Source organism: Paenibacillus sp. J31R109 (assembly GCF_059692055.1).
In genome coordinates this window covers 1-57,671 of record NZ_JCAUAR010000003.1, presented here as the reverse complement: position 1 = coordinate 57,671, position 57,671 = coordinate 1, and the positions used below count along the sequence as shown (strand labels likewise).

Here is a 57,671-nt window from a genome sequence, read left to right as displayed (position 1 = left end):
AGAAGGGTTAATAACTGCGCCGTTGACTTTTACTTCGCTGATCGCATTTCTCCACTCTAAATTGTCAGCAAACGTGATATCAACCGGTTGACCGAGCGTATTATCTGTTGCATCTGCACGTAATATAGGTGCTGGGGCAATTGGCGATACATCTCCAGGGAGACCGTTCACTTCAAATTCCCAAAGAGAGAACCCGTAGTCCGTTGTGCGTGTATGACCGTTCATTTTCACATATCTTGCTTTATCCGGGGTGAAGTACACAACATCGGTGTGGTTAGACTCTCCTTGATTGGTTGTATAAACGGTCGTCCAATTTGAACCATCCACGGATAGTTGAATATCATAATTTTTGCCGGCTGCGTTTTCCCAATTTAAGACTACGCGGCAAACATCATAAACAGCGCCTAGATCGACTGTAATAAATTGCGAGTCAGCGAATTCGGATTCCCATCTTGTTTGGTTATTTCCATCTACCGCATATTTGCCGGCTTGTTTCGCGTTATCTGAGGTAACTGTAGGTTTATTTAAGGCAAGGTTTACTTCATAATTCGATTCAATGACCTGTGTAATATCTGCATTTGAATAACCGGTTGCTTCAATACGAATGGAATTCAAACCTTCACCTTGGAAAAGAGCACTGTCGAATGTGATCTTACCTGGTGCTACTGTGATAAGAGAGGTTTTACTTAAATCATACCCATTTAACTTTACAGCAGTGATCGCATTTCGCCATTCCAAATCATCTGTAAACGTAATATCGACAGTGCGACGAACCGTATTCCTCGTGTTATCAGCAATCAGCTTTGGCGCATCCAACAGCTGTTGCGCGTTAATTGCGCTGCTTTGGGGAGAAGCAGAAGTAGCCTGTGAGACAGGTGATAAGTTATAAGAACTCAAAAGCACAGATAAAGCAAGAGACATTGCGGTGACTTTTAATACATTTCTTGGTGTTACTTTTGAAAGTACGTTCATTCCTGGTTATCCTCCCTCATAATCCTGATTAATAACTGACAAAATTCCTCAATAGTCAACATGAAACTATTGGAAATGCAATCAGAGCGATTATATAAGATCAAATTAGGAATGAACAATAGGTACTTTTGCCTTCTAAGCAGTAATTATGGGCTGAACAACCGTATGTAGAATCACTTTTCATAAGCCTCATCTGTATCCTTTGAACTAATTGACCACTGTAATTTATTCGTGGATGAAAGCTAGAAAATCAAATAGAGTCGGGCTCATTGTCTCCTCCTATTACAATAAAAGCATTTTCGTGATTATAGTTCGTGTTACCTATAGAGATTTACAATAAAAATAAATCCCCTACTTCGAAAAGTAAGGGATTTAGGGTAAAACTCGCTTTACTATTTCACAAATCTAACAGCATCAGCCGCTACATAGCCATCGGTACCCGCATTCTCTAATTTTACTGATCCGTTCGCGCTGTTCTGGCCAGCTTTAAAAGGATGTTGTCCTAGATAAACCCATGTTCCCCCATTGATCGTCTGATTGACCGTGTAGGTGGTTGAACCCCCATCATAGAATACGGTATATTTGGCATTTGTTGCTCGATTGGCGTGGGATGTAAATCTGACATACACATTATAGTTTTCGGCGACAGGAAGATTGGGTATCCATCTGAATCCCGCATTCCCTTTGTTGGTATTGCCATCATGCTCATAATTACTTCCATAATAGCCAGCACTTCCGGTTGTAGTCGTCCAAGTTCCTGATGTTTTGCTTGTAAAGGGGCTGCCTTGAGAATTATCGACGATAACCTCCGTATCACTATTTTTATAATAAGCAATTTTACCATCAAGTCTGCCGCCAATATCGGCCAATGCATACAATACGCCACCTACCGTTATGAAGGATACGCCTCCGATCTTATTTGACTCTGGACCCGTAGGGGAAGGATCGTAGAACACGCCAAGATGATTTTCCAAATTGAAATTTGCACCAACTTCCGTAATGTGGGAATTCCCAGAAGTCGCATTATAGACAAGGTAATGACCACCGTTCCAATACAAGTACTCTCCACCGCCAATATTAGTACCTTCCTGTGCATTCGCTGAAACAAGTGGTGTTGTTTGTACCGTCCAAGTTTTGCCGTCATTGGAATAGGCCAGATAACATTTCCTTATATTTGATGTGTTATTTACCATAAACGTCATCGTATACTTATTATTAAACCTCGGAATCGTGTACTCAAATACCCTCGCATAGGAAGTTTCCGTCGCATTCGGAATCATTGCCGTCGTAATGGCAGTCCCTCCATAAGTAAAGTTAATGCCATTCGTCGTTGTAGCATAGCGGGTTATCGTGTTTTCTCCATGAAAATAGAGGAACATTTTATTCTCATCACTCATCCATATCGCATTTGGCGAAGACACGTGACTCACATTGTAATGTGGCGACCAGTTATTCGCAATGACAGGGTTATTGGCATATTCCGTCCACGGACCATCTAGTTTATTGGAGTAATAAAGGCTTATTCCGCCTGGGGCATCATGTGGCGCTACATACATATAGTAGGTGCCTAAAGGATTTGTAAAATAATCCGCTGCTTTGAAAATGGTTGGAGAAATGAGTTCTCCCGTGGGATTATAGGTGAGATTGTCATTGACAGGGTCGATAAGCATCTTTTTAAAAGTAAGATGCGGAAAGCCGGCGATTTCTGCTGAAGCCTTGCCAACCTGGAAATTCAATCCCAACTGCAATGTCACAGCACATACCACCATAACCATAACGGCAAGTATTTTCAATGGTAACCTTTTAAACATCATACAACCTCCTCGTATAGTTGATAAAGCGCTTACAAAATTGATTATAAATGAAATCCACTCCCCAGGATAATGCCACAAATTCCATATATGGTTCAAAATCGTAAGATGTCTGAAGTGACACCTCCGTCACACAGCTAATTATATAAAAAAACGTCTGTCATCTTGTAAATTTTCTGGCATGCACGTTATACTTCTTCTACTAGCCAGTATGTATGGGGAAGTAGGGACGCCACTTGAAGCTAAATAAACCGCCTTTCGTATCGCTGAGAATGAAGTTTCTTGTCTTGTTTTGTTTAATGATCATACTGCCATTTTTATTTAGCGGCTATTTGACCTATCAGAAATATTCCTCAAATGTAGAACGGGATGCGAAGGCTTACTCCGATCAGTTGACCGATCAAATCACGATTAATTTGGAGCGATATATTCGCGAGATTGAGCGGATTACGATTTCCATTTATTACGATACCAATTTTGTTCGTACGCTGGAATCGCATAGTACGAAAACAGGAAGCGCTTTCGTGCCTTTTGAGGAGCGTTTGAGAATGAATCAGCTCATCTCATCGTTAGTGTTTGACCGAATGGAGCTGGAAGGCGTCTATATTTTTGCGTTGGATGGTACGTTATTTAGTAATTTAACGGAAACCATTTCGCCCAACTGGTTTCCAGACGGCTCGACTTGGATGGACCAAGTGAAGCAGAAGGACGGAGGGCTCGTCATTTTGCCGCCGGTGCAATGGAACTACTATCTGGAAAAGCCAAGAGAAGCACTAGCGTTTGCCCGGGTGATGAAAAATCCGTTGACTAACAAAACCATTGGGTATATCAAGATCGATTTGACATCCAATGGTTTCGAGAAAATTTTATCCAATGTCAAAATGTCCAAAATGAGTAAGCTGTTTCTGTTTAATGAGAATTTTCAATGTATTTATCCATTTAGTGAGGAGTTGTCGTGTCCTTCTTACGCGGAGACTGTGGATATGCACACACCTAATATGCTGAAAACAGTTACTACGACACCTGTCGGAGGTTTGACAATCGTCAGCACGATTCCAAAGAATGATCTCTTGGCGGATGCTAGGCAGCTCATCAGCTTCACGTTGTGGATCTCTGGGGCTTCCCTTATTTTTGCTTTTATCGCAGCTGTGTTTACATCGAATCGGCTTGTAAAGCCGATTCTTTATCTCCAACGGAAAATGCTCCGCGTTCAAAATGGTGATTTTCAAGAGCGGGCACTGGTCTATACCAACGATGAAATCGGACTCTTGACTGAAGGCTTTAATAACATGGTGTCTCAGTTGGATATCACCATCAAAGAAGTCTATGAGCTAAAGCTGAGGGAGAAGGATGCTGAATTGAATGCGCTCCAAAGTCAAATCAATCCGCATTTCTTATATAACACCTTGGAGTCAATTAATATGGTGGCCGTTAAAGAGCGCAATCATGATCTCTCACAGGTGATAACGAGTTTGGGGAAACTGCTGCGCTACACGGTAAATAAGCAGGAGAGGTTCGTCTATTTGAAGGACGAGCTGAACTTTGTGCAAAATTATCTGAACATCCAGACCTTCCGCTTGGAGGAGGGCTTGCACACGGAAATTCATGTGGACTTCTCACATGAGTTTGCGATGGTGCCGAAGCTGATTTTGCAGCCACTGGTTGAAAATGCGATTGAGCATGGGATGGGAAGTGACCCCTTCACTATTGCTATTACGACGAAAGCAGAGGGGCAGGACCTCTTCATCTATGTGTCTGATAATGGACGCGGTATTACGCCGGAGCGGCGGGAAATGATCGAACAGCGTCTCTACGGACCGGAGCGTCCGTTATCGAAGATGACGACAGAGAAGAAAACGAAGGGTTTTGCGCTTCGGAACATTCATCAGCGGCTGTTCATTTTGTATGGGGAGCCGTATGGCTTGTCGATGCTGGATACCGCCCAGAAGGGGACCACGTTCTGTATTCGTATACCATTTCAATGGGAGGAGTAGCACATGAACATTTTATTAGTAGAAGATGAAATGAAAATTCGGCAGGGATTGCGGAAAATCGTGGAGGATGTAATCCCCTACCAGCTTCATATTGCAGAAGCCAGCAATGGTCGTGAGGCGCTGGAATGGCTGCGGACGCAGGATTGCGTCGATCTTGTGATAACGGATATTCGGATGGGTGAGATGAACGGGATTGAGTTGATCAAACGGGCAAAAGAGTCGCATCCCGATACGCCGTTTGTCATTATCTCCGGTTATGACGAGTTTGGGTATGCGCGCGAAGCGCTGCGGTATGGCGTTTGTGACTATTTGCTGAAGCCGATTGAGCGGGTTGAACTTGCAGGAATTCTGCAGAAAATGAGTGATAAGCACGCGGCTTCGCAACTAGCAGGCAGCGACGACAGCGTGGGGACTGGGCAGCCAGAGGATAAGGATCGACTGATGATTCGCCGTGTGAAGGAGTTGGTGAGCCAACACCTAAGCCAGGACATCTCTTTACAGTTCTTGGCAGAGCGTGTGTATCTGCATCCGAAATATTTATCTGAAGTGTTCAAGCGAGCGACGGGACAGAACTTGTCCGATTTTGTGACGGAACGCAGGATGGAGAAAGCAAGGAAGCTCCTGAAGGAAACGACGCTGAAGGTGGCCGAAGTGGCGATGATGTGCGGTTTTGCCAATCATAAGTACTTTGCCTCGCTCTTTAAACAGCAGACGGGGTGTACGCCGACGGAGTATAGAGACCAGAGATGACCTTACGATTTTGAACCATATATGGAATTTGTGGCGTTATCTTGGATAGCGCCTTTCTTTTATAATAAGTTTTGTAAACGCTTAATCAAATATGTGAATACAAAGGGGAAACGACACGATGAAGAAAGCTTTGCTTGTAACCACATCCTTACTGTTACTCAGTTCCGTTGTTGCGGGATGCAGCAGTTCCAAAGATACAACAACCAGCGTTTCCTCCGCTCCGGTAGGGACAACGGCTGCTACGAAGGCGCCAGCGAAAGACGTGAAGTTGACCTTCAGCATTTGGGGCAGCGACGCGCATAAGAAGATGTACGAAGATATAATTGCGAATTATAAGAAAACGAAGCCGAACGTGAACGTGGAAATCATGATCATCCCAGGTGCGGATTATATCCAAAAAATGTCTGTCTTGATGGCATCCAAAACGGCTCCGGACGTCATCTGGATGCTGGAGCGCGGCATTCCACAGTTCATGGAGACTGGCCAGCTCGAAGATCTATCTGCGATCAAATCGGACAGCGCTTACGAATCGGCAGATTTCATTCCATCTACGATGGATCTCGTAACGAAGAATGACAAAGTGTATGGCGTACCGTTCTCCACACCACCGAACATGATGTACTACAACAAAACGATGTTCAAAGAGAAAGGCCTGAAAACGCCGAATGAACTGTTCAAAGAAGGCAACTGGACGTACGTTGAAATGTTGAAAGCGGCGCAAGCACTCACGCAGCCAGATAAAGGAGTCTATGGCATGAACCTAATCCGTCCTGCGGGTTGGGGAGTAAGCTGGATCGAATCGCTTCAGACACTTGTGTGGGCATTCGGATCTGATTTTTTCAGCAAAGATGGCAAAAAATTTGCATTAAATACGCCGCAAGGGGAACAAGCTCTGCAATATTTTAACGATGCGATGTTTAAAACGAAAGTGCATCCGAAGCCTGGGGATCAAACGGCATTCGAATCCGGCAAAATCGCCATGCAGCAAGACTTGTTAAGCTACATGGGCAAAGCGAAAGCGATCAAGGATTTTGAGTGGGATATCGCCCCGATGCCGAAAGGACAAGGTGGTCAAGGCACGACGCTCGGTTATGCTGCGTACATGGTGCCCAAAGGTGGAGCGAACACGGCTGAAGCTATTGAATTTGTGAAGTTCTTGTCCAATAAAGAGAACATGGTTACGACATCGCAATATTTCGTGCCTAGCCGCAAATCGGTCTTGAATTCCGATGCGTTCTTGAAGCAAGGTCCTTCTCCGGAAAGTACGAAAACGGCCGTACTCGATCAAATGGCTAGCGCAAGAGTTCGCCAAGGCTTCGTCAACTTCCAGAAAATCGATGACAAGATGAAGCTGCACTTTGATGCCATCTATACACAAAGCGGTACGATTCCAGACATTCTGAAGAAAATGGAAGCGGACGTTACGACGGTTCTGCAATAACCGAATTTGGGTAGATGACGAGGCCAAGCGGAAACTGCTTGGCCTCTCGTCTACAAAGGAGTGGAGACAACTTTGAAAACCTATCGAACGACGACCTTAGAGACACCAACTGGGATAGCCGTCAAAACTAGAAAAGGCAGCTACAGCAGGCTTAAACGCCGGAACGCCATTTACGGTTATCTGTTTATATCTCCTATGATGCTGGGTTTCTTGATCTTCATGGCAGGTCCTATCATTAGTGCATTATGGCTCAGTTTCACAGATTACTCCTTGTTGCACGCTACCTCTTTCGTTGGTGGCGACAATTATCGAACCATTTTGACCAACGACCCGATGTTCTGGACGTCAATTAAAAATACGCTGTATTTCTCGGCAGGTTTGATTCCACTCAATCTCGCGCTGTCTTTAGCTTTAGCCCTTTTACTTTCGACTAAAATCCCTGGCGTGGGCTTGTTTCGTACCGCGATATTCACGCCGGTGGTCACATCCATTATCGTATGGGCCATTGTATGGAAGTATGTATTCGCGACGGATGCCGGTCTTGTGAACCAATTATTGAAAATCTTCGGCGTTACAGGTCCTGCTTGGCTGTATAATACAACATTGGTCATGCCGGTCGTTATCCTCGTCTCCGTGCTGAAAAAGGTTGGGATGAACATGGTTATTTTCCTAGCTGCACTGCAGGATGTGCCGAAGATGTATTACGAAGCGGCAACCATTGACGGTGCATCGAAGTGGAAGCAGTTTACCAAAATTACAATCCCGATGATTTCTCCGTCCATATTTTTGACTCTCGTCATTACCTTGATCGGATCGCTCAAAGTGTTCTCGCAAATCGTCGTCATGACGGATGGAGGACCTGGCACCAGCACGAACGTACTTGTCTATTATATCTACAAGCTGGCATTCAAAACGTATGACTTGGGCTATGCTTCGGCTGTTGCATTTATTCTGTTTTTTCTCGTACTGCTGCTCACCATGATTCAGTGGAATTTAAGAAAAAGGTGGGTACATCATGAGCAATAAGGCATTGCGATTACTAAGAAACGTCATTACTTATCTGCTGTTAACTATTGTCTCGTTAATCATCATTGGCCCGTTTCTGTGGATGCTGACGACATCTCTAAAGGACCAGAACAAAATCTTTCTGTTTCCGCCGCAATGGTTTCCGAATCCCATCGTGTGGTCGAACTATTCACACGTATTTACGACGCAGCCGCATTTTCTGCTGCACTATGCGAATTCTGTGTACATCGCGATCCTCGTCACGATCGGTACGTGCCTCGTCGGTGCGCTGGCCGGATTTTCGTTTGCGAAGCTTCATTATCCATTTAAAAATGTGTTTTTTCTCATTCTGCTCAGCGGGATGATGATTCCGAATGAAGTCACGATTATCCCGAATTTCATCTGGTTTTCCAAGCTGGGACTCGTCAACAATCATTTCCCGCTCATCATTCCGCCGATTCTCGGTGCGGGCGGCATCTTCGGCGTGTTCTTGCTGCGCCAGTTCTACATTACAATTCCGAAGGAACTTGACGAAGCTGCCGAAATCGACGGCAGTACGCCGTGGCAGACGTTTTGGCGCATCATGGTACCGATGGCGACGCCAGCTTTTGCCACGCTTGCGATCTTTACATTCCTCAACAGCTGGGAGGATTTTCTGGATCCTTTAATTTATTTAAGCTCGGATCGGTTGTTTACTCTGCCGATTGCAATGAAGCTTTTCACCGATATGGCAGGTACGGATTGGCATCTATTAATGGCGGCCTCTGTCATGGCGACAGTTCCGCTGCTCCTCGTGTTTTTCTTCGCACAAAAGAAATTCATCGAGGGTGTGGCAACAACAGGTTTGAAATAAGAGGCGTGTATATAGAGGGGGGATTCAGGCATGACAACCAATCATTTTGAAGTCGTGGTCGTAGGCGGAGGCATTGCCGGCACCGTTGCGGCTATTGCTTCGGCAAGGTGCGGAGCAAAGACATTGCTTGTCGAACAGTATGGCTTTCTTGGCGGGATGTTAACCGCTGCAGGTGTTGGACCGATGATGACTTTTCATTCAGGAAGCACACAAGTGGTACAAGGTCTTACTGGTGAACTGATTGACAGGCTGAAGGCGAGAGGTAAATCACCTGGTCATATCGAGGATACGACGGGGTATACGTATACGGTCACGCCATTCGACGCAGAAGGCATGAAACATGAACTGGACGTCATGTTTACAGAGGCTGGCGGTCGATTGTTGTACCATACAATGCTCGCGGAAGCAGCAGTAGCGGACGGTAAGATCCAATCCCTTAAGGTGGTCAATAAAGCGGGGATTACCGAGATTTTCGGTAAAGTGTTTGTTGATGCTTCCGGTGACGCCGACCTCTCGGCGTGGGCTGGCGTGGAGTTCAATAAAGGCAGGGAGACAGACGGGGCAACTCAACCGATGACGATGAATATGAAAGTTCGGGGGGTTGATATCGCCCGTGTGAAGGCATATATCCGAGCGCACCCAGAGGAGTTCCCAAGACTTGTGACCGAAGAGGACAGGGAGCGAATTCTGACGGCAGATCGACTGTCCATCGGCGGCTTCGTAAGTGCGATGAAGAAAGCGATGGAAAGCGGGGAGTTAACTGGCGTTCGCGATGATCTATTGTTCTTCGAGACGAATAATCCAGGCGAGGTCATCGTGAACACCTCTCGGATTTCGGGGTACGACAGTACGGATCCATGGAGTCTAAGTGAAGCGGAAGTCGTAGGCAGAAGACATGTGAGAGAACTGGAAACATTTTTGAAAAATAAAATCGTCGGATTTGAACATGCGATCGTCGTATCATCCGGACCTTCGGTCGGCGTTCGCAGCTCGAGACAGATTAAAGGCTTGTACACCCTTACGCTAGACGATTTGGTTGAATGCCGCACATTCGATGATGTCATCGCGCATGGGGGTTATCCAATCGATATTCATCCCCCGAAAGGCGAGCAGGAGGAACATTTTAAGAAAAGAAACCAGGAGATTAAGCATCTGAAATCGGGAGAAACGTATAGCATTCCTTATCGCAGTCTAATTAACGATAAAGTTCGTAACCTTATTACCGTGGGCAGATGTATTTCTACGACGTTTGAGGCGCAGGGAGGTATCCGCGTAACGCCAATCGCAGGTGCCATCGGACATGGCGGCGGCGTGGCGGCCGCGCTTGCGGCACTTAGCAATAAGCCGACCAACGAAATTTCTATTCAAGAGCTCCATGCTGAGCTCAAGAAGCAAGGCGCATATCTAGAAATTTAAAACTAAATAGTGGATCGTATAGATAGCCCTGCTGGTTCTTTCAGCAGGGCTATTTGATATATAGGGGCGACAACATCGTGGAATAGTGTAAAAAAACGATTGATCATTCATATAACTCAACAAGCTGCGACAGTAAAATAGAACCATACAGAAGAGGTTATAGATTGTCGGATAGGAAAGGAAGAGACATCATGGCAGTTATATTAGAAAACCAGTCGCTGACGAAAGTCATTGATAAAAGAAGCGAGCGTAGGCGGCATTTCTCGAAGCACAAATGGCTGTATTTGTTTTTGATTCCGGGATGTTTGTATCTGTTGATATTCAAGTATATTCCGATTTTTGGCGTTGTTATTGCGTTTAAGGACTTTAGTTTAGTAAGGGGGATTTGGGCAAGTGAGTGGGTAGGATTGGATAACTTTCAATACTTATTTCAGTCCAAAGATTTCTATGTGGTACTTCGAAACACACTCATTTTAAGCTTTTATCAGTTGCTCTGGGGGTTCCCTGCACCTATCATTTTGGCGATCATGCTCAATGAAGTTAGACATATGGCTTTTAAACGTGTATCCCAAACCATTTTGTATTTACCGCATTTCATCTCTTGGGTTGTATTGGCAGGGATGATCATCAATTTCTTATCACCGTCTACTGGGGCAGTTAATTCAATCATTTCTTCCTTTGGCTATAAGCCGATTCCGTTTTTACTTGAACCCAGTTACTTTCGGACGATTCTCGTTTCAGCCGAAGTATGGAAAGGAATGGGTTGGGGAACTATCATATATTTAGCTGCCATGACCGGTATTGACTCTTCCCTTTATGAAGCAGCCAAAATGGATGGTGCAAGCAGAGTTAAACAGATTCTCCACATCACGATTCCAGGTATTCTCCCGACAATCGTGATTCTCATCGTCTTGCAATTGGGACATATTCTCGATAATGGTTTCGAGCAGGTATTCCTACTCTATAACCCTTCAACCTATGAAGTGGCTGATGTCCTTGAAACCTACACGTATCGGATCGGTTTAATCGATGGACGGTTATCCTTTTCAGCAGCAGTCGGGTTGTTTAAAGCTTTTGTAGGTTTTGTGTTGGTTCTTGGAGCGAATCGGGTCGCAAAACTGTTCGGTCATAATATTTGGTAGGAGAATCAAAATGACAAAAAAAATAGATGGTTTCGATTGTATCAATTACACACTGCTCACCCTGATAACGCTTGCAATGCTGTATCCATTCGTTAACGTGGCTAGCGTTTCATTTAGTTCTTATGATGCTTTTATCAACCATCCTTTGATGATTTGGCCGCATGATATCAACTTCGCCTCTTATAAAGAAATCTTATCTCGTCCCGTACTTTGGAGCAGCTATCTCAATACGATTACGATCACAATCATTGGGGTATTCGGAAGTTTAGTTCTTTATGTGCTTATGGCTTATCCTTTGTCCAAAAAGTTTCTAAAAGGACGGAGCTTCATCCTTGTCGCCATTGTGTTTACAATGCTATTCAATGGAGGCATCATTCCCAATTATTACTTAATGAGGTCATTAGGACTCCTAGATACATTAGCCGCGCTGATTCTTCCTTCATTATTCACGGGCTTTAATCTCATCCTGATGAAGAGCTTCATTGAATCTTTACCTGACGAGCTGGAGGAAGCAGCAAGTATTGACGGTGCGTCTTATCCCTATATCTTGCTGCGAATTATCGTACCACTCTCCAAGCCGATTCTTGCAACATTAGCCCTATTCGGAGCTGTGGGCTACTGGAATAACTTTTTCAACGCGATTCTGTATATTCAGTCGGAAGCCAAGTGGCCACTGATGCTGTATCTGAGGGAAGTTATTGAAGCTGCAAGTACGATGGCCCTGAATGCCAATGCTGCTGAGCTAAGTGCTAATGCGGTAACTTCGGAAACCCTCCAGTACGCTACATTGATGATTGTTATGGTTCCCATTCTGCTTGTCTATCCATTTCTGCAAAAATATTTTGTCAAAGGCATGCTGCTTGGCTCGGTAAAAGGATGAGGTGACACTGGGAATTTTCCTGTTGATCATATACAATACCAATTAATCTACCTAGGAGATGAAACCATGAAAAGTTCAAAAAAAGGGGTACTCACTAGTTTGTTGAGCGTTACGACGATCAGCTTGCTTGTTGCGGGTTGCGGAAACAGTACAGACACTGCAAAAAACTCGGATGACGCCGTCAAAAAAGCAAGCGAGCCAGTCTCACTCAAAATTATGGCGAATTATGATTCGCCTACCTTGACTGAAGCTGATCAAAAATTCATTAAAACGTTGGAAGAGAAAAATAATGTAAAGATTCAATTCGATATTCCACCGATGAGCGGCTATGCAGAGAAACTACAGCTGATGCTGGCTTCCGGCTCGTATCCTGATATCGTTTTCTTTCCTGATACGAAGGATGTTGCCTTCCAAAATGCCGTGAGAGATGGCTTACTTTTACCTGTGAACGATTATATAAATAAGCTGCCTGAGCTTAAACAATATACGTACCAGTCGGAATGGGATTCGCTAAAAGTGAAAAATGACGACAAAATCTATGGCATTCCAAGAACGTCTATTCTTCGCAATGATGGTTATTGGGTCAGAAAAGATTGGCTGCAGAATGTTGGCATTACATTGCCTGGGGATGGGCTTGTAACCAAAGAGCAATTCGCAGATATTCTAGGAAAGTTTACTTTTAATGACCCTGACAAAAATGGTAAAAACGACACATACGGATATGCTGGCGCTGTGAATCCGCAGTCTAAAGTGTTTGATCCTATTCTTTCAGGAGCTTTTGGTGTGCTTGGTTGGCAGGAAGCAAACAGCGGAACTTATACATACATGGATGCCAAGTATGACACCAGTAAGACTAGTTATAAAGATGCGTTGGCGTTCACGGCTAAGCTGTATAAGGAAGGCGTATTCGATCCCGATTCAGCAACCAATGATGAAACGAAACGCAGAGAACGCTTCTGGCGTGGGATGACTGGTGTGTACCCAGGATTTGCTGCCCATTATACGTATCATTTGCCTGAGATCCAAAAGCAAACGCCTAGTGCAGATCTTACTTATATCTGGGTAAAAGGGGAAGATGGTAAAGCAAGCTTCAACACAGGTTCGGTTAATTCGACTGGCATATGGGGCTTTTGGGGTATTACCAAAACAGCAAAAAATCCAGAAAAAGCAGCAGCACTCCTGAATTCATGGTTAACAGATAGCATGTGGGAAACGGTTAAGAACGGATATGAAGGTAACGACTATACGATAAAAGACGGTCAAAAAGTAGCGCCAGCAACACTGCCAACGGATTATGTTCGTAAGAATTCCATGCGACGCGCGAACGATTCTTCTTTCTTTATTAAAGTAGGTACACCTAAAGATGTTGTTGATAAAATCACACCATGGTTAAAAACATCGATCGACACAGTCGTAATTTCCAAAGACTTGGGCTTTCAGCCTGAAGCAGCCAGAAAACCAATCTATCAAGATTATCAAAAGACGTGGGATCAAACGATTATGAAAATCATTATGGGGAAGGAAACTGTCGACAAATTTACAGAGCTACAAACAGGCTGGTATAAAAATGGTGGGGATGAGTATGCGAAGCAAATGAACGATTATATCACTAGCCTGAAAAAGTAATCACTGAGTGGTTTCACCGACTCTCCTAAAGGGTAATAAATGGAAGCAAGCATTCATCCTTCAGGAGGTGTTTCCTATGGAAGCTAACAACACGTTTCACGAAACGGAGGAGGAAATTGTCCTCCAAAAACAAGGGAACGCCTACATCCTCAGCACGCTGTCTGGTACGGTTGGTGAGATTACTTTCAGGCTGGTCGAAGCTGGAACTTGGGTCATTGATCATACTTACGTGGATCCGCGTTATCGTGGTCGTCAACTAGGTAAACAATTGTTGGACATGGTCGTCAGCGAAGCCCGTGACAAAGGGCGTAAAATCATCCCTTCCTGTGCCTTTGCGTTGGAAGAATTCAAGAAAGACTCCACGTATGCCGATGTGTGGGAAAGAGGTAAATCAACGAGCGATTTCTCAGACCATCATAGCTCAGGCAGCGCCATCATGGGGCGATAGGGATTAATAACAATCAGGCTAGCGTCCGACAGGATGCTGGCCTGATTGTATGTTATATGACCTCAGTAAGATTCACCAAGTATGGCAAGTTGCATGCCAAAGCAAAAAGCCGCCTGCGTATCCCTCAAGATAAGCAGGTGGCTTCGTTATACTGTCGGCATGCCATGCTATGAGCATTTCATACACCAGCACTACGACCATAACGACTCTACAAGTTACTGCGATAGCGGTCTTTGACGGCGCCTGTGTCGCTTACGTAACTATAGTCCGGGCTGTACTTATGCGCATTGAGCGAATTGTGGTCGCGGAAAATCCGATAAGCCAGATTGGCGCGGTCGCCATCGTTGTCAACGAGGACGAGTACTTTGCCGTTTTGCACAAATTCGTTATAATACATCGCATCCTTCTCGGGGATACCGAGTCCGATCAAGCCGCCGACCAGTCCGCCTGCACTTGCCCCGACAGCTGCACCTGTTAAGACCGTTACAATTGGGCCTGCTGCAAGAATAGGGCCTAGCCCGGGAATTGCCAATGCGCCGATACTCACGAGCAGACCTGTCACCCCGCCTAACACGCCGCCTGTCGCTGCACCTGTTGCAAGGCCTTCTTCCGCTTTGGTCTCGGTCGCTTCTTCGATGTGGTCCAAATTATCGCGGTTGCGGCCCACTACAGAGAGTTCGTCCGATTGATATCCCTCTGCTTTCAATTGGTTAATGACGCGAATCGCTTCTTCTTCCGTGTTGAACACGCCGATAATATGTTTGCTCATGGTAATCCCTCCTGGGTAGTTGAGTGTTAGCAAGCCGCCTTGACGACTATGGCATACAGCTACTTACCCCAAATACCAATCTATTAAACAATTAATAATAGAATAGGCAGCCATTAGCGGTTAGCAAAGGAGCATTATTTTGCGATGCTGACAATCCGATTACGGCCATCTTCTTTTGCCATATATAAGGCTTTATCCACAGCTTCAAGCAATTCGTTTAAATACGTACTGGGATTTCTTGTATGTTCTAAGGTGAAATTATGAATAGATAGTAGACCAATACTTATCGTGATGGATAAGGAATAAGGTATTTTCTTCGCTATCAACTTATTAGATTCAACTGTGGTTTTGACACGTTCAGCTAAGGATTTTGCCTGTGCTTGGCTTGTTTGCGGTAAAAAAATGAAAAATTCCTCCCCGCCATAACGCGCAAAAATGTCAGTTGGCCTCAGGGTCTGTTTGATTACGTCCACAGTGCTTTGTATCATTTGATCACCGACTACATGTCCATAATTGTCATTGATTAACTTAAAATAGTCGATATCTAATAAAATGACCGCAAACGGCATTTGATACTTTATATGATGTAACACTTCGTCCTCTAACTTTTGTGTCAGATAGAGGCGGTTATAAATACCTGTCAAACCATCGGTTATGGCCATGTGCTCGAGTTTCTGATTGGTTTGAGACAGTTCATCTTGTATTTTTATTAACGATCGATTACGTTCTTGTAGGATTTCGTTCTGAAGGTTTGTTGCTTCCATGAGGCGATGAAGTTCACTCACATCTTGAAATGTGATGATTCGTCCAACCCTTGTACGGTTAACCGTGATAGGTGCGGTTTGCATGTTGATATGGCGGCCATCAGCGAATTTCATTTCGATTGCAGATCTCTCCATAGGAAAATTGAGGTACGTTTGGAGGAATGAATCTATATGTCTGCTTGACTGTCCCTTGGTGAGAATGTTAGCGATATCAAAACGGATACCTATGGGCAAGTCGAGATGAGGTAATAGAGAGCGATTTATTTCTACAACGATGTCATTATCATCGAGTACCAGAATGCCATAATCGATGGTATCAATAATATCTTGATGGGCGATGTTCACAATATCAAATACTTTATCGCGATGAATGGCAATGACAAAGAAAATAGCAGAAAGTAGAACACCAAATGAGGTCAATCCTGGAATGACGGGTAGAAAGGAATATAGGACAACGTTTAAGATGACATCTAATAATATAAATAGGGTCATTACGATAATACCTTTTAGCACTTGCTTAACTTGCGTCTTGATACGAGGTGCCTTGTCGGATAGTAATACGCGACTCATAATCGATAGCGAAACGATAATATAGCCAATCAAGATCGTAATGATACACCAAAAAAGCGGTCCATAATACCTATGGATGTAACTTCCTTGCAAGGGTAGAACGAATTTGCCATTAGGATTCATTATCACGCAGGTTGCTGCTAGGAGAGCTGGAACATAAAGCAGTAATGATATTTTCGTTCTCAGAAATCGTGACTGTCCGGTGAGGAAAAGTGTAAAGAGAAGCCAACCAACGGCAAGCAGACACGTGTCAACAAAGGATAGTTTTAGATAAATGAGTTGAACGTTAGGAGCATCCACCATTTTAATAGCAAACTGGCAGAGTGGCCAAAGCATCATTGAAAAATGGAAGGTTAAATAAACTTTATGCAAGCTAGTGATGGTAACGGACACGAATACATATACGAATAAAACAAATAAAACGAAAAATAAGATAATATCCATCCATGCAAAAAAATTCATTTTACACCCTCTAAGTAATCATAGTCATTATTAGTCTGGGTCAAAAGTCCTTCCTTATTTTACTAATATATAACTGATCCTTCATAAATTCAATCCACACTCTTGCTGCATGTGAAAGATAATGGTGTTTGCTCCATATTAAGGCTAAATCCCAGTTAATTTGGGGAAAGGTCTTAGGAAGCACGGTGACAGTCCGGGTATTCATTCTTCCAACAACAGTATCAGGCAGCAGAGCGATGCCTAACCCGGCACCTACCATTTCACTAATTAAATCCCATTGTGAGCTTTCAAAAGATATGATGGGTTCAAATCCTTCCTGAATACAAGCCTCACGTACCCGATCGTGGAGTGAGAAGCCCTCCTTGAATAAAATAAATGATTCATTCCGCAACTCCGACAATTGAACGGTTTGTTTTTCAGCGATAGGATGATTCGAGTTCACAATTAACGATAGGTGACGCTCGACAAGTGGAAGAAAATCAAAATGCTGTTCATCTATAGGAAGCACGACCACGCCTAAATCGATCTTGGCCTCTCGTAACAATTGTTCTACGATTTTCCCACCCTCTTCAATCAGTTGAATATGAACACCGGGGTAGAGGGCGCGAAATTGCGCAATAATCTCTGGAAAGAAACTGACCCCAATTACCGGAGGAAGTCCTAAAGATAATTTCCCCTTCTTTAGAAGCTTTCCATCATTCAGGGATACCTGAAGATCATCGGCCATGGACAGCGTTAAAAGGGCAAATTTCAGAAAAATGTCTCCATCAGCGGTTAATTGAATATGTCTCGTTGAACGGTTGAGCAAGATAACGCCAAGCTCGTCTTCAAGGTTCTTCATGATCTTACTTAAGGTAGGCTGTGAAATGTGCAAAATGTGAGCCGCTTTTGAAAAACTTTCCTGTCGAACTACTTCAATAAAATAGCTTAAATGCTGAAAATTCATCCCGAATTCCCCACTTCCATTTATTCGAATATGGAATAAATAGTATTCATTATTGTCATTTTACTCATAAATAGTTGTGCTGTACACTTTTATGTAAACGCTCCATTTTTCAATGGAGGATAGAGAACTTGTAGTCAAGGAGATGAAATCTCATATGCATGAAACGGAGGTTGCCATCGTAAGTGCAGCCCGAACACCGATTGGCAAATGGCAGGGGATATTTAAAGACATATCCGCTGTTCAGCTTGGAGCAACAGCTATTCAGGCAGCCATCCAACGTGCGAATATCGATCATCGTTTGGTGCAAGAAATCGTGATGGGCAATGTCCTGCAAGCGGGTCTAGGTCAGAATCCGGCAAGGCAGGCGTCTCTTCTAGCAGGTTTGTCCACAGAAGTACCCGCAACAACCATCAATCAGGTATGCGGCTCCGGACTTAAGGCGCTTCAAGTGGGCTATCTCTCCATCCGGAGCGGGGAGAACGATATTGTGGTAGCTGGCGGGATGGAGAATATGAGTCAAGCGCCATATTTGCTCCAGGGGGCGAGGACTGGTTTCGGTATGGGTGACCAAGTGCTGGTGGATGGTTTGCTAAAAGATGGCTTATGGTGCGCCCACAATGATTATCATATGGGAATAACCGCAGAAAATCTGTGCACGCGATACGATTTGGTTCGAGAAGAACTGGATAGGTACGCCTTGGGGAGTCAAAGAAAAGCTGCATCGGCTGCAGCTGAGGGAAGGTTCAAAGCGGAGATTGTGCCTGTACACGTTCCAGGACGAAAAGGAAGCACGATCCGCGCGGATCAGGATGAATACTTGCGACCTGACACAAACATGGAAGCATTATCGCAGCTTCGCCCGGCATTTCACAAAGATGGTATGGTTACCGCGGGCAACTCTTCCGGCATTAATGACGGAGCAGCGGCATTCGTTTTGATGAGCCATGCGAAAGCACAATCCCTTGGGATTCGGCCAATGGCTCTTATTCGTTCAAGCTCAGTAGTAGGCGTAGACCCTGCCTATATGGGAATTGGTCCTATTCCAGCTACTGAGCAAGCCTTGAGAAAAGCTGGATTGACGATACAAGATATAGACTTAGTAGAAGCGAATGAGGCATTCGCTGCACAATCACTCGTCTTTTCGAAACATTTTGATTTGGATGATCATACACTTAATGTTAACGGCGGTGCGATTGCACTAGGACATCCGATTGGTGCCAGCGGTGCAAGAATTATGGTGACACTTCTCTATGAGATGATGCGGAGGGAATCCCAGTACGGACTAGCTACGCTATGTATCGGCGGTGGACAGGGCATTTCCGTTATTGTGGAGCGCTATTTGCATGGTTAGGAGGATACGTTGACATGAAAAGTATAGTCACATCGTTTGATGAAGCGGTTGCGGAAATTAAAGATGGTTCCACGCTCATGGTTGGGGGGTTCGGACTGGTAGGCATTCCCGAAAATTTGATAATGGCACTCGCAAGAAGCGGAATACGGGATTTAACGGTCATTTCCAACAACTGTGGTGTCGATGACTGGGGACTGGGTTTGCTGCTTCATAATAAGCAGATCAAGAAGATTATCGCTTCTTATGTCGGAGAGAATAAAGAATTTGAACACCAGCTCCTCACGGGGGAAATTGAAGTAGAACTTCTGCCGCAGGGAACACTTGCAGAGAAAATAAGAGCAGGAGGCGCTGGAATCCCTGCCTTTTATACCCCGGCAGGCGTTGGAACTGATCTTGAAGCACATCGAGAAACTCGTGTGTTCAATGGAAAAACCTTTGTGATGGAAGAAGCATTAACAGCTGATTTCAGCCTTATTCGAGCAGCCGTTGCCGATAAGATGGGGAATTTGATATACAACAAAACAGCACGGAATTTCAACCCGCTAATGGCTGCGGCAGGGCGCAAAACGATCGTGGAGACAGAGCAATTAGTTGAAGCAGGGCAGCTTGATCCCGCAAATATTCATACGCCGGGTATCTACGTGCAATCACTAATCGTCGGTCAACAACAGAAGAGAATTGAGAAAATAACCATCAGCAATGAGCTGTAATGCATATATGGCAGGGGAGGATGACGATGAAAGCTTGGTCCGTTCGTGAAAGAATTGCCATCCGCACTGAGAAGGAGATTGAAAGCGGATTCTATGTCAATCTTGGCATCGGTATTCCTACATTGGTAGCCAACTTTATCCCAAGCAGTAAGCAAGTGATGCTTCAATCTGAGAACGGGCTACTCGGAATAGGCCCTTATCCGAAGCAAAATCAAATTGATCCGGATTTAATCAATGCCGGGAAAGAAACAATAACGGCCATTGCGGGAGCCGCTTATTTCGATAGCTCCGATTCATTTGCCATGATTAGAGGCGGGCACATTGATCTGGCCATTCTCGGTGGAATGGAAGTGTCGGAATTCGGAGATCTTGCGAATTGGATGATTCCCGGCAAGATGATCAAAGGAATGGGCGGCGCTATGGACCTTGTTCATGGAGCAAGACGCATCGTTGTCATTATGGATCACGTGAATAAAGATGGCCAACCGAAGATATTGCGACACTGCCGTTTACCTTTGACTGGCAAAGGGGTTGTGAATCGGATTATTACAGATCGTGCGGTCATCGATGTTACCGAACAAGGACTTGTGCTGATGGAAGTTGCAGAAGGATACACGTCTGACGATATTCAAGGCATGACAGAACCGACGCTTCGTATTGCGGAAAACCTTATTTTGAACGCTTATTAAATGGGGGTGAAGTTGGTGTTGCCTAATCGAATTGTTGTGATTACAGGCTCCGCAAGGGGAATTGGATTTGAAATCGGGAAAAGATTTGCCGAGTCTGGATCGACCGTCATTTTAACAGATAAGGATAGCAGTGCTGTTGTGAAATCAGCGGAACAGTTACAGTTATTAGGGCTGGATGTCCATGGCATTCAACTGGATGTTACATCGGAAGCTGAGATCGCCGCAGCAATTCGCCACATCGAGAGGATATGGGGAACATTGGACATTCTGATTAACAACGCGGGAATGCAGTTTGTTTCTCCGATTGAAGATTTTCCGACGGAAACATTCGAACTGATGATTAAAATCATGCTCACAGCTCCCTTCATCACGACGAAGCTGGTTGTTCCCATTATGAAAAGACAACAATTCGGAAGAATTATTAACATTTCATCGATTAACGGATTGGTCGGCTTTGCTGGTAAAACGGCCTATAATAGCGCCAAGCATGGCGTAATTGGATTGACCAAAGCGGTTGCTTTAGAGACAGCTGCACACGGAATAACGGTCAATGCGCTTTGTCCTGGTTACGTAGATACGGCCTTGGTAAGGGAGCAATTACATGATGTAGCCGCTCTACATAACACTTCGCCTCAGTTAGCTTTAGAGAAGGTCATCCTACCGCTGGTTCCGCAACGCCGTCTACTAGAGATGAACGAAATCGCGGAATATGCCTTGTTTCTTGCTGGAGAGCATGCAAAGGGAATAACCGGTCAAGCCATTGTGATTGATGGAGGTTATACCGCACAGTAGCTCGAATCTTTAGGAGTAAAGGAGGTTGTATCTATGATGGAAGCTATGTTCAAAGATGCCAACATCGAAGGGTGTACGATTACATGTGTTGAAATGGTGCCTGAAGGGAATTTTACACTTCCGGACGGTGGAATTATATCTGATCTTCCTGCATTTTGCCGTGTTGCTATGCAACTGAAGCCAACTCCCATATCGAATATCCACGTAGAGGTTTGGCTGCCTCAAGAGACATGGAACGGCAAATTCCTCGGCACGGGCAATGGAGGGAGTGCTGGCGCCATCGCTTATGCTCGCCTTGCTTTCGGATTACGGCGAGGGTATGCAACGGCTAACACAGACTTAGGCACTTCCCCTCATGTCGATGCAGCCATTGGTCAACCAGAACGTTGGGCGGATTTCGGCTATCGTGCAACACATGAGATGACAGTTGTCGCGAAGGAAATCATCGCCATGTACTACAGAAGACCAGCTAGTTACGCTTACTTCGTAGGCTGTTCGACTGGCGGTCAACAAGCATTGATGGAAGCACAGCGGTATCCGGACGATTATAACGGCATCCTTGCTGGAGCTCCAGCTAACAATCGCACGCACCTGCACGCTGGATTCCTGTGGAATTATAAAGCCGTGAATCAGGTGCTTGATGGTGAATTTTTCTTAAAAGAAACCATAGATGCAATAACAAATGCGGTGATCGAGCAATGGCAGGGAAAAGATGGCGGTGCTCCTGCAGATAACTTTTTGACCGATCCAAGGAAATGCGGTTTCGATCCTGACACGATTTCAAATCGCAGCAATCTAGCTAACGACAAGGGGCTTACGAATGCCCAAGTGTTGGCACTGAAGAAGATCTATGCGGGTCCAACTAATCCGCGAACCGGAGAACAGATCTATACGCCATTTCCCTATGGGAGCGAGAATTGCTCAGGGGGGCTAGATCTTCAACAAGATCCCGAGCGCTTGCCCTCATCGCTGCTTTATATGTTTCGTTGGGTGTTCGGTGCAGAATTTGATTATAGGACATTTGATTTTGACCACGACTTGGATGTATTAAATGAAAGATTGGCTCCGCTTCTAAATGCAAATAATCCTGATTTAAGTGCGATGAAAGCACTAGGCGGGAAAATAGTGATGTACACAGGGTTGTCAGACCCACTTGTTCCGTATCAAGATGCGCTTCACTATTACGAACGGGTTATGGAAGCTCAGGGTGGATTAGCTCAAACGCAAGATTTTTTTCGGTTTTTTCTTGTCCCGGGAATGGGACACTGTGGAGGCGGTCCGGGGTTGAACGATATTGGTCTTGGCGGTGCCCAAAGTGATCAGCTAGATAGCGAACATGATATGTTAAACGCACTCGTTGCTTGGGTGGAACATGGAAACGCACCAGAGAAATTAATCGCAACGGCGTTCAAGGATAGTTTTGCTCCGAATGGGATCAGCTTTCAGAGACCTGTTTTCCCTTATCCGAAGTTTCCCGAATACGTGGGTGGAGATCCGAATTTGCCAACTAGTTATCAAGGTATTGATCATGAACGGGGTGGCGTTCTGGTACCTGCGGAACGATATCTTGTTTAACTATGGTGCCATATCACTTAAAGAAATAGAACACAAAGCCGAAATTCCTCCCTTAGAGGAACTTCGGCTTTGTGTTTTTCATTGAGATTTCCATCTGATGCTCTTCACGCACGCGCTGCATAAACACTTGAAGCTCTTCCTTGGTTTCACAAACGGCTGCATGTTCTAACCAAACAAAGAATTTCTTCTTCAGAATGGCTGAAACATGAAGGGGGTAGGTGTCACGGGATTTAATGATATATAACCCTGGAGAAACCTCATTCCAAGGTGAATTGAAAATAGTGCGAAGGGATAAGCGAGTGCGATGCTCCCAATCTTGTTTTTTCTGCTTGTTTCTAATAGATTGGTACATTCTCATAATCAGTTGATGATCGGATATTTCGGTCCATGTTGAGAATCCTGACAGGGTGGCATCTTGTGTAATTTCGGACCTTTCTTTAGAAAACCAGTAACCAACAATAATGGGAAAATGATTTTCTTCTTCAAGCCATAAGACACCAAACCATTCGTAATGCAAATCAATTGGATTTAACAAATGAGGGGCTATCCCTAAATAATAATGGGGGGAGGAAGTCATGACATTTCTCCTTTTGACTTAATCTCAAAGTCGGTTGTAAGCGAATATGTCATAATTGTAACGTTGAACCGGGTAAAAATGGGGTAAAGAATGGCTAGCAAACGTATAAAAATTGAATAAAAACAAACCTGGCGACTTTATCAAAGTCGGTTTGCCACTAGCCTAATTATTGTGAAAGTAGGCAAAAACGAAAGAAAACCGAAGCATTTCTATCGATAATGCAAATGATTTCTAATTGGACGCGCTTTCATAAGCGCTGAATGCCACAGATTGCGAAATAAGTGTCTCCAACGCATTTTACATTTATGAGCAATCGGCGTAACATTCGATTCAACAACAACAGATGTGAAGCAAAACGCTGAGTTTCCGCAAGGAAAACGGGGGAACCAACCGAAGCCGATCGGAGATAGAATCGGTTTCTCGGGGTGAATCTAAAGCAGGCATAGCTTGCCAAAGTAGGGCACTTCCAAGCCCGAATCCGACAGCTAACCTCGTAAGCGAATTGGGAGAGAACTACCTTCTTTTCGAGTCTTCCTTAGCGCGCTTATGCGACTTTGAAGCCCGAGAGTAGAGTTTCTCTGCTCTTTGGCTTCTTTTTGTTGTTCACAATTTGAGGAGAGTGAATCTATTATGTATCCCGAACCCCTGACTCTAGTAAGAGAATCCGATGAATGTACGCAAGCATGTAGAATTACCCGTATTGAATGTTTTCAATTCGATTGTGAATTATCCGATAAGCTGCAGCCCGAACATGGTGATGACTGTCATTGCGGTTTACTGACGATTTCAACGAATCTTGGAACATGCGGTTTAGGGCAATTCGTAATTCCATGTGGCAATCTAAAGGGAGATTTTGTACAATGGGCAACTGTTTTTCAGAAACTCAAAGGACTGAACCTGACAGATGGCATACAGTACGCTCATCAGAGACAAGAGGCATGGGGAGAAGTACGCACACATTTAATCAAATCAGCACTAAGTGATCTGTCCAAAAAGCTTGAACATGCATCTCGCGCATATCAGAAAGAAGATTTGAGTTTTCTAAGTGATCGCAATTATTTATTTGAGCATTCTGGGGCGTATATCTCTTTCTAGGGTGGTTTTCATGAATCAAAGATGGCAGCAATCTTTTCATTCAAAAGTGGTCATTAGAGCCATATATGATAGTGTACTGAAATTAAATCCAAGATTAATGATCAGAAATCCCGTGCTTTTCGTGTTGGAAACGGCCACTTTTGTTATTGGTTTATTGCTGCTGTTTCCGCATTATTTTCATACCGAGACACAGATCAGATATAACCTCACTGTATTTATTATTTTATTAATTACGATTTTATTTGCGAATTTGGCTGAAGCGTTGGCTGAAGGAAGAGGGAAGGCACACGCGGACAGCTTAATTAAAACCAGAAAGGAATTAAAGGCCAAGCTGCTATCGAAAGATGGCAGCATAAAGGTCGTTGCCGGAAACGAATTACGCAAAGGTGACCGTGTATTGGTTGAAATGGGTGATTTGATTCCGGGTGATGGCATGATTGTGGAAGGCATTGCAGCCATTGATGAATCTTCCGTTAATGGTGAATCGGCTTTCGTTATTAAAGAAGCGAACAGTGATAAGAATTCAGTAATTGGTGGTACCCTCGTGACCAGCGATTGGATTCAGGTGGAAATTACCGTTGACCCCGGGCATTCCTTTTTGGATCGGATGGTTCAAATGGTGGAAGGAGCGAGACGGCAGAAATCACCGAATGAAATCGCACTGACGACCCTACTTACGGTACTAACTCTCATCTTCTTAATTGTCGTCGTAACGTTGTATCCATTAGCCAAATTTGTCGGCGTACAATTGGAAGTGTCAACGTTAATTGTACTACTCGTGTGCTTGATTCCTACGACCATTGGGGGACTTCTATCCGCCATAGGCATTTCAGGGATTGACCGTGTCACGCGGATTAACATTTTGGCGAAATCAGGGAAGGCTGTTGAGGCAGCTGGTGATATTCATACTGTTATTCTAGATAAAACAGGTACGATCACCTTCGGTAACCGAATGGCAGCAGCATTCTATCCCGCAGCAGGTGTATCCTCCGAGGAGCTCATGGAAGCTGCGGTTCTTACTTCGTTGTTTGATGACACCCAGGAAGGACGGTCCATCGTGGAGCTCGCTAAGCAACATCACATGACAAGTAAGCTCAGAGCTTATAAGGGCGAAGTCATTGCTTTTACAGCAGAAGAGCGAATGAGCGGGTTAAACCTGAATGGCTGCTTTTTCCGAAAAGGGGCAGTTAGTGCCATCTGCAGTTATATCACAGTAAGGGGTGGATTTATCCCTGAGGAGATAAAGGAGCAAAGCGATTTTATTGCCAGAGAAGGCGGGACGCCTCTAGCTGTGAGCAAGGATAATCATATTCTTGGGCTTATTTACTTGAAGGATACGATTAAACCTGGCATTCGGGAACGAATGGAATCGCTGCATCAAATGGGGATTAGAACCATCATGTGTACAGGGGATAACCCGCTAACTGCCGCGACGATTGCGAATGAAGTTGGCGTTGATGCTTATTATGCTGAGAGTAAACCGGAGGATAAATTGCGGATTGTTCGTGCAGAGCAAAGCGAAGGAAAGCTCGTCGCGATGACGGGGGATGGGGTCAACGATGCTCCTGCTCTAGCTCAGGCGGACGTAGGCATTGCCATGAGCAGCGGAACACTAGTCGCTAAAGAGGCAGCCAATATGGTTGATTACGATTCGGATCCCACGAAAATTCTAGATGTGATTTCCATAGGCAAGCAGCTACTTATTACACGCGGTGCCGTGACCACATTTAGCATTGCCAATGATTTTTCTAAATACTTTGCCATTATACCTGCCATGTTTGCGAGCAATCTGCCGGAGCTGCAGGTATTTAATATTATGAATTTGCATTCTCCAACATCTGCCGTGCTTTCAGCCTTGATATTTAACGCGGTTATCATCCCTCTGTTAATTCCTGTCGCATTAAAAGGGGTTACTTACAAGCCGATGAGTGCAAACCAATTGTTAAGCCGGAATTTAACGGTATTCGGGTTAGGTGGTATTATTTTTCCCTTCATTGGGATTAAGCTCATTGATTATTTCCTGCATATGCTTGCTGAACATCTATAGAACAGGGGTACATAAGTATGGATAAGCTGCTAGACATTAGAAAAAAAGCAGAAGGAAGAAAAATTTCATTTCGTATTGTTTCCATGTATATGCTACTCGCTTGTATGCTGCAATTAGCTTTCAAGCTAGGTGTTCCCTATCTATTCGTCAGTACGTTAATGATAGCGACGGCATGCTTGCTGTATCACATGATTCAGCGAGATATGGTGAAAGTGAATCAGATGGAGGCATCGCAGTTGTTGCGAGAGGAAGAGAAGATTCGCTCAACCTTAGAGAGCATGCAGGACGGCTATTATGAAATAGATATGATCGGAAATTTTACTTTTGGTAATCAGTCTCTGGTAGAGCTTCTCGGTAAAAAAGATAAAAATGAGTTGAAAAGATGTCAAATTGCTGATTTTATGGGGGCAGATGATGCGAAAAATCTAAAACAAACGTATCAATGGGCAGCCCATTCGGGTATAGCTGTCAATTGTGTGGAGTGGGAGGTTATTCGAGCCGATGGCACACGCAAGCGCGTGGAGGGTTCTATCATGCTTATACAGGAAGGGGATGGGGGAGATCCAGTTGGTTTCCGAGGTATCATTCGAGACATTACCGTTCGCAAAGATTCGGAGAGAATGCTGGAGGAGAGCCGATTTCGTTATAAATCGTTAGTAGATCATAATCCCGATTTAGTTTGTTCATTTGAATTGGAAGGGCATGTTACAGCGATAAACCCAGCAACAGAGCAAATTACTGGTTATTCAGCTAATCAAATCGTGGGCACGACAGGTACCCATCTATTGAGAGCTGCTCCTAATTCTAATTACTTGAAGTCATTTATACGTGCGAAAAATGGAAAGTCCTCCTCCTTTGAGGCTTCGATCACACACAAACGTGGATTTCGGGTTGATTTGCAAATTCGGTTTGTGCCTATCATCGTCGACAGCAAGGTGGTCGGTGTTTTTGCGATCGGTAAAGATATTACGGAGCATAAACAAGCGGAGGAAACAATTAATCATATGGCCTATCATGATGCGCTGACAGATCTCCCGAACCGTCGATTGTTCAAAGATCATCTAAATAAAGGGTTGGAGCAAGCAGAACGGGGGGGACATCAACTAGCGGTTTTGTTTCTGGATCTGAATCGGTTTAAATATATCAATGACTCCTTGGGGCATGCCTTTGGTGACATGCTGTTGCAGACGATTGCTCAACGCCTTCTAACCTGTTTGGGTCAGCAGGGGACGATAGCTCGTATGGGTGGGGATGAGTTTACGATCTTATTGCCAGTTCTCAAACAGGAGAGCTTTATCCTTCATATTGTAAAACGAATTATTGAAGTTATTAACCGTCCTATTTGCATTGAAGGTCATGAGTGTTCGGTAACTACGAGTATAGGCATTAGTCTTTTCCCAAACGATGGACAGGATGCTCAAACGCTTATGATGAATGCCGATGCGGCCATGTATAGAGCGAAGGAAAGCCATCGTAATCAATATGAATTCTTTACACCCATCATGAGTATCCAATCATCGGAACGGCTTATGATGGAGCAAGAACTACGTAAAGCATCGGAACGCAATGAGTTACTCTTGATGTATCAGCCTCAGCTTCAGTTCGAGACGGGGCAAGTAACAGGTGTGGAAGCCCTTGTTAGGTGGAAGCATCCCAAAAGGGGACTGATATCACCGGCTGAATTCATTCCGCTCGCAGAGGAAACGGGTATTATTATCCCTCTTGGAGAATGGGTCCTACGAACAGCATGTCTACAAAATAAAGTATGGCAAGACGCTGGATATCCTCCTATGCGGGTAGCGGTCAATTTGTCCGCTTATCAATTTAAACAATCGAACATTGTCCAGCTTGTTGCTGATATCTTGAAGGAAACGGGACTACATCCTGCCTATTTAGAGCTTGAAATCACAGAGAGTGTTGCTATGCAAAATGCTGAGCAAGTGATCGGAACACTGGAAGAATTGAAGAGGCTTGGCATCCAAGTGTCCATTGATGATTTTGGTACAGGTTATTCTTCACTAAGCTACCTCCGGAATTTTCCCATCGATCGCTTGAAAATTGACCGATCGTTTGTCAATGATATTACATCAGCGCAAGGAGAGTCTGCGATCGCAGCTTCTATCATTGCCATGGCTCAAAGTTTAAACTTAGAAGTCATTGCTGAAGGTGTGGAGACAGAGGAACAATTCGAGTTTCTTAAAAACAGAGGATGCAATGAAATGCAAGGGTATTTCTTCAGCAAACCGCTTTACACAGAGGATTTGACAGGGCGATTAGCTAGTACTTTCAACGCAAGAGCAATTTGACGATGTGTTTGTGGGATTTGAAATACAGTTAACCTTTCGAATTGGAGGATTCCGCTTCAAATAGATGGAGAAAATCCAGTTAGATTGCGGGAAGTGGAGAATCGTATAGCCTCGGTGTATGTACAAATCACACCGAGGCTATGGGAGATATAAGAAACCCTAGAGAGTCACCTTTCGCCCTGTCTTCGCACTCTCGATTGCACCAAATACCATTTTCGTGCTAAAAATATTATCCGAATAGGCGGTTTCAGCCTGCCGTCCTTCTAGAATAGCTTGAAACATGTCATCCAGGCAGCCTGTGTGACCTTCACGCCCCGTCCAAACATAAGGCGCCTCAACCCGTTGATAGTCGTAGATAAATTTATTATCTTGGCCTGGTGCAACAATTTCGGCATAAGGCGCTGCTTGGTTCCAAATGGCTGTTCCCTTATTGCCTGCGATACGCCAAGCAGCTTCCCATGAGGTAGGAGCTCCTTCAGAGCACCAAGAACCGTTGTAAGTGAAGACCGCGCCATTATCGAATTCAAATATACAAGCGGCGGCAGCATTTCCTTCATACCAAGAGCCCTTGGGATTAAACTCATGGCAGTATACTGATACGGGATTTGCTTGGATGATAAAACGAGCTTGGTCGAACGTATGTATAGCCATATCTAGAATGAGTGGGCTGCTCATTGCATCTCGAAAACCTCCGAAGTGAGCACCGATAAAAAAGTCTGCGGTAACGAAGTTCACATGACCTATAACATCTTGTGCGATGAGTCCACGCAGCGCTCGGATATCCTTCAGATAGCGACGATTTTGCATAATCGCATATTGTAATTCGGGTTTGGATTTTGCCAAATCAGCAAGTTGTTCAGCTTCCTCTAATGTAGAGGCCATCGGCTTCTCACTAAGGATATGGCATCCACCATCCAGCGCAGCTGTCGCAACGGCTTTGTGAGCTGTTGGAATTGTACAATCAAAAACAACGTTAGCATTGGATTGTCTGATTGCTTCTTCGACAGAGGCGTACCATGGGAGGGACAATCCATATTTCTCATTCATTTTCTTCGCAGCTTCCTCATAGATGTCTACAAAGGCAACAAGTTCCGCATCTTGACGTTCTAAAGCGTATTGAATCCATGCATTCGCCATGCCACCGCAACCAGCTTGGACAATTCTTATTGCTTTCATAAGATGAATTCCTCCTAGTAGATGTATATAATAAGGATAACGAAATAAGAAATTCTGTTCTATACATGATCGTGTTGAAAAGTTGCACTATTTTGTTATCGTGTGGGGGGAAGAACAAGTGACGGCTAATCAGGAACTTAAAGAGATGACATATTTGCCTGAAAAACAATTCCCTATCAACGTATTTCATAATTATAGTGCAGGAGAACGAGTGCTCTATTTACACTGGCATGATCACTTAGAGATTATTTATCTAGTAAAAGGGCATGCCGTTTTTGATATTGGAGGGAGTCCCTACGAAAGTTCGCCTGGTGACTTGCTTTTTGTACATTCTGGTGAGCTGCATTCCGGTTATTCCGTTAACAATATGGATGTTGACTATTATGCAATTGTTTTTAATAAGTCGTTGTTCAGTAGTGACGCAGGTGATCCTTTATATGGTGCCCTGATCTTGCCATTTATGTTAGGGCAAAAGCGATTTCCTGTAAAACTGAGCTCTGAAGACCCGGACTATGGACAATTTGAACAAGCTGTTCTTCAAATAATTCGTGAGTTTGAAGAGAGGAAGCTTGGCTACGAGTTAGCTGTTCGCTCGTATTTACAATTGATTATGACAGCAGCAGTCAGACGGAATGTTCATTTTGAGGGGATAGCGCAGAGGGACAATCAGCTTTGGGATGACCGGAGACGAACGAAGAGTTTTGACCTATTATTTGCATTCATTCGAGAGAATTACGCAAGGCACATCGCTTTGGAAGAGGCTGCACAAATGGTCAATATGAGCATCCATCATTTTTGCAAAACGTTCAAACGCTTAACTGGACGTACATTCGTAGAATTCGTCAATTTGCACCGGGTAAACGTGGCGGAACATTTGTTACGAACAACGGATATATCGGTGACTGAGGCAGCGGATCGTGTAGGTTTTGGTAGCATTAATTATTTTATTCGCATCTTCAAACAGTTCAAGTACTACAGTCCTTCGCAATGTAAAAAATAAGGAAGACAGGCACTAAACTTAATAACTAGACCAGACTGTTTAGCGAATAAGGCTAAACAGTCTGTTTGTTTTCACGGTGATTCGAAATCCTCTTAGAATTACACGGTAAAAGTTAAGAATCTCCCTGTTGCAAAGGAAGGCATTCATGTAAACTGATTTTATAGGGCATTTTTAAGGGGACGGAGGAGCAGCATGAAAGGCATTAAATATATCATCCACTCCATTAGAGGCAAGTTGATTTTTACGTTTATTATCTTAATCGTTGTACCTATCTTATTTATCTTCCTCTCTTATACGTATTCTTCAAAGAGTTTGCTAGAGAAAGAAGTATATACGACCAATCAAGAATTGGTTGAAAGTAAGGCGAAAGGGATTGACGATTTGCTTGGTAAAATGATTAAAGCAACAGCTTTTGTAGAGTCTGATGTGAAACAAAGTGATATCTCCAAGCTATCTAATTGGAAGAATGACTATCAATCCTATTCGACGATTAAAAGGGTACAAACGTCACTGGGGACCATACGAGATTTACTCCTGGATACCAGGGCCTTCCTCATCTATCTAGATAATAATCAGCTGGCGCTCAGTACGTTATATGATTTTAACATTGATAATAATTACGCAAATCTCATTCAGGAACCATGGTATATCGCTGCAAATAAGCAGATGGGATATCCGATTTGGACATTGTTTTACAAACTTAACCCGCAATTTGGCTATGCCGACGCAGGCACTTCGAGCAGCTATGTCACGATATCCAGAGCTGTACGAGACGCTACTGGTTTGAAAAGTGTGGGAGTTATCAGTGTAGGTGTACCGTGGGAGGTTTTCTTCGGAAAGCGTGAATCGTCTTCTCCAAGCTTGCCGGATATGATGATGAGAGACCATGAAGGGCGGTTCATGGACACGCAAGGTAATGCGTTTTCAAATTTCACAGATGAACAAATATTAGAGTTAAATCGAGCCAAAGATCAGGGCATGCGCTTTAATCATGACGGAAACACCTATTTGGTCAATGAAGCTAAAGTTTCTATATTAGGTGTGAGTTTGCTGACGTTTATACCCAATGATCAATTTACTGCTCAGTTAAACAAGTCGAAAACCAAATCTATTCTTAGTATTTTGTTGTTTTTTGCTGCTGCCATTCTGTTATTTATCTATTTCCTGCTGCGATTTACCAAGCCGATCTATTCACTTCTGCATTCCATGGGGTTAGTTGGAGCAGGGGATTTTAAGACGGTTGTTCGGGTAAAAGGGCGAGATGAGATATCGCTTCTAGGTAATAGCTTTAATCGCATGACAGTCAAGCTTCAAGAGCTGATGTCCCATGTCGTGGAAGAACAGCAGAAGAAAGAGGAAGCCCATTTTCAAGCGTTGCAGGCACAAATTAATCCTCATTTTCTGTTCAACACACTGAACTCTATTAAACTTATGGCCATGTTGTCTAATACGAATCGCAATGTGAGTGACATGATAACAGCATTAGGTAAGCTTCTGGAGTTCTCAATGAAGCAGCAGCATCACTATGTCACACTTCGACAAGAATTAGAATATTTAGAGCTTTATATGTATTTGCAGAAAATTAGATATAATGACAACATCAGTATTGCTATGGATGTTCCCGAGGACCTCTTGGATAGCTATGTCTTGAAATTTAGCCTTCAACCCCTTGTAGAGAATAGTCTTATACATGGGGGGCGATTGCCCTTACATATTCAGATTCATGCGTATTGGCAGGAGGATCGTTTAGGATATACCATCTCCATTCAAGATAACGGCAAAGGTGTAGCTCCAGAGGAATTAATAAGCATTCAGGAGGGGTTAACCCCCTCACATGCCAAATATAGCGGTATTGGAATTGGAAATGTAGACCAACGAATCAAGCTATATTTTGGTGCTTCCTACGGCATTACCTTACATCAACTTGAGGAATGCGGGTTAGAAGCCCGTATCCAATTACCATTCATAAATAAGGAGCCGACGCTATGATACGGATATTAATTGTAGATGACGAGATTTTGGTACGATTATCTCTAAAAACGCTAATTCCATGGGAGGCACATGGGTTTGAAGTGATCGGCGAAGCTGAGAACGGGGTAGAGGCCTTGGCTCTGCTTGAGAGATTTCCCTGCGATATTGTGCTTATGGATATTCGTATGCCAGAGATGGACGGCATTGAATTAATGACGAACATAACGAGGGAGTGGCCGCATACACGGTGTATGATTTTATCTAATTATAATGATTTTAATTATGTACAAAAAGCTTTGCAATTAGGTGCAGTTGACTACATGCTCAAGTTAGCTTGGGTGCCAGAGGAGTTGCTTGAGAAATGCAAGCGAATTGGTGAGGAGATTGAAAATTCGCGCATTCAGCAATCGGAAAAAGAGCAACTCGTCTCGAAGGTGGTGCAGTTAAAAAGTGGCGTTAAGCGGGGACAACTGCAGAATGTATTAATGAAACACAGTTCGAAACTGGAAACGGATGCTTTACTGAAGGAATTGGATTTGCAATGTGGCGAGCCGCCTTATCGCGTTGTTTGCATTTCGATTGATGAGTATCGGCGGGTCAATGAGGAGAATAGGTTCAAAAGTGAACAATTGCTGAGCTATACCGTGGGTAATATTTTGGAGGAAATCATGAAGAAGAATGGCGGAGGCGAGTTAGTAGAAACGTTAAATGGTAAGTTCGCCTTGATTCTAAGCGGCTTCTCTGAGATCACTTTGGAGGAAATGCGCGATGCTTCGACTACTTATGCTCGTGTATCGCTTAGCTTCGGTATTTCTCAACCCTGTACGATTTATGAATTACATCGCGCCTATGAAGCAGCTGAGATGAGCTTGGATCGCAAGTTTCATGATCTTGATAAGCATATGTTTTATTCAGATAAACAAAATGTCGCAGCTGGACGTTATCGGCCAGAAATTCAAGAAGTGATCGATATCATTCATAAGGAATTCAATCACTCCATCAAGGTATCTGAATTGGCTAAGCGAATCGGGTTTGTTGAGAATTATCTAAGTGTTCTCTTTAAAAAAGAAACAGGCGATAAAATTGTTGACTATATAACCAAGGTGAGGATGAAGCGGGCTCGTGAGCTCTTAGCTGATCCTACGTATAAAATATATGAAATCAGTGAAATGGTCGGGTATGGAGATTCGAACCATTTTAGTAAATATTTCAAGAAGACTGAAGGGGTATTTCCGCTGGAATATCGCAAAATGATATTGGGTAAATAAATACGAATCTAAGAAAAACACTTGAAGTCTATAGAATCTCCCATTCGAAGTTGTCACGCCATTTGGTATAACTGAAATGTGGTCAAATTAAGTTGAGGGGGAAATACTAAATGAAAAGGCTTTCAGTTATTGGCTTGTCAGTTGCGATGTTATCGTCGTTAGCTTTGAGCGCTTGTGGTAAAACAGAAACGAACAATGGTGGTACAAGCACTACGACCGCTGCAGCTACGTCAGCAGCAGCAACGGCAACACCAGCAGCACCTGCAAAAACAGTGAAGTTAAAGTTCTGGGGTGGCGTTCCTGAAGAAAGTGGTCCTAAAGCTGTCGTGGATAAATGGAATGCGGCTAATAAAGATATTCAAGTTGAATATGTGCGATTCGTAAATGATGAGCCTGGTAATACGAAGCTTGAGACCGCTTTACTTTCAACGAATGACGCACCTGATCTATACGTTTCATACAGCGATGCCAACTTGGATCGAAGAATCACGTCAGGCATGGCTGAGCCACTAGATGATCTGATTAAGAAGGTCAATTTTGATGTTAATGGTATCATTGGCGCCAATAATCTGATTAAGAAGGACAATAAAACGTATTATCTACCAGGAGCGAAAAGCTTACAGGTCATGTTCTTCAATAAGTCGATGTTAGATGCCGCTGGCGAGAAAATTCCAACAGATTGGACTTGGGATGAGTACGTGGCTCTTGGGAAGAAGCTGACGAAATCAGGACAAATCGGTGCTTACTTGAATCCAACGTGGGAGCCTGTTGCGTATGACGTGCTGATGTCGGCGCAGCCAACAAATGCTTACTTCGCAGCAGATGGCACCTCCAACTTGAATAATCCAGCTTTAAAGAAAGGCTTAGAGGTACAAAAGCAGTTACTGGATGCAAAAGCGATGGTTCCATATGCAGAGGCCATAGCCAATAAGCTTCAACCGCAAGATGAGTTGCTAAAAGGTAGAACGGCTATGGTGTATTCGGGAACGTATTTGTTTAGATATATCAAGGATGATAAAGCATATCCAGATCGTAAATTCACAGTAGCTTTCGCACCTGTACCGCAAATGGAAAAAGGTAAAAATGTGAATGGCGGCGGATTTAGTGATTACATTTCCATTAATGCGAAAAGTGCAAACAAGGAAGCAGCGATGAAGTTCTTAGATTGGTACTTGAAAGAAGGCAACTTGGAAATGGTTGCTGGTGGACGCATTCCGAGTAACCTGAAGTCCGACATTAATAAAGTCGCGGATATTATCATTGCGGATAAAGGTCAGTACTTTGATAAAGATTCGTTCATGAGTGTGCTTAAAGGTAACTATACGTATAAGTTGACTACGAAAACGACAGCAATAGCTGAGCAAAGAAAAGCATTGATGGAAGAAGCAGAGAAATACTTTATGAACGTTCAACCGCTTGACAAAACGGTAGAGACGATCAAGAAAAAGGCTGATGACGCTATTAAAGCAGCTACCAAATAATTGAATAGTTAGACACCCAAAATAGACCACACCTTTTGCCTAAGGAGGTGGTCTATTTTTTTATATATAAATTTAATAGCGTTTTCATTTTGAATTTGAGGAGGAAACTTGTGTTTAAAAATGGGATGAAAAGGATGACATGTTGGACCCTTGCCATGGTTGTAGTTAGTTTTGCCATTCTTTTATGCTTTCCTGTCACGAAAAGTAGTGCCGCTGATGAATTCGATACGTTAAGAGAAAGGTATAAGACGATGCTTACCGGCGGAACGAGCTATAATCTTTCAGACCCCGATATAGCGGCACGAATCACGTCGATAACCGACCAAGCACAGGAACATTGGGACAGCATGCATAAGCAGTCCAATCGAGTTCGTCTGTGGGACAGCGCTCCCTTTGGCAACGATTCTGATAGTCTAACAAGAACCTATGGCTACTTAAGGGACATGGCGAGAGCTTATATTACGCACGGTTCCAGCTTACAGGGCAACGCTCTGCTCAAGGCGGATATCATAAGCGCACTGGATTGGATGAATGCCAATCAATTCTACGTCGGCTGCAACATGTACCAGAATTGGTGGCCGTGGCAAATTGGCGCTCCGTTAGCCTTAAATGAGATCGTGACTTTGATTTATGAGGATTTAACTGCGACGCAAATCTCAAATTATATGGCTGCCATCACCTATACCCAGCCAAGTGTTACGATGACAGGTGCCAACCGATTGTGGGAGAGCCAGGTGATCGCAATTTCGGGAATTATCAATAAAGATTCCGTCAGAATTGCTGCGGGCCGAGATGGGATTAGCGCCTTGCTGACAAATGTCATAGTGGGAGACGGCTTCTATGCCGACGGCTCCTTTGTTCAGCATAACTACTATGCTTACAATGGGGGTTATGGCGTAGCACTTTTGGAAGGAATCTCTGATCTGCTGTATGTCTTACACGGATCAACTTGGGAGGTAACGGATCCCAACCTAAATAATGTCTTCCAGTGGATTTATAAAGCCTACGAGCCCTTTATCTATAAAGGGAACTTAATGGATATGATCCGGGGCAGGGAAATGTCCAGGAATAAAGAGCAAGATCTTAACGCAGCCGTCGATGTGATGGTCTCCATTATACGGTTGTCAGAAGTTGCTCCATCCGCAGATGCACTCGCATTCAAGAAAATGGTTAAATACTGGCTGCAGCTCGACACGGATAAAACCTTCCTGAATGAAGTTTCGATCGACATGATTAAGACTGCTAATCAAATTTTAACGGATACCGCAATAACGGCGCGAGGGGAATTATTGACATACCGGCAATTTGCAGGCATGGATCGTGCTGTTCATCTTCGACCAGGGTTCGGTTTCGGAATCAGCATGTTCTCCAGCCGCATAAGCAATTATGAGTCCATCAATGCGGAGAATAACAAGGGCTGGCATACAGGAGATGGCATGACCTATCTGTATAATACGGATTTGAGCCAGTTTAACGACAATTTCTGGCCGACTGTAGACAATTACAGGCTTCCGGGCACTACCGTTCTTAAGAATACGACGCAAACGGCAAACAGCCGCACTGATAAGAATTGGGTGGGAGGAACAGATATCCTCGGCCAATACGGTGTTACGGGTATGGAGTTACATCCTGTCGGAAAGAGTCTGACGGCTAAAAAATCTTGGTTTATGTTCGATGACGAAATCGTCGCACTTGGTGCGGGAATTACCAGTACGGATGGTATCGATACTGAAACGATTGTCGAAAACAGGAAATTGAACAGCACTGGCAACAACGCGTTGTCTGTCAACGGTTCAGTCAAATCAACCGCACTCGGCTGGTCAGAAACGATGACGGGTACCCATTATATTCATCTGGCTGGCAATGTTCCTGGGTCTGATATTGGCTATTATTTCCCAGGTGGAGCGACGGTTCAAGGTTTACGTGAAGCAAGGACAGGAAATTGGAGACAACTGAATGCCTCTTCTTCGTATGGAGATGCAACACCAATTACTCGCAATTATATGACGTTGTCGTTGGATCAAGGGCTAAATCCGATTAATCAGTCCTATTCGTATGTCCTGCTTCCGAATAAAACAAGTGCAGAGGTGAGCAGTTATGCTGCAGCACCAAGCATCAGCATTTTGGCAAATACCCCTTCGGTGCAGGCCGTAAAGGAAAATAATCTGAATATGACGGGAATCAACTTCTGGAACGACGAACCCGCAACGGCAGGACTTGTCAGTTCTGACAAAAAAGCCTCAGTCATGATGAAGGAAACGACGAATGATCTCGAGGTTTCTATATCCGATCCGACTCAGAGCAATGTCGGCACGATTTATATCGACGTTGATAAAAACGCGACGAACCTGATCTCAAAAGACAATGAAGTAACCGTCATTCAATACTACCCGACCATTAAATTCAAAGTGGATGTGAGAAAATCGGGTGGTAAAGCCTTCAAAGTGAAATTCAGTCTGAGCGGAACGCAGTCACCGAATCCAGGTCAGATCTCCATTCCGAATCCTTACGAGGCGGAAACGTTGCCTATCAACACCCAAACGGATACGGCCACGACCTACAACGATGCCAATGTCAGCGGCGGGAAGAAGCTGGGCTTCAACAATAATGCGGTTGGCGATTACGTTGAGTTCAGTCTGGATGTGACGCAACTAGGCACCTACGATGTGAATGCTAGAGTAATGAAAGCCAGCAACAACGGCATTTACCAGCTCTCCGTTAATGGGTCCAATGCGGGGGATGCACAGGATTTATACTGGAGCACCTCCAGCGCGTACAAGGACATCAAACTAGGCTCTTATACCTTCGGTTCGGCAGGAAGTTATCTAGTCAGACTAACGACTACAGGTAAGAATGCGAGCGCGACGGGCTATAAATTAATGTTGGACTACCTAAGTCTTACTTCCGCCACACCGGTGGGTGATACTCAAGCACCGACGGCGCCGACGAATTTGACGGCTACGGCGGCTTCCAGCAGCCAGATTAATCTGAGTTGGACGGCAGCGACAGACAATGTCGGGGTCACAGGATATAAGATTTACCGCAACGGGGTAGAAGTCAGCACAGCAACGACTACCTCGTACAGTGATGCTGGTCTGGCGGCAGTGACAACATATAGCTACACGGTGAAGGCCTATGACGCGGCTGGCAATGTGTCCCTGGTTAGTAATTCAGCTAGCGCCACAACATCGGGGACTGGGACGAATAAATTTGAGGCGGAAGGTCTGACAGCCACTACAGGCGTGCTTAAAACCAATGTAGATGCAAGCGGAGGACAATACTGGATGTTCAATGCGTATAGTGTAAATGAGTATATTGAGTATGCTGTTCCTGTTGCTCAAGCGGGAACTTATCATCTAACAATTAGAGTCATGAGATTTAGTGATAACGGCACTTATCAATTACAAATCAACGGTAACAATCAAAGCTCACCTATCGATATGTACCGGCCATCAGGCAAATATGTGGATCTAGATCTAGGGGATGTGACAATAAGCAGCTCAGGAACCCAGTTGTTCCGATTTACAGTAACGGGTAAAAATACGAGTTCATTCGGTTATAAAATGCCTCTAGATTACTTGCAACTTCTTCCAGTTGCTAATTAAGTTTCACAGGAGAAAGGCCGCGCGAATGCGGCCTTTCTTACGTTATCAAATCATTTGAAATCATAGGATATCACGGTTTATGCTTACTTTTTCCCATTCTGCTGAGGATGAAGTTATTTTATACTAAATACTAAGAAGGGAGCTGCGAGCAATGAAATGGAAAGAAAAAACAAGAGAAAACGTAGCTGGTTATTTATTCATACTTCCAAATCTGCTGGGATTTTGTGCGTTTATTTTACTCCCATTGGTATTTAGCTTGATATTGATATTTACAGATTGGAATTATTTAAAGGGATTGCAGGGACTCACCTATATCGGATTGGATAACGTAATTAAACTATTTCATGATGAAAAGGTGTTAAAGGCATTAACGAATAATGTTATTTTCTCTGCTGTTACTGTTCCTGCAGCGATGCTTGGTGGATTGCTTTTAGCAATTGTCCTGAACAAATATGTCTTCTTTAAAGAGACACTGCGTACGTTAGTTTTCCTTCCTTATATGAGCAGTTTAATTGCTATTGCTGTGGTGTGGAGAGTCATGTACAACTCATCAGAAGGCCCTATCAACAGCATCTTAAGGTCGCTAGGCGTAAGTAATCCTCCTGGATGGTTGGCAAGTCCAGATTGGTCACTTATTAGTATTATTATCATGACGGTATGGATTTACGTTGGGTATGCGATGGTGCTTTACATGGCAGGACTTCAAGGTATCTCCAAGGATTACTATGAGGCATCAGAAATTGATGGCGCGAACGGAACGAAGCGCTTCTGGCATATTACATTGCCACTGCTTAAACCGACCAGCTTCATGATTGCAATAACACTTGTGATTGCTTCTTTTCAAGTATTTGCATCTGTTCAAGTTATGACGAATGGCGGGCCACTCAATTCTACTTTGGTGTTAGCGCTATACATATACTCACAAGCATTTGAACTCAAACAAATGAGCTATGCATCTACGGTATCATGGTTGCTATTTATCGTTATTTTCATCGTTACGATCGTTCAATGGAAAGGCCAGAAGAAATGGCAAGATTACTACTAGGGAGGTGAACAGAGTGAATAGGCAAGTGTTAAATAAGAGTGTTCTTCTAAAAAGTATGCTGACGCTAGTATTTGCGGCCATTGCAATTGGTATGGTTCTACCATTTATTTGGATGTTATCGGGATCCTTCAAGAATAGCGCTAGCTTATTCGAGTATCCGATTCGTTGGATTCCGAAGGAATGGAACTTTGATAATTATAAACGTGTATGGTCAGGATCGGTCCCGTTTTCGGTCTTCTATATAAACTCGATTAAGATTACTTTTTTGCAGGTTTTAGGTTCAATTGTAACGAGTGCGCTGGCAGGCTTCGCTTTTGCTAAATTGAGGTTTAAATTTAAAGAGGGTATCTTCTTAATTTATATTTGTACAATGATAATTCCGCATCAGGTGCTGTTCGTTCCAAGGTTCATTTTGTTTGATCAAATGAATTTAGTGAATACACATGCTGCAATCATTTTGCCAGGAATGTTTACGGTTCTGGGGACCTTTCTCATGCGTCAGTTTTTCTTAACATTGCCAAACGAGCTGCTAGAGGCTAGCAAGGTAGATGGAGCGGGGTATTGGCGGATGTTCTGGCAGCTCTCACTGCCCTTAACAAAACCAGCTTTAGTTACGTTGTTAATTTTAACGTTTACTTGGCATTGGAATGAGTACGAGAACCCGCTAATTCTACTTAGAAGCAGAGATTTATTTACGATTCCCATCGGTTTATCGAGTTTCTCCGATGAGAATGGAACGGATTACCCGCGTATCATGGCCGCGTCCGTATCAGCACTTGCTCCCTTAATTGCGATTGTAGCCATCTGTCAACGATGGTTTGTTGAGGGGATTGCGAATACAGGCTTAAAAGGCTAATCGGAATTATAGCGGGGGAAGAACTTATATGAATGTAAATATATTGAAGATCGTGCAATCCCATATAAATGTTCTAATCGAGCATGGCAAAGATACCTATGGCGATGTACATACCCCTATGTTTATGGCTACGCTAGATCCCATGACGAAGAAATATCCGATGGATGATACGCGTTCGGATGATTTTATGCAAAGAGCTTATCGACTCATTCATGCACCGAAAGGCTGTTCGGCCTACTGGGATCATTCTACCTTAAACGCGATGGTTCACCTTGCTAATGAGACCGGAGAGCCTCGTTATCTTGAAGCGGCTGATCAGTATCTTGATTATTTTATGAAACACTGTGTATCAGATCAAGGCCTCTTTTTGTGGGGCAATCACCATTTCTATGATGCTTTTCGAGATCGCAACGTATGGTTTTACTATGGTCCGCCATTGATGGATTTTGATGTATCTCAGCAACCTACCTTTCATGAAATGAGGCCGTATGTACCGGATTGGGAGCATATGTACCGTCTGAATCCAACAGCTGTAGAGACCCATATTAGAATGTGTGAAAAACATCATGTGTACGATCCGTTAACGGGTGGTTTTGATCGTCATTCTTCCCAGCAGAAGGATTATGCCTTCATTGAAGCGGGGGGTATTCTGGTACAGTCATTAGGTTTTTTATTCAGTAAAACGAAGGATATGGAGTTGTTGGAGAGGGCATGTAAGCTCGCTGTGTTCAGTTATATCCATCGGAATACAACAACGAACCTGATTGTCAATTGTCCAACCCAACAGCGCTGGGACAGCAAAGTAACAACCACAGAGGTCGGCATTTGGGCTAGGACATTGCTCCGCACAGTCGAATACATCCAGTCTGTAACCAATGAAGGTAATGGGCGGGCCAGTGAAATTGCTTTAGAATTAAAAACGATGGCACTGTCAGCCCTGCAGGCATATTTGATATATGGCTATGATTCAAAGCAAGAGAGTTACTATGGCAGAGTGTTTCTAGATGGAACACCGGATCTTGGGCAGCGAGAAACGGTATATATGCCGGATTCATACAGTGATGTGTGGGCTTTTTTGTTCCCAAGTCATGATTATCCGATGTCAATGGCTATGACAATTTTGGAACATATAGATCATAGCGAGTTGTTTGCACTTAGCGCTAAGAGATGGGCAGATGTGACAGTTCGGGACTGTATGTCTATGCCACACGGACAAGTTAGATATGCCGAGCACTATGGCCGGAATATTGTATTTCTCGCTGAATATGCTCGTATTAGCGGGAGGCTGGAGTATCGAATTGCAGCAGAGAGGCTTGCAGAAGAAGCGGTAAAATCCCTTTATCAACAGGAAATGTTTGTTGGACATACAGGTGCCAGGTGGTACGATGCTGTCGATGGAGTCGGTTTTTTAATGGCAGGTCTGCTGTATCTACACAATGGCAACAAGGATGTCATTCGTTCTTTATTCTAGTGCGGAAGATAGATAGTGAGGGGAGATCATCAATCATGAGTGGAGAAAAAAACAGGGAACTCATACAGGCAGATGTGTTAGTAGCTGGAGGCGGAATATCTGGCGTAATAGCAGCCATTGCCGCTGCTCGGAACGGTGCGAAAGTTGTTCTATGTCAGGATCGCTCCGTTCTTGGCGGCAATGCCTCATCTGAGATTCGCATGCATATCGTTGGGGCGGCGCATTCCAAGCGGGGAACGGCCTTAGAGACGGAAGCTAGGGAAGGCGGCATTTTGGAAGAAATCCTATTGGAATGCGCTGTACGCAATCCACAGCGAAGCGCTTCGATGCTCGATCTCCTTTTATATGAAAAGTGCCGTGCAGAAGCGAACTTGACCTTGATGCTTAATACAGCGATTATCGGCGTACAAATGGATGGCAATCGCATTATTTCTGCGTTAGCTACTAGAGAAAGTACAGAACATAGCTTCGAAATTGTTGCCAATATCTTCATGGATTGTACCGGAGACGGACGTCTCGGGAAAGAGGCGGGCGCGTTGTTTACGACAGGTCGGGAATCATCCGCGCAATTTGGGGAGTCATTTGCAGGAGAAATCTCTGATCCGTATCGTCTTGGTTCTTCGTTGTTGTTTACTGCCCGAAATATGGGAAAACCGATGAAGTTTATAGCACCAGAATGGGCGAAACGCTATTCAGAGGAGGATTTGAAATATCGCGATCATTCCTCGTGGGAATACGGATATTGGTGGGTGGAGTTTGGCGGATTATTGGATACGATCTCAGATAACGAAATGATCCGGGATGAGTTGCTTGCCATCATGATGGGCGTCTGGGATCATATCAAAAATAGCGGTTACCACCCAGAGTCTGAGAATTGGGCGCTAGATTGGTTTGGTTTCTTACCTGGCAAGCGGGAATCGCGCCGATTCATCGGCAAGCATATGCTAACACAAGGGGATTTACAACATTCCGTCCATTTTGAAGATGTGATCGCCTATGGCGGGTGGCCGATGGATACACATCCACCGCAGGGGATAGAGGCCAAAGAGATCGATCCCTGCCAACAACCGCATACCAATCATGTGTATGGCATACCACTAGGTGCAATGATAAGCGCGAATGTGGCGAATCTCATGTTTGTAGGCCGTAATATTTCAGCTACGCATATTGCCTTTTCAAGTACAAGGGTCATGGCGACCTGTGGTGTGATGGGACAAGGGGCTGGCACATTTGCCGCAATGGCCATAAAAGAAGGTCTTCCGCTGGATGTGGCGTACCGTAACGAAGAATTGGTTCGGAAAACACAACAGCAGCTTATTAAACAGGATGCCTTCCTTCCTGGTATACCTACGAGTGACAATTTGGCAAGTCAAGCTGTTGTTCGGGCTTCATCCGAGCAGCTAGAAGGGCAAGCATCCAATATTATAGATGGATATACCCGTTCCATGCATGGCAACAATGGGGTCAGACTGGATAGGGTCCTTCCCGGTACGCACAGATGGATGTCACTTCCTGAAGATCGGGAGCCGTGGATTGAGCTGGAATGGGAAACCCCCACGTCCATAAATGAAATAACCATTGTTCTGGACACAGGTATGCATCGGAGACTGACATTAACACACGAGAACAACTTGCAAAAGAAGCTCGAATGGGGACCACAACCTGAGACATTAAAAGATTTCCGTGTCATTGCTTATTTGGCAAGCCCACTCGGCGACACACGTGAAGTGATGAACATTCAGGATAACTATCAGAGACAGGTTACAACCCATGTTCAATTGGAACATGTAAGTAAGATTCGTCTTGAAGTCCTAAGCACGAATGGGTTGGATCATGCCAGAATTTTTGAAATCAGATGTCATTAAAGGCAACTTGGATGAAGACACAGGAGATTCAAATGTCTCCTGTCTAATTTTCAAGAGTATGAAAGCGTTGTCATTTGAAAGGAGGTGTTTGACATATAAACTTTATTTGAAAATGGAGCGTGGGGAAATTAGTGGGAAATGAGTACATACGAAGGAGGCAATAGCCATGCGTACAACCGTAAAACGGACAATCATCACGTTACTTACTATCTTGCTTTTTGTAACGATGAATTCGGTTTTTGTGAGGCAAGTTTCAGCCGCGGATGAGTATGATTTGCTTCGGGATAAATGGAAGGAGATGCTAACCGGGGGCACAGCTTATAATCCACTTGATCCAGATATAGCTGCGCAACTTACAGAGCTTGCTACGACAGCCAATTCAAATTGGAGCACCATGGATAATTCACCAGATACCTATCTGTGGAGCGATCTGGCAAGCACAACCAATTCCAGTCAAATTACATCCGCGTATGGTCGGTTAAAGTCAATGGCACTTGCTTATGCCACGACAGGTTCAACACTTCAGAACGATGCGGCATTACTTGCGGATATTCTCACAGGTCTAGATTGGATGAATACGAATCGGTATAACGCAAGTGGCACGCCTTCTAACCCGAGCAATACGAAATATAATAACTGGTGGGATTGGGAGATAGGCGCACCACTTGCGCTCAATGATATTGTGGTGCTGCTGTACGGACAATTAAGCGCCACACAAATAACTAACAATATGAATGCCATCGATCATTTCCAACCAACCGTTACGATGACCGGGGCTAATCGAACTTGGGAGTGCACGATTATCGGTGTTCGCGGTATCATAGTCAAAAACGCAACGAAAATTGCCAACGCTCGAGATGGGCTGAGCGCGGTATTTAATTATGTGACTAACGGTGATGGGTTCTATGCAGATGGTTCGTTTATCCAGCATGAGAAGCATCCGTATACCGGAGGTTATGGAACGGGGTTATTGCAAGATATAGCCAATCTCATGTATGTACTTAATGGCTCCACATGGGCTGTCACAGATGTCGACAAGCACAACGTATATAAATGGGTACATGATTCGTTTGAGCCCTTAATCTACAAAGGTGCCATGATGGATTTGACGAGAGGTAGGAATATTTCGCGTTCCTATGCGCAAGACCAAGACGCCGGCATCAGTGTGATAAAAGCGATTATACGCATTTCACAATCTGCACCGACAACGGACGCAGCAGCGTTTAGGAGTATGGTCAAATACTGGATAGACACGAATACGTATAAGAATTTTTACACATATGTTCCAATCAATATGATCGTTCTAGGCAAAGAGATTGCTGCCAATGCAACCTCTCGAGGGGAGCTCATTGAAAATAAGCAGTTCCCTAATATGGCACGCACGGTTCACCTGCGTCCTGGGTTTGGTTTGGGAATCAGCATGTCGTCTAACCGCATTTACAATTTCGAAGCGATCAATAGCGAGAATTTAAAAGGTTGGTATACCGGAGATGGGATGACTTATTTATTTAATAATGATCTTTCTCAGTTCTCCAATGATTTCTGGCCGACTGTCAATAAATATCGGTTACCTGGCGTAACGGTAGATACAATGACAAGGACCAACAGCAGTGGGAGCAGTTATTTGAGTTCGAAAGATTGGGTTGGCGGTACATCGATTTTGGGGACGTACGGGACAACGGGTATGGAGCTCGATGCTTGGAACAGTAATTTAACGGCGAAGAAATCGTGGTTTATGTTCGACGATGAAGTCGTTGCGCTCGGTGCCGGGATTACGAATACTGGACAGACTGGCAATGGATGGGACGGCACACCTAGAAAAGTGGAGACCATTGCAGAGAACCGCAAGCTGAACAGCAGCGGCAATAATGCGTTAACGGTAAATGGAGCCGCTAAGTCCACCGCATTAGGGTGGTCGGAGACCATGACAGGTGTGAATTGGGCTCATCTAGCAGGAAGTGTATCCGGTTCGGATATTGGCTATTATTTCCCTGGAGGCGCTACGTTGAATGGGCAGCGACAAGCAAGAACAGGCAAATGGAGCGATCTTGATGGAAGAGCAGGAACCTCCACGACGAATATAACCAGCAATTATATGACGATGTGGTTTGATCATGGCGTTAATCCGACGGATTCGACCTATTCGTATGTGATGTTGCCTGGTAAAACGAGTACACAGGTAAGCAGCTATGCGAGCAGTCCCAATGCTACTGTATTGGAGAACTCTACTTCTGTTCAAGCCGTGAAAGAAACGGCATTAAATGTCGTTGGCATGAATTTCTGGGCGGATGCACTCAAATGGGTGCAGGTCAGCGGAACCAATTTCCTTTCCAGCGATAAGAAAGCCTCCATCATGACAAAGGAAAATGCAGGTTCTGATATGGAATTAGCCGTGTCCGATCCGACACAAGCCAACACGGGCAGCATCAATATTGAAATTAACCGAAGTGCAACGGGTTATCTCTCCTATGATTCGGGAGTTACGATTACCCAGTTATCCCCAACGATTAAATTGAGCGTTAACGTGAATGCGGCTAAAGGAAAAACGTTTAAAGTTAAGTTGAGCTATACGGGTGGGACACCAATTACGCCAAGCGATATCATCATTGATAATACTTCAGCTGAATTTACGGGTACATGGCTATCTTCGACGGTATTGCCGAATTATTATGGATCCGACTATGTCTATAATAATTCAGGGACAGGCGCAGACAAAGTGAGATGGCGACCAACGATTCCAACGACAGGCAATTATAATGTCTATTATCGGATACCGGATGGAAACTCAGGTCGTTCAACCAATGCCCCATTTACTGTGTATTATAACGGAGGGTCTCAACTGTATACGGTTAACGAGCAGACGGTACCTGGGGGAGCTTGGGTTATGCTAGGAACGTATAACTTTGCAGCAGGAACTACTGGTTATGTTGAGTTGACGGATAATGCCAATGGCACTTATGTGAACGCTGACGCAATGAAGTTTAGTCCTGTCAGCTTGACTAACCTTTCGCCTTCCGCAACGCTTTCAGTTGATTCGACGAATGGCGCTTTCACCAAGGAATTAGCTGTTGACGGTATCAAAAATGTTCAAAGCAGCAGGTGGTTGTCCACGAATACGGCGGAACCACACTGGTTCCAATTGGATTGGCCGTCAAGTAAGACAATCAGTAATGTCAAGATTTGGAGCGGCTCCACAAGTGGGCCAGACTGGCAGATCGACACGTATAAAATGCAGTACTGGAATGGAAGCGCTTGGGTAGATATTCCTGGAGCAAGCGTCACGAGCAACACCAAGGACGGCATGAGCGGTCAGTACAATGATCTAAGTTTCGCGGCAGTGACAACGACGAAGATCAGGATGTACATCACCGATGCCACCACGGTTGGAAGTAACAAGGATGCCCGGTTGTTTGAGATTGAAGTGTGGGGGATGTAAGCTGAAATCATAAGGGACTGCCCTCCACAAGGTTACCTAGGAGAGATCTTTGTATATAGCTCAAAGATCTCTCACAAGGGGTATGAAGTTGAGGCGCATATTGAAAATTATTCTTGAACAGACAAAAGAGCTATGATACTATTTACTCGAGTAAATTAATGATTTGATGAACACAATAACCATTCAACAACGTTGTTTGGTTTTCTATTTCCTTGGAATTTACTCGAGTAAAATTAATGGGAGGTTCATATTCATGAAACAAACTAATGAGCACTATGACGTAGTCGTTTGCGGAGGCGGTCTAGCTGGATTCTGTGCAGGGGTAGCTGCAGCAAGACATGGCGCTAAAGCTTGCATCATACAAGACAGACCTGTCTTTGGAGGAAACAGCTCATCCGAAATTCGGGTAACACCCCACGGGGCGGCTGCCTTCCATGCCTATGCGAGGGAAACGGGCATTCTTTCCGAGCTTCTAATTGAAGAACGGGCGCGAAATCATGAGGAAATTTTGGAGAACGGTTGGACGAACAGTGTATGGGACATGGTCATGTACGATATGGCAATGAATACACCTAACCTTACTTTTCATTTAAATACTTCAATCCAGCATGTGATTGCGGATGGGAATAAAAATATTCAATCTGTCATCGGACGCATTGCGAATGGCGAAACAGAGATAACGATCTCCGGGAGTGTGTTTATTGATTGTACAGGAGACGGTATTGTAGCTGACTTGGCTGGTTGCGAATGGCGAATGGGGTCTGAAGGCCGCGAAGAATTTAACGAGCCCCATGCTCCGCTTAAGGCCAGCCAAGATACAATGGGCAATTCCATTCATTTCAAAGCCAAGGATATGGGACGTCCTGTACCGTTTAAAGCTCCTGACTGGGCAGTTAACTATGACGATGCGAGCTTCTTCTATAAGCAGGGCAGAACGCCGTATGATGTCCGAGGCGGGTATTGGTGGCTAGAAATCGGGATTCCATGGCATACGATTTATGATACAGAGAATATCCGGCATGAATTGACGCGGCATACCCTAGGCGTATGGGATTGGATCAAGAACAAGGATCCGGAGACGATGGAGCTTGCAGCTAATTTTGCCATCGATTGGATCGGTCAAGTTCCGGGCAAGCGGGAAAGCCGCCGGATTATCGGGGATTATTTTATGACCGAGCACGATATTTTAAACCGTAAGGTTTTTGAAGATGAAATTGCATTCGGAGGCTGGTTTATCGATTTACACACACCTGGCGGATTGCTGGCTCCAACCAGTGAACCGAATTCTGCAGCGGGTTATCAGGGTGATTACGATGTGAAAAGTTACTGTGGACCCTACGGAGTACCGCTTAGCATTTGTATAGCTAAAGACATGAACAATTTAATGATGGCCGGACGTAATGTGAGTGTGACTCATGCAGCTTTGGGAACCGTTCGTGTCATGGGGACAACGGCTCTAATGGGGCAGGCTGTAGGAACAGCAGCTGGTCTTGCGGTCAGCAAGAACGTCACGATTAGAAGCATTTCCAATGAACATATTCATGAGTTGAAGCAAACGCTAGTAAAGGATGGCTGTTTTCTACCGAACAACAGAAATGAAGATGAGCACGATCTCGCACGTTCGGCACAGTTGACTGCCAGTAGTGAAGCCGTCGTTCATGGCGTTGGTCCAGAAAGTCGCGATTCGGAAACGCCTTTACTGAAACGCTGGTGGGATACAGCGCCTAAGAAACTGGAGTTGAATGTGGTTAAGAAGCCTGAGGTTCAGCTGGTAACGAAACTCGGCCAATGGATTGCGATGGGGACTTCGGAGCTGCGTAAAGTGTCTGTATGCTTGACCAACACGTCGGATCAGCAACAAATCGTCCATGCGTCGCTTGTTCCGGTAAACGATATTTGGGATTACCGTGTGAACACAGGAACTGCTCTCGCCTCAACGGAATTATCAGTTGCTCCTGGCGAAGTGCAATGGATCGAGTGGGAGGTGCAGTTAACGGATCTGCAGCCAAACTCGTACATTCGTCTCGATCTTTCCAGCAATGAGCATGTGATCTGGCATCGTGCTGGCGGAATTGAGCCTGGTCAAACTTCCGCTTGGGATATGGGCAACGGACAAATGCGCGGTGTGAAATACGCACTCAGCTACCGGGTGGAACCCGCGCAGCCGAGCTATGGCGCAGTGAATGTCATTAGTGGCGTTACACGGCCTCAGCAGTCCACGAATTTATGGAAGTCCGACCCGCAGCAACCGCTATCTCAGTGGCTTCAGTTGGCGTGGGAACAAGCTGTGACGATTCGTGAAGTGCATCTCGCATTCCCAGGACAATTGCTGACGGAATACCATTATTACCCGCCATTTTATAAAGATCCGCAGTGTCCGAAGGTTTACACCATCCAAGCATGGAGAGATGATCGCTGGGAGGATCTTGTGCATGTGAAGGACAATTATCAAAGACAGATGAAGCATAACTTGTCTGAATCCGTGAAGACGGATAAATTGCGAATCGTTGTTCATGCAACGAACGGAGACCCTTCTGCTGCAATCTACGAAGTTCGTTGTTACTAGAGAGTTGCATTGTGAGGTCATCATGCTATACACTTTGTTTACTCGAGTAAAGAATGATAAGGAGTATAGTTGATGGTCACTCGCAACGATGTAGCGCGACATGCCGGAGTCTCGGTGGCAGTGGTATCTTATGTATTAAATAATAAAAGCATCGTAAAGGAAGAGACACGCCTTAGGGTGCTTAGGGCTATGGAAGAGCTAAATTACCAGCCGAACCTAACGGCCCGCAGCTTGAAGACTAAGCGGAGCGGGCAACTTGGGGTACTGACCAATTTTATCGGTAATCCATTTGAAGCGGGTATACTCCTCCATCTGGAGGAAGCGGCTCGCCAATATGGTTACATGATCACTTACCATACCTATAGAGATGAACATGCAGAGGTACTTAAGGCTCAACTAGCGGGACGAGTAGATGGGATTATTCTGCTCGGTCAGAGTCTGCCAGATGATCTCCTGGATACGTTTAACAAAAGGAACATTCCTCTGGTCTCTATCATGAAACCTGCCCACTTGGAAATCCCGCTGACTTATGTTGACGTGGACTGGCAGGCGGCTTATGGTAAGATCTTCCGGCTCCTGAAGCAGCAAGGTCATAGTGAGATTGCTTTAATGTCCCACGGCAACAGCTTGAATCCGCTGCAAGCGCGAATGGCATCAGCCATTCATCTCTTGGAAACGGATGAATCTTTTCGCCATATGAAGGTTCAAGTGCTTGAAGGTCGAGGGCGATATGAAAATGCTTATCATGCCATCATGCAGTTGTCTGAACCTCATTTTACCGCTATCCTATGCGCAAATGACTTGATGGCTATCGGCACAATTGCCGCATGCCGTGACAAAGGCTGGCGAGTACCTGACAAGTTAGCCGTCATCGGCTCTGAGAACATTCTCATGGTTGGCGAGACGAACCCGCCCATTGCTGCAGTAGAATATCCAAGAATCCAGGCGGCCAATATGGCAGTGGAGAAGCTGATTCAGTTGATTGGCGGCCATCATGCCGATGTAGAAACAGACCTAATCCAGGCAGACTTCATCAGTCGGCCTAGTTTAGGTAGGGATCAAGAGTAATACGTTCAATCGTATAAAAGTCGAATCAAGGGAGATCGCGATGTTCAATCAGACAATCAATCTTTGGACAAAAGAAGAGTATACCTATGACACAGGTACAGATTTCATTCCGACACTTACAACGTATATATTAGATGGTCTTTACGCCAAAGATGCCGTTCTCGTTATTCCAGGCGGGGGATATAAGGGGTGCAGTTCTGCTGAAGCGGAAGGAGTTGCGATGAAGTTTTTGGAGGCGGGGAAGTCCGCTTTTGTGCTGACGTACACGACACGGTTACGACCAAGCATGCAACCTGTGCAGAAACAGGCACTGCGTGACCTTTCCCGGGCTATGATTCTGATCCGTGAAAATGCGGAAAAATGGCGTATCCATCCGGATCATATCGCGATATGCGGCTTTTCCGCTGGTGGACATCTCGCAGCAAGTCTCGCTGTCCATTGGAATAGGGACTTCCTCCAGGATGTTCGAGGCATTCAGGCGTATACCAACAAGCCGAATGCCGTTATTTTGGGCTATCCGGTTATTTCTACGGGTGAATTTGCGCATAAAGGATCGTTTATTAACTTGCTCGGGGATGACGCAACGAAGGAGCAACTTGACGAAGTCTCGCTAGAGCATAGCGTTGGTCTACATACGCCGCCAGTGTTCCTTTGGCATACCGTTCAGGACATGACGGTTCCTGTTGAAAATGCCATGATTTTCGCTTCTGCGTTAAGGAAAAGCCTTGTTCCCTTTGAGTTGCACATATTCCCCTTTATCGGCCACGGCACTTCAACGTCAGATGATTCGTGGTATACGAATGGCCAGGATTATCTCAATGCTGATTGTGCGCAGCTATACAGAAAAGTAGCGATTAAGGAATTGACGGAAAGTAAGGGGAATTCAAGCGTCAGTGATGCGGAATTATTGGATTTCTTCAACGAGCCTGCAGTTAAGCCCAAAAAGCCTTTGCCTGATCCGATGAACTATCAACACAACGCGAATTGGATGAAATTATGTATAGAGTGGTTGAATATTACGTTTAGGGAGTAATGGCTATTATTTTTTTAGTTTCCGCTTCTCGGAAGACCACGCAAGGTAAGGTGATCGCATCATCTTATTTTGCGTGTTTTCTTATTTTCACAGGAAATAAAGTGATGGTATAACGCTAAAGCGTTGAAACACGCAGGAAACTTCGATTTTGGAGCTTTTAACGTTATCGCTTAACGTTATTGTTCAACTGGTCGTCCGTTAGCACGGATTAGCGTTTTCCCGTAACTTTATTGCACATTATTGTTGTTTCAAATAATTATCGTACTGTTCTTTTGTGCCTATAAATGTTCTAGCAACTGTTAGATTATCTTCGCCTCCACCATGCGAGGACACACCATGAAATTGTTCATGGCTTACTTTCTTACGCTGACCTTGATTATCAACATAGTTAACCTCAACACTTCCACTTTCCATGGTATTTGAGGTTTTCAACTTACCTGATTTTGGAATGTTATAAATAAATGCATTTGCTTCTTTTGGAAGCGGTGGGGAATCCAATTGATCGAAAGTAACTTGTACTTCTCCAACAAAATTTTCGGGCAAAAGGTAAATATGGTGTGGATTATTATTTATGGTAGTTATAAAAATGATTAAGCCTAAAAAGCCTAGAACCATGAATGTTAAGCCAATACATATATACTTATTCAATGGAACGCCCCCTTTTTAATGGTATAGAGTATCCTTTGGTTATTATACATCAAAACGATCGCGACTCTTCCGCATTCATGAACTGTTGGAAAGGAAATGCAACTATCCATGCATTGGCAGCGTCTATATATATGGGATTATTTGTTAGTACTTTGGAGAGGGAATAGGATATGAAAAAAATGTGGATCACTATTACAATTACTGGAGTGGTAGTTGCAGGAATACTCGCACTTACTCCTGTATTCGCTACTTCTACAACTTCTACTCCAAAAGAAAAAGAACATGCAACGACCGTTAAAGTAGTAACTGTACCAGCAGAGCAACATCAGAAGAAGGAAGTCGTAGAGCGATTGTACAAATCATGGGAAAATGGAATTAGTAAGATTCAAGAGAGCAAAGGTGAAGAATTTAAAAAGGATGACTGGGATTTAATTTACGGCGTTGATATTGACAGGCATTTCACCAACCAACTTTCAGATGTTGAAGAGCAATCGTTCTTTATGGCGCTAAACGAGGCAAAAAAAGCATATAAAACGGGTGACTCTCAATATGGCATTTTGTTGCGTAAAGATCACAAAGCAGCCAGAGTAGTATGGGAACGTTCTAACGGAAACTTTCATATAGCGGATATCGTATTAAAGACCAAATCCACGATATGGAATACAGATGAACATATATGGACACTAGCTGATCAAGTGGAACTGCATTAGGTAATGACCATGGAAGCTAAAAGAACTGAAAAAAACATTCCAAAAAAGTAAATAAATAGAATCCAATTCGTTGTTGCTGTATAATGAAATAGAGAACATCGAGGAGGAGAGTGATCAGATATGCTCGAACAAATTTCAGATTATTTATTTATGGGTTCATTAGCTTTTTTGGTAATTACTGTCCTACTATTTTCCTCTGGCAGTAACTATTTCAACACTTGGAATGCAACTGGTTCAGCAACCGACTTACAAATGAATCACGACCATACAAAAATGGTAAATGCACAACACAGCCGATTAGTAAAACTTTTTAAATCATATCTCTTTTGGATTCCTGTTACTGGCATGATTGCTTCGGTAGTGTTATCTAAAATTTAATCGATAATACAAATCAAGTCCGCGTAAATCGCGGGCTTTTTTTAATCGGATTTTGGCAAAATCAAGTTCTTGAAGTTGTAAATGGAAACTTATTACTTTTTGCTTCGTCTAATTGATTAGAAATGAATACTGGGAGCGATGAATGTGAAAAAGTCTGGTATCGGTCTAATTAGTATATTTTCATTATGCATGAGTTTATTGATGCCTGCGGGGAGTGCTCTAGCCGCAGATGTTAGCGTGAAGGTTACGCTGCCAGACTTCGAGGTAAACTTGAACGGCAATACGGTTGAAAATCAGTTCCGTGAATATCCGCTCTTGGTTTATCGCGATATCACTTACTTTCCAATGACCTGGTATGATACTAGACTGCTTGGCTTGGAAGCGAACTGGTCACCAGATGAAGGTTTGAACATTAGGCAAAACGAGGTGACTTCTTCCTATATGCCCTATCATTCTGATCATCGTAATGCGGTTACCTATGCAGCCGAGGTCCCCACATCAAGTGTTACGATTAACGGGAAGGTCATTGACAATACCAAAGAAAAGTATCCACTGTTAAGCTTCCGAGACGTGACGTATTTCCCTATGACATGGCGCTTCGCGCATGACGATTTTGGATGGGAGTACAAATGGGACAATACCAGCGGACTTAGCATCACGTCCCATAACACGCAAATACAAACAGTCGACATTCCTGCATATGCGGATAAGAATGATGTTGCCCTTTTCAAGGGATATTATTATTTCGTCGAGACCACGGGGACTACGAACCATGTATATCGTGCTCCTGTCCAGCAGCCCTCCCTCAAGGAGGAGATATATGCGTATAGCTTCGGCACCACAGATAGGACACCATGGGTAATATCCTTTCAAATCCGTGACAACTCGCTGTGGTTTACCTACCACATGGGGGGAGGTTTTACGGGCAGCGACAGGTTTGTGAAAATCAGTGATGACGGAAAAGCTGAGTTGATGCTCTCCGGATATTTGGACTTCCACGACACGTCTGACGGCACGTTGATCATCCTTCAAGGCGCTGCGGCATACGAAAGAGGCAACTTGTATGTATTACCTCCAGGACAAGATGAAACGAACAGTAAGCGTGTAGGAGATTCGGGCGTGTTATACGGCAGTCATGTCACGTATAACGGCGATGTTGAAAATGTTGCCAATGGTTTCTCGACATCCGTAATCGGAGACGATGTGTACGTATTAGCATCACATGGACAAACCGACTTAAACAACATATATAAAATCAACTTGAAAACGAATAAAAGCACGATGATCGTCGATGCAAGTGTCAATTCGTTCCGAATCATTGGTAACAAGCTGTACTATGTAAAAGATGAGAATTACGCCTTATATGCGTCCGCACTGGATGGAACGGGCGAAACAAAACTTTCCGACCATCCGACATCATGGTTTGACAGCATCGATGGCAACGTATTTTACGCAACCAAGAAAGAAGCGAACCAATTCAATCTGTACCAGGTCGATTTGAAGAGAGAAGACCCGCTCGTATGGAGTACGCCTGTCTCCGAAGTGCGAGTGTTCAACAAGCAACTTATCTGCCGGCTTGATGAGAAGAAAGATTACGGTGTCATAATCCTGGACAGCTCAGGCCACGTACAGTTGAAAGTGGCGAATCCGATTTCGCGCATGCTGACGTCGGACGAGGGGATTCTTGTTGATACATCCGGCGGATCGGGCATACAGACGATATCGTTGACCAACAAATAGTCGGTATACCCTAAGAGTGAATGCTTCATTATTATATTTTAGGAGTGGTATGTAATGTTTATTTCATCACTAATTGGATTTATGATTTCAGGAATCTTAGTAGTACTAATCATACCTTTAATACGACGGATTTCCATTGCGATTGGTGCTGTAGCTGTTCCCAATCATCGTACAATGCATAGTACAATTATGCCTCGACTAGGGGGACTAGCTATATTCATCTCCTTTATGTCAGCAGTTTCTATGATGTATCCCCAAATCATACCGTCACTTCCCGCATTCTGGGGACTACTTGTTGCTGCGTTTATGATTGAAATCGTAGGTGTCCTCGATGATGTGTACACGTTGTCTGCGAAGTGGAAGTTGCTTGGCCAAATTGTTGCTGCGGTGACAGTAGCCTTATCGGGTTTCACGGTTGACCAAGTACATATTCCATTTGCTCAAGATCTTTATTTCCCAGGATGGATTTCAATCGTATTAACAGTCTTATGGATTGTGGGTTTAATCAATGCGCTTAATTGGATAGACGGTTTAGACGGTTTGGCTACTGGAATCGCGGGAATTTCATGTATTACGCTCTGTATCATTGCAGGTTTAACTGGCAATATGATCGTACTGGTATTAAGTGCGTCCTTGCTCGGAAGCTTAGCAGGCTTTTATATATTCAACTCTGAACCTGCTTCCATTTTTATGGGTGAATCAGGCTCTGCATTTCTTGGATTTGTACTGGCTGTCATTTCCATACTTGGTTTCAAACAAGCTGTATTCGTATCTTTTATCATTCCCTTATTAATTCTAGGCGTTCCGCTATTAGATACGCTCCTTGCAATGACACGTCGTGGTATTCAAGGTCGTCCACTATATGAGGCTGATCGTGGACATGTTCATCACAGACTGACAGACATTGGGGTTAGTCGTCGTAGCACGGTATACACGTTATATGCCATTTCATCATTCCTGGGTATGTGTGCCATTATACTTACGAAGGCATCCACATCGGCTATCACTCTCGTTATGTTGTTGTTAATGATTGCCCTGCTAACATTAGCTGGAGCTGAATTAGTAGGCATATTTAAAGGCAATCGTCCATTGTATCAACTACTCCGGAAGTTACGACGAGTTCGTGAGGAGAATTGATCCGTTCCTTTTTGGACACGCCAGAACTTATATGTTTTGGGTTTTGGGGTAAGCAGCGCTTACCCCTATTTGGGTTCCCATTCAGCATCTCGCTATGAGTAGAGAACTGCAAAAACGGCTCGGCCCCCTTATTCCGGAGTCTTGGCCTACAGTAATTACTTATTCTTAGAAATGCTCCTTATTTCGAGCATTTACATTGAATTATGAAATGCTGAAGAGTCTTCGA

The 57,671-nt window shown here is 44.2% G+C and carries 43 protein-coding genes and 1 riboswitch (1 of these 44 running past the window's edge); of the genes, 35 read left to right on the top strand and 8 right to left on the bottom strand.

Features of this window, described 5'->3' with window-relative positions; all coding sequences use genetic code 11:
* Positions 1-972, bottom strand: the beginning of a protein-coding gene (locus tag AC58QT_RS10490; RefSeq protein WP_497408916.1) for a galactose-binding domain-containing protein. The gene continues 1,230 nt to the left of window position 1, outside the view; only the first 972 of its 2,202 coding nucleotides appear in the window; its start codon is at positions 970-972; its stop codon lies beyond the left edge, outside the window.
* A 392-nt stretch (positions 973-1,364) separates the two neighbouring features.
* On the bottom strand, positions 1,365-2,783 hold the full coding sequence (locus tag AC58QT_RS10485) for a golvesin C-terminal-like domain-containing protein (protein ID WP_497408915.1): 1,419 nt from the start codon (positions 2,781-2,783) through the stop codon (positions 1,365-1,367).
* A 236-nt stretch (positions 2,784-3,019) separates the two neighbouring features.
* Between AC58QT_RS10485 and AC58QT_RS10480 the strand changes: the two genes are divergently transcribed.
* The 10 genes from AC58QT_RS10480 to AC58QT_RS10435 all read left to right on the top strand — a co-directional run bounded on the left by AC58QT_RS10480 (position 3,020) and on the right by AC58QT_RS10435 (position 14,338).
* Complete coding sequence (locus AC58QT_RS10480) at positions 3,020-4,777, top strand: cache domain-containing sensor histidine kinase (RefSeq protein WP_497408914.1); 1,758 nt, start codon at positions 3,020-3,022, stop codon at positions 4,775-4,777.
* A gap of 3 nt (positions 4,778-4,780) precedes the next feature.
* Positions 4,781-5,527 carry a response regulator transcription factor gene (locus tag AC58QT_RS10475; protein ID WP_497408913.1) on the top strand — a complete coding sequence of 249 codons (747 nt, stop codon included), beginning with the start codon at positions 4,781-4,783 and terminating at the stop codon, positions 5,525-5,527.
* A gap of 118 nt (positions 5,528-5,645) precedes the next feature.
* Entirely contained in the window at positions 5,646-6,968 is a 1,323-nt protein-coding gene (locus AC58QT_RS10470) for an ABC transporter substrate-binding protein (protein ID WP_497408912.1), read from the top strand.
* A gap of 72 nt (positions 6,969-7,040) precedes the next feature.
* Positions 7,041-7,994: a carbohydrate ABC transporter permease gene (locus AC58QT_RS10465; protein WP_497408911.1), complete on the top strand. Its 954-nt coding sequence runs from the start codon at positions 7,041-7,043 to the stop codon at positions 7,992-7,994.
* Entirely contained in the window at positions 7,984-8,826 is an 843-nt protein-coding gene (locus AC58QT_RS10460; RefSeq protein ID WP_497408910.1) for a carbohydrate ABC transporter permease, read from the top strand. The genes AC58QT_RS10465 and AC58QT_RS10460 overlap by 11 nt, the downstream gene beginning before the upstream one ends.
* Positions 8,827-8,856: 30 nt before the next feature.
* Complete coding sequence (locus AC58QT_RS10455) at positions 8,857-10,242, top strand: FAD-dependent oxidoreductase (RefSeq protein ID WP_497408909.1); 1,386 nt, start codon at positions 8,857-8,859, stop codon at positions 10,240-10,242.
* Between the two features lie 191 nt (positions 10,243-10,433).
* Positions 10,434-11,384, top strand: a complete 951-nt coding sequence (locus AC58QT_RS10450) for an ABC transporter permease (RefSeq protein ID WP_497408908.1) — start codon at positions 10,434-10,436, stop codon at positions 11,382-11,384.
* Between the two features lie 10 nt (positions 11,385-11,394).
* Positions 11,395-12,264: a carbohydrate ABC transporter permease gene (locus tag AC58QT_RS10445; protein WP_497408907.1), complete on the top strand. Its 870-nt coding sequence runs from the start codon at positions 11,395-11,397 to the stop codon at positions 12,262-12,264.
* Positions 12,265-12,330: 66 nt separating this feature from the next.
* Positions 12,331-13,890: an extracellular solute-binding protein gene (locus tag AC58QT_RS10440; protein ID WP_497408906.1), complete on the top strand. Its 1,560-nt coding sequence runs from the start codon at positions 12,331-12,333 to the stop codon at positions 13,888-13,890.
* A 76-nt stretch (positions 13,891-13,966) separates the two neighbouring features.
* Complete coding sequence (locus AC58QT_RS10435) at positions 13,967-14,338, top strand: GNAT family N-acetyltransferase (RefSeq protein WP_497408905.1); 372 nt, start codon at positions 13,967-13,969, stop codon at positions 14,336-14,338.
* 208 nt (positions 14,339-14,546) lie between these two features.
* Here the strand turns inward: AC58QT_RS10435 and AC58QT_RS10430 are convergent, their stop codons facing one another.
* The 3 genes from AC58QT_RS10430 to AC58QT_RS10420 form a co-directional block, all read right to left on the bottom strand.
* Entirely contained in the window at positions 14,547-15,107 is a 561-nt protein-coding gene (locus AC58QT_RS10430) for a general stress protein (protein WP_497408904.1), read from the bottom strand.
* Positions 15,108-15,241: 134 nt separating this feature from the next.
* On the bottom strand, positions 15,242-16,903 hold the full coding sequence (locus tag AC58QT_RS10425; protein ID WP_497408903.1) for a histidine kinase N-terminal 7TM domain-containing diguanylate cyclase: 1,662 nt from the start codon (positions 16,901-16,903) through the stop codon (positions 15,242-15,244).
* 40 nt (positions 16,904-16,943) lie between these two features.
* Positions 16,944-17,849 (bottom strand): LysR family transcriptional regulator, encoded by a 906-nt coding sequence (locus AC58QT_RS10420; RefSeq protein ID WP_497408902.1) that lies wholly within the window; start codon positions 17,847-17,849, stop codon positions 16,944-16,946.
* 154 nt (positions 17,850-18,003) lie between these two features.
* On the opposite strand from AC58QT_RS10420, the gene AC58QT_RS10415 reads away from it, so the two are divergent.
* The 5 genes from AC58QT_RS10415 to AC58QT_RS10395 are packed head-to-tail and all read left to right on the top strand — an operon-like array spanning position 18,004 to position 22,966.
* Positions 18,004-19,200, top strand: a complete 1,197-nt coding sequence (locus AC58QT_RS10415) for an acetyl-CoA C-acetyltransferase (protein WP_497408901.1) — start codon at positions 18,004-18,006, stop codon at positions 19,198-19,200.
* Positions 19,201-19,214: 14 nt separating this feature from the next.
* Positions 19,215-19,910: a CoA transferase subunit A gene (locus AC58QT_RS10410; protein WP_497408900.1), complete on the top strand. Its 696-nt coding sequence runs from the start codon at positions 19,215-19,217 to the stop codon at positions 19,908-19,910.
* Positions 19,911-19,930: 20 nt separating this feature from the next.
* On the top strand, positions 19,931-20,599 hold the full coding sequence (locus AC58QT_RS10405) for a 3-oxoacid CoA-transferase subunit B (RefSeq protein ID WP_497408899.1): 669 nt from the start codon (positions 19,931-19,933) through the stop codon (positions 20,597-20,599).
* 15 nt (positions 20,600-20,614) lie between these two features.
* The gene (locus AC58QT_RS10400) at positions 20,615-21,391 is read left to right on the top strand and encodes a 3-hydroxybutyrate dehydrogenase (RefSeq protein ID WP_497408898.1); all 777 of its coding nucleotides are present in this window, start codon (positions 20,615-20,617) and stop codon (positions 21,389-21,391) included.
* A 33-nt stretch (positions 21,392-21,424) separates the two neighbouring features.
* Entirely contained in the window at positions 21,425-22,966 is a 1,542-nt protein-coding gene (locus AC58QT_RS10395) for a tannase/feruloyl esterase family alpha/beta hydrolase (protein WP_497408897.1), read from the top strand.
* Positions 22,967-23,018: 52 nt separating this feature from the next.
* Here AC58QT_RS10395 and AC58QT_RS10390 read toward each other — a convergent pair whose 3' ends face one another.
* On the bottom strand, positions 23,019-23,501 hold the full coding sequence (locus tag AC58QT_RS10390; RefSeq protein WP_497408896.1) for a hypothetical protein: 483 nt from the start codon (positions 23,499-23,501) through the stop codon (positions 23,019-23,021).
* 388 nt (positions 23,502-23,889) lie between these two features.
* Positions 23,890-24,059: riboswitch (cyclic di-AMP (ydaO/yuaA leader) on the top strand.
* A 114-nt stretch (positions 24,060-24,173) separates the two neighbouring features.
* On the opposite strand from AC58QT_RS10390, the gene AC58QT_RS10385 reads away from it, so the two are divergent.
* The 3 genes from AC58QT_RS10385 to AC58QT_RS10375 are packed head-to-tail and all read left to right on the top strand — an operon-like array spanning position 24,174 to position 28,991.
* Positions 24,174-24,638 carry a hypothetical protein gene (locus tag AC58QT_RS10385; RefSeq protein ID WP_497408895.1) on the top strand — a complete coding sequence of 155 codons (465 nt, stop codon included), beginning with the start codon at positions 24,174-24,176 and terminating at the stop codon, positions 24,636-24,638.
* Between the two features lie 10 nt (positions 24,639-24,648).
* The gene (kdpB, locus tag AC58QT_RS10380; RefSeq protein WP_497408894.1) at positions 24,649-26,685 is read left to right on the top strand and encodes a potassium-transporting ATPase subunit KdpB; all 2,037 of its coding nucleotides are present in this window, start codon (positions 24,649-24,651) and stop codon (positions 26,683-26,685) included.
* Positions 26,686-26,702: 17 nt separating this feature from the next.
* Positions 26,703-28,991, top strand: a complete 2,289-nt coding sequence (locus tag AC58QT_RS10375) for a sensor domain-containing protein (RefSeq protein WP_497408893.1) — start codon at positions 26,703-26,705, stop codon at positions 28,989-28,991.
* 159 nt (positions 28,992-29,150) lie between these two features.
* Here AC58QT_RS10375 and AC58QT_RS10370 read toward each other — a convergent pair whose 3' ends face one another.
* On the bottom strand, positions 29,151-30,167 hold the full coding sequence (locus tag AC58QT_RS10370) for a Gfo/Idh/MocA family protein (RefSeq protein ID WP_497408892.1): 1,017 nt from the start codon (positions 30,165-30,167) through the stop codon (positions 29,151-29,153).
* Between the two features lie 118 nt (positions 30,168-30,285).
* On the opposite strand from AC58QT_RS10370, the gene AC58QT_RS10365 reads away from it, so the two are divergent.
* From AC58QT_RS10365 to AC58QT_RS10305, 13 genes are all read left to right on the top strand, one after another.
* Positions 30,286-31,167, top strand: coding sequence for an AraC family transcriptional regulator (locus AC58QT_RS10365; RefSeq protein ID WP_497408891.1), 882 nt, complete (start codon positions 30,286-30,288; stop codon positions 31,165-31,167).
* Between the two features lie 192 nt (positions 31,168-31,359).
* Positions 31,360-33,156: a cache domain-containing sensor histidine kinase gene (locus tag AC58QT_RS10360; RefSeq protein WP_497408890.1), complete on the top strand. Its 1,797-nt coding sequence runs from the start codon at positions 31,360-31,362 to the stop codon at positions 33,154-33,156.
* A complete protein-coding gene (locus tag AC58QT_RS10355) occupies positions 33,153-34,406 on the top strand; it encodes a response regulator transcription factor (RefSeq protein WP_497408889.1) in 1,254 nt (417 codons plus the stop codon). The genes AC58QT_RS10360 and AC58QT_RS10355 overlap by 4 nt, the downstream gene beginning before the upstream one ends.
* Before the next feature lie 110 nt (positions 34,407-34,516).
* Positions 34,517-35,887: an ABC transporter substrate-binding protein gene (locus tag AC58QT_RS10350; RefSeq protein ID WP_497408888.1), complete on the top strand. Its 1,371-nt coding sequence runs from the start codon at positions 34,517-34,519 to the stop codon at positions 35,885-35,887.
* Positions 35,888-36,021: 134 nt separating this feature from the next.
* On the top strand, positions 36,022-39,492 hold the full coding sequence (locus tag AC58QT_RS10345) for a polysaccharide lyase family 8 super-sandwich domain-containing protein (RefSeq protein ID WP_497408887.1): 3,471 nt from the start codon (positions 36,022-36,024) through the stop codon (positions 39,490-39,492).
* Between the two features lie 151 nt (positions 39,493-39,643).
* A complete protein-coding gene (locus AC58QT_RS10340; protein WP_497408886.1) occupies positions 39,644-40,537 on the top strand; it encodes a carbohydrate ABC transporter permease in 894 nt (297 codons plus the stop codon).
* Between the two features lie 13 nt (positions 40,538-40,550).
* Positions 40,551-41,393: a carbohydrate ABC transporter permease gene (locus AC58QT_RS10335; RefSeq protein WP_497408885.1), complete on the top strand. Its 843-nt coding sequence runs from the start codon at positions 40,551-40,553 to the stop codon at positions 41,391-41,393.
* A 28-nt stretch (positions 41,394-41,421) separates the two neighbouring features.
* On the top strand, positions 41,422-42,864 hold the full coding sequence (locus tag AC58QT_RS10330) for a hypothetical protein (RefSeq protein ID WP_497408884.1): 1,443 nt from the start codon (positions 41,422-41,424) through the stop codon (positions 42,862-42,864).
* Positions 42,865-42,899: 35 nt separating this feature from the next.
* Complete coding sequence (locus AC58QT_RS10325) at positions 42,900-44,729, top strand: FAD-dependent oxidoreductase (RefSeq protein WP_497408883.1); 1,830 nt, start codon at positions 42,900-42,902, stop codon at positions 44,727-44,729.
* 166 nt (positions 44,730-44,895) lie between these two features.
* Complete coding sequence (locus AC58QT_RS10320) at positions 44,896-48,165, top strand: polysaccharide lyase family 8 super-sandwich domain-containing protein (RefSeq protein WP_497408882.1); 3,270 nt, start codon at positions 44,896-44,898, stop codon at positions 48,163-48,165.
* 253 nt (positions 48,166-48,418) lie between these two features.
* Positions 48,419-50,731 (top strand): FAD-dependent oxidoreductase, encoded by a 2,313-nt coding sequence (locus AC58QT_RS10315; RefSeq protein ID WP_497408881.1) that lies wholly within the window; start codon positions 48,419-48,421, stop codon positions 50,729-50,731.
* A 72-nt stretch (positions 50,732-50,803) separates the two neighbouring features.
* Complete coding sequence (locus AC58QT_RS10310) at positions 50,804-51,799, top strand: LacI family DNA-binding transcriptional regulator (protein ID WP_497408880.1); 996 nt, start codon at positions 50,804-50,806, stop codon at positions 51,797-51,799.
* Positions 51,800-51,839: 40 nt separating this feature from the next.
* Positions 51,840-52,832, top strand: coding sequence for an alpha/beta hydrolase (locus AC58QT_RS10305; RefSeq protein WP_497408879.1), 993 nt, complete (start codon positions 51,840-51,842; stop codon positions 52,830-52,832).
* 237 nt (positions 52,833-53,069) lie between these two features.
* Here AC58QT_RS10305 and AC58QT_RS10300 read toward each other — a convergent pair whose 3' ends face one another.
* The gene (locus AC58QT_RS10300) at positions 53,070-53,480 is read right to left on the bottom strand and encodes a DUF6843 domain-containing protein (RefSeq protein ID WP_497408878.1); all 411 of its coding nucleotides are present in this window, start codon (positions 53,478-53,480) and stop codon (positions 53,070-53,072) included.
* A 170-nt stretch (positions 53,481-53,650) separates the two neighbouring features.
* On the opposite strand from AC58QT_RS10300, the gene AC58QT_RS10295 reads away from it, so the two are divergent.
* The 4 genes from AC58QT_RS10295 to AC58QT_RS10280 all read left to right on the top strand — a co-directional run bounded on the left by AC58QT_RS10295 (position 53,651) and on the right by AC58QT_RS10280 (position 57,445).
* Positions 53,651-54,190, top strand: a complete 540-nt coding sequence (locus AC58QT_RS10295) for a hypothetical protein (protein WP_497408877.1) — start codon at positions 53,651-53,653, stop codon at positions 54,188-54,190.
* Positions 54,191-54,310: 120 nt separating this feature from the next.
* Positions 54,311-54,568: a hypothetical protein gene (locus tag AC58QT_RS10290; protein ID WP_497408876.1), complete on the top strand. Its 258-nt coding sequence runs from the start codon at positions 54,311-54,313 to the stop codon at positions 54,566-54,568.
* Between the two features lie 144 nt (positions 54,569-54,712).
* The gene (locus tag AC58QT_RS10285) at positions 54,713-56,308 is read left to right on the top strand and encodes a DUF5050 domain-containing protein (RefSeq protein ID WP_497408875.1); all 1,596 of its coding nucleotides are present in this window, start codon (positions 54,713-54,715) and stop codon (positions 56,306-56,308) included.
* 54 nt (positions 56,309-56,362) lie between these two features.
* Positions 56,363-57,445 carry an MraY family glycosyltransferase gene (locus AC58QT_RS10280; protein ID WP_497408874.1) on the top strand — a complete coding sequence of 361 codons (1,083 nt, stop codon included), beginning with the start codon at positions 56,363-56,365 and terminating at the stop codon, positions 57,443-57,445.
* The last annotated feature ends 226 nt before the right edge of the window (positions 57,446-57,671 follow it).

Excerpts from the sequence above, each read along its gene's own strand:
- AC58QT_RS10485 (WP_497408915.1), bottom strand. The coding sequence starts at position 2,783 with ATGTTTAAAAGGTTACCATTGAAAATACTTGCCGTTATGGTTATGGTG.
- AC58QT_RS10475 (WP_497408913.1), top strand. The coding sequence starts at position 4,781 with ATGAACATTTTATTAGTAGAAGATGAAATGAAAATTCGGCAGGGATTG.
- AC58QT_RS10470 (WP_497408912.1), top strand. The coding sequence starts at position 5,646 with ATGAAGAAAGCTTTGCTTGTAACCACATCCTTACTGTTACTCAGTTCC.
- AC58QT_RS10460 (WP_497408910.1), top strand. The coding sequence starts at position 7,984 with ATGAGCAATAAGGCATTGCGATTACTAAGAAACGTCATTACTTATCTG.
- AC58QT_RS10455 (WP_497408909.1), top strand. The coding sequence starts at position 8,857 with ATGACAACCAATCATTTTGAAGTCGTGGTCGTAGGCGGAGGCATTGCC.
- AC58QT_RS10450 (WP_497408908.1), top strand. The coding sequence starts at position 10,434 with ATGGCAGTTATATTAGAAAACCAGTCGCTGACGAAAGTCATTGATAAA.
- AC58QT_RS10445 (WP_497408907.1), top strand. The coding sequence starts at position 11,395 with ATGACAAAAAAAATAGATGGTTTCGATTGTATCAATTACACACTGCTC.
- AC58QT_RS10440 (WP_497408906.1), top strand. The coding sequence starts at position 12,331 with ATGAAAAGTTCAAAAAAAGGGGTACTCACTAGTTTGTTGAGCGTTACG.
- AC58QT_RS10435 (WP_497408905.1), top strand. The coding sequence starts at position 13,967 with ATGGAAGCTAACAACACGTTTCACGAAACGGAGGAGGAAATTGTCCTC.
- AC58QT_RS10430 (WP_497408904.1), bottom strand. The coding sequence starts at position 15,107 with ATGAGCAAACATATTATCGGCGTGTTCAACACGGAAGAAGAAGCGATT.
- AC58QT_RS10425 (WP_497408903.1), bottom strand. The coding sequence starts at position 16,903 with ATGAATTTTTTTGCATGGATGGATATTATCTTATTTTTCGTTTTATTT.
- AC58QT_RS10420 (WP_497408902.1), bottom strand. The coding sequence starts at position 17,849 with ATGAATTTTCAGCATTTAAGCTATTTTATTGAAGTAGTTCGACAGGAA.
- AC58QT_RS10415 (WP_497408901.1), top strand. The coding sequence starts at position 18,004 with ATGCATGAAACGGAGGTTGCCATCGTAAGTGCAGCCCGAACACCGATT.
- AC58QT_RS10410 (WP_497408900.1), top strand. The coding sequence starts at position 19,215 with ATGAAAAGTATAGTCACATCGTTTGATGAAGCGGTTGCGGAAATTAAA.
- AC58QT_RS10405 (WP_497408899.1), top strand. The coding sequence starts at position 19,931 with ATGACGATGAAAGCTTGGTCCGTTCGTGAAAGAATTGCCATCCGCACT.
- AC58QT_RS10395 (WP_497408897.1), top strand. The coding sequence starts at position 21,425 with ATGATGGAAGCTATGTTCAAAGATGCCAACATCGAAGGGTGTACGATT.
- AC58QT_RS10385 (WP_497408895.1), top strand. The coding sequence starts at position 24,174 with ATGTATCCCGAACCCCTGACTCTAGTAAGAGAATCCGATGAATGTACG.
- kdpB (WP_497408894.1), top strand. The coding sequence starts at position 24,649 with ATGAATCAAAGATGGCAGCAATCTTTTCATTCAAAAGTGGTCATTAGA.
- AC58QT_RS10375 (WP_497408893.1), top strand. The coding sequence starts at position 26,703 with ATGGATAAGCTGCTAGACATTAGAAAAAAAGCAGAAGGAAGAAAAATT.
- AC58QT_RS10370 (WP_497408892.1), bottom strand. The coding sequence starts at position 30,167 with ATGAAAGCAATAAGAATTGTCCAAGCTGGTTGCGGTGGCATGGCGAAT.
- AC58QT_RS10360 (WP_497408890.1), top strand. The coding sequence starts at position 31,360 with ATGAAAGGCATTAAATATATCATCCACTCCATTAGAGGCAAGTTGATT.
- AC58QT_RS10355 (WP_497408889.1), top strand. The coding sequence starts at position 33,153 with ATGATACGGATATTAATTGTAGATGACGAGATTTTGGTACGATTATCT.
- AC58QT_RS10350 (WP_497408888.1), top strand. The coding sequence starts at position 34,517 with ATGAAAAGGCTTTCAGTTATTGGCTTGTCAGTTGCGATGTTATCGTCG.
- AC58QT_RS10345 (WP_497408887.1), top strand. The coding sequence starts at position 36,022 with ATGACATGTTGGACCCTTGCCATGGTTGTAGTTAGTTTTGCCATTCTT.
- AC58QT_RS10340 (WP_497408886.1), top strand. The coding sequence starts at position 39,644 with ATGAAATGGAAAGAAAAAACAAGAGAAAACGTAGCTGGTTATTTATTC.
- AC58QT_RS10330 (WP_497408884.1), top strand. The coding sequence starts at position 41,422 with ATGAATGTAAATATATTGAAGATCGTGCAATCCCATATAAATGTTCTA.
- AC58QT_RS10325 (WP_497408883.1), top strand. The coding sequence starts at position 42,900 with ATGAGTGGAGAAAAAAACAGGGAACTCATACAGGCAGATGTGTTAGTA.
- AC58QT_RS10320 (WP_497408882.1), top strand. The coding sequence starts at position 44,896 with ATGCGTACAACCGTAAAACGGACAATCATCACGTTACTTACTATCTTG.
- AC58QT_RS10315 (WP_497408881.1), top strand. The coding sequence starts at position 48,419 with ATGAAACAAACTAATGAGCACTATGACGTAGTCGTTTGCGGAGGCGGT.
- AC58QT_RS10310 (WP_497408880.1), top strand. The coding sequence starts at position 50,804 with ATGGTCACTCGCAACGATGTAGCGCGACATGCCGGAGTCTCGGTGGCA.
- AC58QT_RS10305 (WP_497408879.1), top strand. The coding sequence starts at position 51,840 with ATGTTCAATCAGACAATCAATCTTTGGACAAAAGAAGAGTATACCTAT.
- AC58QT_RS10295 (WP_497408877.1), top strand. The coding sequence starts at position 53,651 with ATGAAAAAAATGTGGATCACTATTACAATTACTGGAGTGGTAGTTGCA.
- AC58QT_RS10290 (WP_497408876.1), top strand. The coding sequence starts at position 54,311 with ATGCTCGAACAAATTTCAGATTATTTATTTATGGGTTCATTAGCTTTT.
- AC58QT_RS10280 (WP_497408874.1), top strand. The coding sequence starts at position 56,363 with ATGTTTATTTCATCACTAATTGGATTTATGATTTCAGGAATCTTAGTA.